60 protein-coding genes and 1 tRNA gene (2 of these 61 cut by a window edge) are annotated in these 56,673 nt (G+C 50.0%); 31 read left to right on the forward strand and 30 right to left on the reverse strand.

The window, feature by feature from the left end; translation table 11 throughout:
- From sucD to LHF31_RS10650, 4 genes are all read right to left on the reverse strand, one after another.
- On the reverse strand, nucleotides 1-624 hold the 5' portion of the coding sequence (gene sucD / locus LHF31_RS10635; protein WP_298004611.1) for a succinate--CoA ligase subunit alpha. The gene continues 240 nt to the left of window position 1, outside the view; only the first 624 of its 864 coding nucleotides appear in the window; the start codon lies at nucleotides 622-624; its stop codon lies off the left edge, out of view.
- The gene (gene sucC, locus LHF31_RS10640; protein WP_298004609.1) at nucleotides 621-1,763 is read right to left on the reverse strand and encodes an ADP-forming succinate--CoA ligase subunit beta; all 1,143 of its coding nucleotides are present in this window, start codon (nucleotides 1,761-1,763) and stop codon (nucleotides 621-623) included. The genes sucD and sucC overlap by 4 nt, the downstream gene beginning before the upstream one ends.
- A gap of 129 nt (nucleotides 1,764-1,892) precedes the next feature.
- Nucleotides 1,893-2,939, reverse strand: coding sequence for an SPFH domain-containing protein (locus tag LHF31_RS10645; protein ID WP_298004607.1), 1,047 nt, complete (start codon nucleotides 2,937-2,939; stop codon nucleotides 1,893-1,895).
- A gap of 17 nt (nucleotides 2,940-2,956) precedes the next feature.
- Nucleotides 2,957-3,490: a hypothetical protein gene (locus LHF31_RS10650; protein WP_298004604.1), complete on the reverse strand. Its 534-nt coding sequence runs from the start codon at nucleotides 3,488-3,490 to the stop codon at nucleotides 2,957-2,959.
- Nucleotides 3,491-3,711: 221 nt separating this feature from the next.
- Here LHF31_RS10650 and LHF31_RS10655 point away from each other — a divergent pair, with 221 nt between their 5' ends.
- The 10 genes from LHF31_RS10655 (at nucleotide 3,712) to LHF31_RS10700 (ending at nucleotide 13,656) form a co-directional block, all read left to right on the forward strand.
- Entirely contained in the window at nucleotides 3,712-3,858 is a 147-nt protein-coding gene (locus LHF31_RS10655; protein ID WP_298004602.1) for a Flp family type IVb pilin, read from the forward strand.
- A gap of 209 nt (nucleotides 3,859-4,067) precedes the next feature.
- The gene (gene cpaB, locus LHF31_RS10660) at nucleotides 4,068-5,195 is read left to right on the forward strand and encodes a Flp pilus assembly protein CpaB (RefSeq protein ID WP_303774212.1); all 1,128 of its coding nucleotides are present in this window, start codon (nucleotides 4,068-4,070) and stop codon (nucleotides 5,193-5,195) included.
- Nucleotides 5,196-5,297: 102 nt separating this feature from the next.
- Nucleotides 5,298-6,539 (forward strand): response regulator, encoded by a 1,242-nt coding sequence (locus tag LHF31_RS10665; protein WP_298003865.1) that lies wholly within the window; start codon nucleotides 5,298-5,300, stop codon nucleotides 6,537-6,539.
- A 30-nt stretch (nucleotides 6,540-6,569) separates the two neighbouring features.
- On the forward strand, nucleotides 6,570-7,985 hold the full coding sequence (locus tag LHF31_RS10670; protein ID WP_303774213.1) for a CpaF family protein: 1,416 nt from the start codon (nucleotides 6,570-6,572) through the stop codon (nucleotides 7,983-7,985).
- Nucleotides 7,986-8,024: 39 nt separating this feature from the next.
- Nucleotides 8,025-8,996, forward strand: a complete 972-nt coding sequence (locus tag LHF31_RS10675; protein ID WP_298003077.1) for a type II secretion system F family protein — start codon at nucleotides 8,025-8,027, stop codon at nucleotides 8,994-8,996.
- 19 nt (nucleotides 8,997-9,015) lie between these two features.
- Nucleotides 9,016-9,975, forward strand: coding sequence for a type II secretion system F family protein (locus LHF31_RS10680; RefSeq protein ID WP_298003080.1), 960 nt, complete (start codon nucleotides 9,016-9,018; stop codon nucleotides 9,973-9,975).
- Between the two features lie 22 nt (nucleotides 9,976-9,997).
- On the forward strand, nucleotides 9,998-10,753 hold the full coding sequence (locus tag LHF31_RS10685; protein ID WP_298003082.1) for a ComF family protein: 756 nt from the start codon (nucleotides 9,998-10,000) through the stop codon (nucleotides 10,751-10,753).
- 23 nt (nucleotides 10,754-10,776) lie between these two features.
- The gene (gene raiA / locus LHF31_RS10690; protein WP_298003085.1) at nucleotides 10,777-11,346 is read left to right on the forward strand and encodes a ribosome-associated translation inhibitor RaiA; all 570 of its coding nucleotides are present in this window, start codon (nucleotides 10,777-10,779) and stop codon (nucleotides 11,344-11,346) included.
- 88 nt (nucleotides 11,347-11,434) lie between these two features.
- Nucleotides 11,435-12,991 (forward strand): spermidine synthase, encoded by a 1,557-nt coding sequence (locus tag LHF31_RS10695; protein WP_298003087.1) that lies wholly within the window; start codon nucleotides 11,435-11,437, stop codon nucleotides 12,989-12,991.
- A complete protein-coding gene (locus LHF31_RS10700; RefSeq protein ID WP_298003090.1) occupies nucleotides 12,988-13,656 on the forward strand; it encodes a TIGR01906 family membrane protein in 669 nt (222 codons plus the stop codon). Before LHF31_RS10695 ends, LHF31_RS10700 begins: the two co-directional genes overlap by 4 nt.
- A 50-nt stretch (nucleotides 13,657-13,706) precedes the next feature.
- Here the strand turns inward: LHF31_RS10700 and LHF31_RS10705 are convergent, their stop codons facing one another.
- Nucleotides 13,707-14,819 (reverse strand): ABC transporter ATP-binding protein, encoded by a 1,113-nt coding sequence (locus LHF31_RS10705; RefSeq protein WP_298003093.1) that lies wholly within the window; start codon nucleotides 14,817-14,819, stop codon nucleotides 13,707-13,709.
- Between the two features lie 123 nt (nucleotides 14,820-14,942).
- Between LHF31_RS10705 and mutS the strand changes: the two genes are divergently transcribed.
- The 4 genes from mutS to LHF31_RS10725 all read left to right on the forward strand — a co-directional run bounded on the left by mutS (nucleotide 14,943) and on the right by LHF31_RS10725 (nucleotide 19,417).
- A complete protein-coding gene (mutS, locus tag LHF31_RS10710; RefSeq protein WP_298003096.1) occupies nucleotides 14,943-17,519 on the forward strand; it encodes a DNA mismatch repair protein MutS in 2,577 nt (858 codons plus the stop codon).
- A 199-nt stretch (nucleotides 17,520-17,718) separates the two neighbouring features.
- The gene (locus LHF31_RS10715; protein ID WP_303774214.1) at nucleotides 17,719-18,330 is read left to right on the forward strand and encodes an RNA polymerase sigma factor; all 612 of its coding nucleotides are present in this window, start codon (nucleotides 17,719-17,721) and stop codon (nucleotides 18,328-18,330) included.
- 1 nt (nucleotide 18,331) lies between these two features.
- A complete protein-coding gene (locus tag LHF31_RS10720; protein WP_298003100.1) occupies nucleotides 18,332-19,180 on the forward strand; it encodes a DegV family protein in 849 nt (282 codons plus the stop codon).
- Between the two features lie 6 nt (nucleotides 19,181-19,186).
- Complete coding sequence (locus LHF31_RS10725; protein ID WP_298003102.1) at nucleotides 19,187-19,417, forward strand: hypothetical protein; 231 nt, start codon at nucleotides 19,187-19,189, stop codon at nucleotides 19,415-19,417.
- Between the two features lie 7 nt (nucleotides 19,418-19,424).
- Here LHF31_RS10725 and LHF31_RS10730 read toward each other — a convergent pair whose 3' ends face one another.
- Entirely contained in the window at nucleotides 19,425-19,679 is a 255-nt protein-coding gene (locus LHF31_RS10730; RefSeq protein WP_298003105.1) for a glutaredoxin domain-containing protein, read from the reverse strand.
- 1 nt (nucleotide 19,680) lies between these two features.
- Nucleotides 19,681-20,040 (reverse strand): hypothetical protein, encoded by a 360-nt coding sequence (locus tag LHF31_RS10735; RefSeq protein WP_298003108.1) that lies wholly within the window; start codon nucleotides 20,038-20,040, stop codon nucleotides 19,681-19,683.
- Between the two features lie 15 nt (nucleotides 20,041-20,055).
- On the opposite strand from LHF31_RS10735, the gene LHF31_RS10740 reads away from it, so the two are divergent.
- Both LHF31_RS10740 and LHF31_RS10745 read left to right on the forward strand, forming a co-directional pair.
- Nucleotides 20,056-20,730, forward strand: coding sequence for a M48 family metallopeptidase (locus LHF31_RS10740; RefSeq protein ID WP_303774215.1), 675 nt, complete (start codon nucleotides 20,056-20,058; stop codon nucleotides 20,728-20,730).
- A 34-nt stretch (nucleotides 20,731-20,764) separates the two neighbouring features.
- Nucleotides 20,765-21,817, forward strand: coding sequence for a hypothetical protein (locus tag LHF31_RS10745; RefSeq protein WP_298003110.1), 1,053 nt, complete (start codon nucleotides 20,765-20,767; stop codon nucleotides 21,815-21,817).
- Nucleotides 21,818-21,873: 56 nt separating this feature from the next.
- On the opposite strand, the gene LHF31_RS10750 is transcribed toward LHF31_RS10745, so the two are convergent.
- Complete coding sequence (locus LHF31_RS10750; protein WP_298003112.1) at nucleotides 21,874-22,206, reverse strand: DUF4870 domain-containing protein; 333 nt, start codon at nucleotides 22,204-22,206, stop codon at nucleotides 21,874-21,876.
- Between the two features lie 133 nt (nucleotides 22,207-22,339).
- On the opposite strand from LHF31_RS10750, the gene fmt reads away from it, so the two are divergent.
- From fmt to ftsH, 7 genes are all read left to right on the forward strand, one after another.
- Nucleotides 22,340-23,257, forward strand: a complete 918-nt coding sequence (gene fmt, locus LHF31_RS10755; RefSeq protein WP_333656950.1) for a methionyl-tRNA formyltransferase — start codon at nucleotides 22,340-22,342, stop codon at nucleotides 23,255-23,257.
- A gap of 2 nt (nucleotides 23,258-23,259) precedes the next feature.
- Nucleotides 23,260-24,315 (forward strand): ketopantoate reductase family protein, encoded by a 1,056-nt coding sequence (locus tag LHF31_RS10760; protein WP_298003115.1) that lies wholly within the window; start codon nucleotides 23,260-23,262, stop codon nucleotides 24,313-24,315.
- A 45-nt stretch (nucleotides 24,316-24,360) separates the two neighbouring features.
- Nucleotides 24,361-24,447, forward strand: a tRNA-Leu gene (locus tag LHF31_RS10765).
- A gap of 290 nt (nucleotides 24,448-24,737) precedes the next feature.
- Nucleotides 24,738-25,295 carry an elongation factor P gene (gene efp / locus LHF31_RS10770; protein WP_013560482.1) on the forward strand — a complete coding sequence of 186 codons (558 nt, stop codon included), beginning with the start codon at nucleotides 24,738-24,740 and terminating at the stop codon, nucleotides 25,293-25,295.
- A 72-nt stretch (nucleotides 25,296-25,367) separates the two neighbouring features.
- Nucleotides 25,368-25,697: a hypothetical protein gene (locus tag LHF31_RS10775; protein WP_298003120.1), complete on the forward strand. Its 330-nt coding sequence runs from the start codon at nucleotides 25,368-25,370 to the stop codon at nucleotides 25,695-25,697.
- A 3-nt stretch (nucleotides 25,698-25,700) separates the two neighbouring features.
- Nucleotides 25,701-26,897 carry a DinB family protein gene (locus LHF31_RS10780; RefSeq protein WP_298003123.1) on the forward strand — a complete coding sequence of 399 codons (1,197 nt, stop codon included), beginning with the start codon at nucleotides 25,701-25,703 and terminating at the stop codon, nucleotides 26,895-26,897.
- Nucleotides 26,898-27,019: 122 nt separating this feature from the next.
- The gene (gene ftsH / locus LHF31_RS10785; protein ID WP_298003126.1) at nucleotides 27,020-28,894 is read left to right on the forward strand and encodes an ATP-dependent zinc metalloprotease FtsH; all 1,875 of its coding nucleotides are present in this window, start codon (nucleotides 27,020-27,022) and stop codon (nucleotides 28,892-28,894) included.
- Nucleotides 28,895-28,945: 51 nt separating this feature from the next.
- Here ftsH and LHF31_RS10790 read toward each other — a convergent pair whose 3' ends face one another.
- The 4 genes from LHF31_RS10790 to LHF31_RS10805 are packed head-to-tail and all read right to left on the reverse strand — an operon-like array spanning nucleotide 28,946 to nucleotide 33,008.
- Nucleotides 28,946-30,601 (reverse strand): long-chain fatty acid--CoA ligase, encoded by a 1,656-nt coding sequence (locus LHF31_RS10790; RefSeq protein ID WP_298003128.1) that lies wholly within the window; start codon nucleotides 30,599-30,601, stop codon nucleotides 28,946-28,948.
- Nucleotides 30,582-31,535, reverse strand: a complete 954-nt coding sequence (gene miaA / locus LHF31_RS10795; RefSeq protein ID WP_303774216.1) for a tRNA (adenosine(37)-N6)-dimethylallyltransferase MiaA — start codon at nucleotides 31,533-31,535, stop codon at nucleotides 30,582-30,584. The genes LHF31_RS10790 and miaA overlap by 20 nt, the downstream gene beginning before the upstream one ends.
- Nucleotides 31,519-31,884, reverse strand: a complete 366-nt coding sequence (locus tag LHF31_RS10800; RefSeq protein WP_298003133.1) for a YraN family protein — start codon at nucleotides 31,882-31,884, stop codon at nucleotides 31,519-31,521. The genes miaA and LHF31_RS10800 overlap by 17 nt, the downstream gene beginning before the upstream one ends.
- On the reverse strand, nucleotides 31,881-33,008 hold the full coding sequence (locus tag LHF31_RS10805; protein ID WP_298003134.1) for a glycosyltransferase: 1,128 nt from the start codon (nucleotides 33,006-33,008) through the stop codon (nucleotides 31,881-31,883). Before LHF31_RS10805 ends, LHF31_RS10800 begins: the two co-directional genes overlap by 4 nt.
- 132 nt (nucleotides 33,009-33,140) lie before the next feature.
- On the opposite strand from LHF31_RS10805, the gene LHF31_RS10810 reads away from it, so the two are divergent.
- Nucleotides 33,141-33,902, forward strand: coding sequence for a ParA family protein (locus LHF31_RS10810; protein ID WP_298003137.1), 762 nt, complete (start codon nucleotides 33,141-33,143; stop codon nucleotides 33,900-33,902).
- 1 nt (nucleotide 33,903) lies between these two features.
- Here the strand turns inward: LHF31_RS10810 and LHF31_RS10815 are convergent, their stop codons facing one another.
- From LHF31_RS10815 to LHF31_RS10880, 14 genes are all read right to left on the reverse strand, one after another.
- Nucleotides 33,904-34,203: a hypothetical protein gene (locus LHF31_RS10815; protein ID WP_298003139.1), complete on the reverse strand. Its 300-nt coding sequence runs from the start codon at nucleotides 34,201-34,203 to the stop codon at nucleotides 33,904-33,906.
- 13 nt (nucleotides 34,204-34,216) lie between these two features.
- Nucleotides 34,217-34,840 carry a hypothetical protein gene (locus tag LHF31_RS10820; protein ID WP_298003142.1) on the reverse strand — a complete coding sequence of 208 codons (624 nt, stop codon included), beginning with the start codon at nucleotides 34,838-34,840 and terminating at the stop codon, nucleotides 34,217-34,219.
- A 12-nt stretch (nucleotides 34,841-34,852) separates the two neighbouring features.
- Nucleotides 34,853-35,674, reverse strand: a complete 822-nt coding sequence (gene eutJ / locus LHF31_RS10825; protein WP_298003145.1) for an ethanolamine utilization protein EutJ — start codon at nucleotides 35,672-35,674, stop codon at nucleotides 34,853-34,855.
- Between the two features lie 6 nt (nucleotides 35,675-35,680).
- Nucleotides 35,681-36,478, reverse strand: a complete 798-nt coding sequence (locus tag LHF31_RS10830) for a hypothetical protein (protein WP_298003148.1) — start codon at nucleotides 36,476-36,478, stop codon at nucleotides 35,681-35,683.
- Nucleotides 36,479-36,500: 22 nt separating this feature from the next.
- Nucleotides 36,501-37,130, reverse strand: coding sequence for a cupin domain-containing protein (locus tag LHF31_RS10835; RefSeq protein ID WP_298003151.1), 630 nt, complete (start codon nucleotides 37,128-37,130; stop codon nucleotides 36,501-36,503).
- A gap of 137 nt (nucleotides 37,131-37,267) precedes the next feature.
- A complete protein-coding gene (gene eutM / locus LHF31_RS10840) occupies nucleotides 37,268-37,549 on the reverse strand; it encodes an ethanolamine utilization microcompartment protein EutM (protein WP_041455268.1) in 282 nt (93 codons plus the stop codon).
- 288 nt (nucleotides 37,550-37,837) lie between these two features.
- Entirely contained in the window at nucleotides 37,838-39,334 is a 1,497-nt protein-coding gene (locus LHF31_RS10845; RefSeq protein ID WP_303774217.1) for an aldehyde dehydrogenase family protein, read from the reverse strand.
- Nucleotides 39,335-39,388: 54 nt separating this feature from the next.
- A complete protein-coding gene (gene eutL / locus LHF31_RS10850; RefSeq protein WP_298004737.1) occupies nucleotides 39,389-40,045 on the reverse strand; it encodes an ethanolamine utilization microcompartment protein EutL in 657 nt (218 codons plus the stop codon).
- A gap of 24 nt (nucleotides 40,046-40,069) precedes the next feature.
- On the reverse strand, nucleotides 40,070-40,975 hold the full coding sequence (eutC, locus tag LHF31_RS10855) for an ethanolamine ammonia-lyase subunit EutC (RefSeq protein ID WP_298004739.1): 906 nt from the start codon (nucleotides 40,973-40,975) through the stop codon (nucleotides 40,070-40,072).
- A gap of 12 nt (nucleotides 40,976-40,987) precedes the next feature.
- Nucleotides 40,988-42,358, reverse strand: a complete 1,371-nt coding sequence (locus LHF31_RS10860) for an ethanolamine ammonia-lyase subunit EutB (protein ID WP_298004742.1) — start codon at nucleotides 42,356-42,358, stop codon at nucleotides 40,988-40,990.
- A gap of 57 nt (nucleotides 42,359-42,415) precedes the next feature.
- Complete coding sequence (locus LHF31_RS10865; RefSeq protein ID WP_298004745.1) at nucleotides 42,416-43,864, reverse strand: ethanolamine ammonia-lyase reactivating factor EutA; 1,449 nt, start codon at nucleotides 43,862-43,864, stop codon at nucleotides 42,416-42,418.
- A 19-nt stretch (nucleotides 43,865-43,883) separates the two neighbouring features.
- Nucleotides 43,884-44,165, reverse strand: coding sequence for an ethanolamine utilization microcompartment protein EutM (eutM, locus tag LHF31_RS10870; RefSeq protein ID WP_333656944.1), 282 nt, complete (start codon nucleotides 44,163-44,165; stop codon nucleotides 43,884-43,886).
- Between the two features lie 52 nt (nucleotides 44,166-44,217).
- A complete protein-coding gene (gene eutH / locus LHF31_RS10875) occupies nucleotides 44,218-45,333 on the reverse strand; it encodes an ethanolamine utilization protein EutH (RefSeq protein ID WP_298004751.1) in 1,116 nt (371 codons plus the stop codon).
- A 126-nt stretch (nucleotides 45,334-45,459) separates the two neighbouring features.
- Nucleotides 45,460-45,750, reverse strand: coding sequence for a EutN/CcmL family microcompartment protein (locus tag LHF31_RS10880; protein ID WP_298004754.1), 291 nt, complete (start codon nucleotides 45,748-45,750; stop codon nucleotides 45,460-45,462).
- Nucleotides 45,751-46,108: 358 nt separating this feature from the next.
- Between LHF31_RS10880 and LHF31_RS10885 the strand changes: the two genes are divergently transcribed.
- The 6 genes from LHF31_RS10885 to ppgK all read left to right on the forward strand — a co-directional run bounded on the left by LHF31_RS10885 (nucleotide 46,109) and on the right by ppgK (nucleotide 51,646).
- Nucleotides 46,109-47,317 carry an iron-containing alcohol dehydrogenase family protein gene (locus LHF31_RS10885; protein ID WP_298004757.1) on the forward strand — a complete coding sequence of 403 codons (1,209 nt, stop codon included), beginning with the start codon at nucleotides 46,109-46,111 and terminating at the stop codon, nucleotides 47,315-47,317.
- 306 nt (nucleotides 47,318-47,623) lie between these two features.
- A complete protein-coding gene (locus tag LHF31_RS10890; RefSeq protein ID WP_298004760.1) occupies nucleotides 47,624-48,058 on the forward strand; it encodes a Fur family transcriptional regulator in 435 nt (144 codons plus the stop codon).
- Nucleotides 48,059-48,115: 57 nt separating this feature from the next.
- Nucleotides 48,116-49,057, forward strand: a complete 942-nt coding sequence (locus tag LHF31_RS10895) for a metal ABC transporter substrate-binding protein (RefSeq protein ID WP_298004763.1) — start codon at nucleotides 48,116-48,118, stop codon at nucleotides 49,055-49,057.
- Nucleotides 49,058-49,141: 84 nt separating this feature from the next.
- Nucleotides 49,142-49,984: a metal ABC transporter ATP-binding protein gene (locus LHF31_RS10900; RefSeq protein ID WP_298004766.1), complete on the forward strand. Its 843-nt coding sequence runs from the start codon at nucleotides 49,142-49,144 to the stop codon at nucleotides 49,982-49,984.
- Entirely contained in the window at nucleotides 49,977-50,825 is an 849-nt protein-coding gene (locus tag LHF31_RS10905) for a metal ABC transporter permease (protein WP_298004772.1), read from the forward strand. Before LHF31_RS10900 ends, LHF31_RS10905 begins: the two co-directional genes overlap by 8 nt.
- A gap of 71 nt (nucleotides 50,826-50,896) precedes the next feature.
- On the forward strand, nucleotides 50,897-51,646 hold the full coding sequence (gene ppgK, locus LHF31_RS10910; protein WP_298004774.1) for a polyphosphate--glucose phosphotransferase: 750 nt from the start codon (nucleotides 50,897-50,899) through the stop codon (nucleotides 51,644-51,646).
- Nucleotides 51,647-51,726: 80 nt separating this feature from the next.
- Here ppgK and LHF31_RS10915 read toward each other — a convergent pair whose 3' ends face one another.
- Nucleotides 51,727-52,137: a ferredoxin family protein gene (locus LHF31_RS10915; protein WP_298004777.1), complete on the reverse strand. Its 411-nt coding sequence runs from the start codon at nucleotides 52,135-52,137 to the stop codon at nucleotides 51,727-51,729.
- A 39-nt stretch (nucleotides 52,138-52,176) separates the two neighbouring features.
- Nucleotides 52,177-52,782 (reverse strand): superoxide dismutase, encoded by a 606-nt coding sequence (locus tag LHF31_RS10920; RefSeq protein WP_298004780.1) that lies wholly within the window; start codon nucleotides 52,780-52,782, stop codon nucleotides 52,177-52,179.
- A 114-nt stretch (nucleotides 52,783-52,896) separates the two neighbouring features.
- Here LHF31_RS10920 and LHF31_RS10925 point away from each other — a divergent pair, with 114 nt between their 5' ends.
- Entirely contained in the window at nucleotides 52,897-53,838 is a 942-nt protein-coding gene (locus tag LHF31_RS10925; protein WP_298004785.1) for a DMT family transporter, read from the forward strand.
- 24 nt (nucleotides 53,839-53,862) lie between these two features.
- Here LHF31_RS10925 and malQ read toward each other — a convergent pair whose 3' ends face one another.
- On the reverse strand, nucleotides 53,863-55,398 hold the full coding sequence (malQ, locus tag LHF31_RS10930; RefSeq protein WP_298004788.1) for a 4-alpha-glucanotransferase: 1,536 nt from the start codon (nucleotides 55,396-55,398) through the stop codon (nucleotides 53,863-53,865).
- A 28-nt stretch (nucleotides 55,399-55,426) separates the two neighbouring features.
- Nucleotides 55,427-56,673 carry the 3' portion of a glycogen synthase gene (locus tag LHF31_RS10935; protein WP_298004791.1) on the reverse strand. 211 nt of this gene lie beyond the right edge of the window, so the window shows 1,247 of its 1,458 coding nt (coding positions 212-1,458); its start codon lies off the right edge, out of view — the gene reads right to left on this strand; it ends in the stop codon at nucleotides 55,427-55,429.

Below are 56,673 nucleotides of genomic sequence, written 5' to 3' on the forward strand. Positions count from 1 at the left end.
CATCACCACCTGATCGGTATGGGGATCGGCTTCAAACAATTCAAGGACATCCACAAAATTCGTCCCGTTGATTGGATCACCGCCAATGCCCACACAGGTGCTGGCTCCCTTGCCAGCCAGTTTGAGCGCATACAATACTTCATAAGTCAACGTACCCGAACGGGAGACAATGCCAACGTTTCCCGGTATTGCAATATTGTTGGGAATGATTCCCACTTTGGCTTCACCGGGTGTCAGCAAGCCGGGGCAGTTGGGGCCGATGAGACGGACGCGCTTTTGATCCAGATAACTGCGTACACGCATCATATCCTGAACCGGAATCCCTTCGGTAATGCAAACAATCAACGAAACCCCCGCATCCGCGGCTTCCAAAATTGCATCGGGAGCAAAACGGGCAGGCACAAAAATCACACTGGTATTGGCGCCAGTCATTTCTACAGCCGAGCGCACCGTGTCAAATACCGGAATTTTTCCATCCAGCACCCACTCCCCCCCTTTACCAGGAGTGACTCCCGCCACCACGTTGGTACCATAAGCCAGCATCTGGGTGGTGTGAAATAAACCTTCGTTGCCAGTAATACCCTGCACAATCAAACGGGTTTGTTTGTTAACCAAAATGCTCATTTTGCTTCCCCTTTCACCACAGATACAGCCTTCTGAGCGGCTTCCAGAAGTGTTTCAGCAGTAATCATGTTTGCCTCAGCCAGAAGTCGACGACCTTCTTCCGCGTTCGTACCCACCAGGCGAACCACCATGGGGATATTGGGTTTCACCTCGGCAAGCGCAGTTAAAATGCCCCGCGCCACCTCATCGCACCGGGTAATCCCGCCAAAAATATTAAAGAGAACGGCTTTGACCTTTGGATCGCTGAGGATAATTCGCAAGGCAGCGGCAACCTTTTCAGCGCCAGCCCCTCCACCGATATCCAGAAAGTTGGCAGGTTCACCGCCACACAGTTTGATGATGTCCATGGTTGCCATTGCAAGCCCTGCGCCATTGACCATACACCCGATCTCGCCATCCAGACTGATGTACGAGAGACCAAACTTACGAGCTTCCACTTCCGCCCAGTCCTCGGCGTCAAGATCGCGCATCTCGGCTAAATCCGGGTGCCGGAACAGGGCATTATCGTCCACAATCATTTTCCCATCCAGCGCAAGGAGTTTCTTATCCGAAGTGATGACCAGAGGGTTGATTTCTGCCAGAGTGGCATCGTTATCGGTATAGGCTTTCCACAATCCATAAGCCACCTCAGCAAAGGAGCGCCATAAAGGACGGGGGAGATCAATACTGACTGCCAGATCTCTGGCTTGATATTCTCGCAACCCCAACAGGGGGTCAATATGAATTTTGATGATTTTCTCGGGAGAAATTCGAGCCACTTCTTCGATATCCACACCACCGGCGGCAGAAGCCATCATCACCGGCCGGCGGGCAGTCCGATCATTGGTAATACCCAGGTAAATTTCCTTCTCAAAATTGACAGCTTCATCGACAAGGATTTTACGAACGGGCAGTCCTTTTATTTCCATCCCCAAAATAGCCGTTGCCAGTTCTTCGGCTTCTTTTGGGGTCTTCGCCAGGCGAATCCCCCCGGCTTTTCCGCGTCCGCCAACCAGCACCTGGGCTTTGATGACAACTTTTCCACCCAGTTCTTCAGCAAAATGCTTTGCTTCGCTTGCCATAGTGGTCATGCGCCCCTTCGGGATCGGCACACCATAGCGGGAAAATATGGCTTTGGATTGATATTCATGCAGTTTCATAAAGAGAAGCCCCTGAAGAATTTTGACTAACCTTATTATTTATAACATAATTCACCGAATACAAATAAAAAGACCCTGTACCTACCGAGTTTTTGTACGTACAGGGTCTTTTCTCATCGTGCCTCGCTTTTATCCCTTCAGAAATGTCTCTAACGCTTCCCGGCTGATGCGATAAGCATTTCCAATTTTACGGGCTTTCAAGTCACCGGCATTAATGGCGGCAAGTACATCTTCTTCAGATACTTTCAAAATCGCAGCCGCCTCCGCGGGGGTCATCACGTCCGGTATTACCGGTGTTGTCTGCCCTCCTGCTGACGACGCGCCAGCACCACCTGCTGAACCCTGCAGGGTATTGGAGAGCAGGTTGCCAATCCCCATTCCAGCACCAATACCAGCGGTCAAGCCGGCACCACCGCTGGGATTCTGAGCAGCATCGCGTAAAGCATCTGCCGCCTGAAGTTGGGTATATGTCTGCATATCCAGCATGCCCATGGCGCGCAGTTCTTCGGCGGATTTTTCGGAGGGTTTAAGGCTGGCAATATAAAAACTCTTCAGGGTTAAGCCAACCGCCGCAAAATCATCCTGCGCTTTTGCCCGCACGGCAGCACCAATTTCTTCGGTTAACCCGATCAGTTCCGCAACGGTGCGCTGGGCAGCAGTCTCTCCAAGAATGTCCTGTAATTTGGAGAGCAGCATGGTGCGCAGGCGGTTCTCAATTTCAGTGGTGGAATACATGTGCTGGGCACCCACCACCTGCGTGACAAACTGCTGTGGGTCGCGCACCTGGAAACTGTAAGTTCCAAAACTCTGGAGCAGAGCCACTCCCAACCCCATGCCCGGATTGCGTACCAGGATTGGTTGAGGGGTACCCCATTTTTTGTCTACGAACTCCCGCATGGAAACGAAGTACACTTCTGCAGTGAACGGTGTGCGGTTGTTAAACGCTTTTCCGAGAAGTTCAGTCAGTAGAGGGACGTTTGCGGTGCTGATGGTATGTCTTCCGGGACCCAGAACATCCAGGGCATGCCCATCGCGGAAAAAGACCGCCCGTTGAGATTCGCGGACGATGACCTGAGAACCAAAACGAAGGTCAGCCACCCCCTGTTCGGGAAAGCGGTGGACGATTTCATCCTGCATCTCATTTGGGTATTCAACAACATCAAAAATTCTAGCCATGGCTTACTCCCACTCTCTTACTCAGACTGTTCTGCCTGATTATGAAGAATCACCTGCACCCGTTTGTCAAAAGCCTCGATGCATTTCTGCGATTCATTCACCAGCGCCCGGATTGCGGTGCCAAGCCCCTCTGTTCCTATTGCGGCTTCGACATTGTCAATAGCGCGTTCAACCGCCTCACCGGTTTCAAATAAAGCCAGGTCATATTGATAAATCAAAGCCAGTTCTTCGGAATTAACTTTGACCGCATCGAAGAATCCCGCATACCCATAAGAAGCGGTGCGAACGCGGTCAATGAAAGTGCGCAACTTGACTGCAGCGCCTTCCAGGTCATCCACCCAGGTTAAACCCCCCTGCGTGAGTAGATCTCGCTGTAAAGCAGAGATTCTTTGAACCAGAGTCTCAAATCGGCTGGCTATGGTCTCACGCAAGAGTTTGTCTGCTGATCTGCGGTTCACGCGGTCCACATACCCCTTAAACCCGGGGATCTTTCCCAACAATTTTCTAAAGGGGTCTTGTTCTTCCAGCACCCGTCCCAAAATGTCACTCATTTTTCCTCCTTGGTTTTATCAACCCAGAATTGATTATAGCGATAATTCATCAAGAAAACAACAAAAGTTCTCTAGGGGATGGTCAAGAAAACATCAATAAAGTTAAGACAAGTTGCAACATTTCTGTAACATGAAATGGTTGCAAATCAAAGAATCGCCCTTATAATTGAGTATAGTATCCTGAAAGATACAAAAATATTTCATAAGGGAGGTCTGCAATTATGTTATTCGCCGCCAGAGAAAAAGGACAGGGTCTTGTTGAGTATGCACTCATTCTGGTTCTTGTCGCTGTAGTCGTCATTGTGATTCTGGCTCTTCTGGGGCCCGCAATCGGAAACATTTTCAGCAACATCATGACCAAAATTTAAGCAGGCAAACTCGTTTTCACCCGCCATGAAGGGACTCGCAGGAGTCCCTTCATGCTTGAAAGCGAGAGTGGCAACATTATTGCAACTATTCCTAATAAAACCGTAAGGTAAATTTTATTGTTATAAAATATGCGTATAATTAGGTTAACTGCTACATAAGACACTGAAGAAAATCTTGAAATTCAATTCCTTTTGTTCAGGAGGATGACATGGCAACAGGTGGGAGACGCCGCGGACGAGCATTTATTCTTATTGCTCTGATCCTGATTTTGCTTCTCGTATTAGCATGGGCAGTGGTCCGCTTCTTTGCGCCACAGCAACTGCCTGCGGCACCGGGCGAAAGTTCGGTACCGCCAACTCCGGTTGAAGAAATGACTTCCATTGTGATTTCAGTACAACCTGTCTCACGTGGTCTGGAATTCAACGAAACGAATGTGACAACCATCCCGTATCCCAAGAAGGATCTGGTTGAGGGTGCATTCATCACCGACATTCAGGAAGTGCTGGGGAAACGTGCCAAGTTTGACATCGAAGCCCGCACCCCCATCACGATGACCATGCTGGTTGATCCCACCATGAAGAATTCGCCAGCGGCATTTCAGATTCCACCTGGTCAGGTTGCCATTACCATTCCGGTGAGCAAATTGTCTTCGGTGGCTTATGGACTGGAACCGGGAGATCATGTCAACGTGATTGTATCCTTATTGCTGGTGGACATTGATCCGGGCTTCCAGTCCAAACTTCCGAACAACACGGGAGTCGTAGTTGCTCCAGGTCCTTCAGGTGAAGGTGGACCTACTACCATTTCTGCTTCGGTCAGTAAAACCGACTCGCTCTCCGGGCGCACAGAACTGGATCCAACTCTTGGACAACCAATTTATGTCATTCCTTCGGAGCCTCAACGCCCTCGCCTGGTAAGCCAAACCTTGATTCAGGATGCCATTGTGCTCCGACTGGGAGACTTCACCACAAGCGATCAGCAAGCCCAGGCTACTGCTCAACAGCAACCCACGCCTGTACCAGCAGGCGGGCAGGCTCAACAGCCCACCGAACCCGCCAAACCGGATACAGTGACCCTGATTGTCTCTCCGCAGGATGCTGTTACGCTGAATTATTTGATGCTGGCAGGAGGACGGTTGAACCTTGTCATGCGCAGTGCCGGGGATAGCCAGCGAATTGCTACAGAACCGGTTACGTTGCAGTTCATTCTGGATCAGTACAACATCCCGAATCCGGCAAAACTGCCTTACGGGTTAGAACCGCGTCTGGATCAGTTCCCAACCACTATTCCGGCATTTCCGAGCACAGGTTCAACCTTCAGTGCAACGCCGCAATAATGAGAAGTAGGGAATTGCAAACTTTACTGGCATGGATTATTGTTAAATCAGATGCCTGAACTCTTCAGGTATCTGAGAGTTTAAGAAGTTAGAGGAGTTTTTATGCCATCTCAGGAAAAAGTCCGGGTGTTGATAGTTGATGACATCTCTGAAACACGGGAAAACATCCGTCGAATGCTTCAGTTTGATGCCAACATTGAAGTAATCGGAGCGGCAAGAACCGGCCGAGAAGCCATCGAACAGGCACAACAACTGAAGCCGGATGTGATCGTGATGGATATCAACATGCCGGACATGGACGGGATTACCGCTACACAGGAAATCAAGCGGAAACTCCCCTTTATTCAGGTGGTGATTTTATCCGTGCAAGGCGATCAATCTTACATGCGCCGTGCGATGCTGGCAGGGGCGCGCGACTTCCTCACCAAACCCCCCATGATTGACGAGTTGACGGATGCCATTCGTCGAGCAGGTGTGTTAGCCCACGAGGAACGCAAAAAGGTTACTCCCGGCTTCCCGGTAGCGCCGGTGGAACCCGGAATCAGCGCGCCCATGCCTTCCTTATTGCCGCGCGGGAAAGTGATTGTCGTTTACAGCCCCAAAGGAGGCACGGGATGCACCACCATTGCGACCAACCTTGCCATCGCATTGAAGTCGGATGAAGAAACTCGAGTTGCATTGATAGATGCAAACCTCGAGTTTGGCGATGTTGCCGTATTCCTGAACGAACAAGGGAAAAACACAATCCTTGACCTGGCACCTCGCGCTGAAGAACTTGACCCCGAAATTGTCCAGAGCGTTATGGTCAATCATCGTTCTTCAGGGCTGGACATTCTGGCTGCTCCCCCTCGTCCAGAACATGCCTCAAAAATCACGGGAGAACAATTCTCCAAGATGATTGATTACTTGAAGAACCTCTACGCATACATCGTCATCGATACAGCCAGTTCTCTCACAGAAGTGGTTCAGGCTGCGCTGGATATTGCACATGTTATCGTGCTGGTCACCACGCAAGACATCCCCTCCATCAAAAACTGTAATCTTTTCCTCGGGTTGGCAGATGCCGTGGGGATGAAACGTGACCGCATCCTGTTCATCATGAATCGCTATGACAAACGAATCAATATTACCCCGGAACGGGTGGGAGAAAGCCTGAGACAACCGGTAGCCACAGCCATTCCTTACGATGAACGATTTATTCCAGCCTCCGTTAATCGGGGGATTCCGTTTATGCTGGATAACAAAGCACAAGCCATTGCAAAATCCATCCAGTCCTTAAGCGATCTGGTAAAGGAAAAGATTGCCAAACTCGAAGCAACTGAAGCAGAACTTTCTGCTAAATAATGGTGGTGACTTTCAAAGGAGGGAAAGCCCATGTCCATTTTAAAGAGAATTCAGGGCAATAATCCACCCCAACAGGGAGGGCAACCTCCCAGTAACGGGAGCGGGATTAATCCGCCCACAGCCCCAAATATGCAAGCCACACGGAGAATCCCAGCCCCGGGAATCCCATCGGCTCAGGATACCTATCAGGACCTGAAATCTCGTGTCCAGAGCAAATTGCTTGCGGGGTTAGATCCAACAGCAGACCCTTCCCGTGTGCCCGAAATGCGCCGAACCATCCAGGAATTATTCGAACAAATCCTCACCGAAGAGAACATTGTGCTCTCCCGACCCGAACGGGCGCGGATGTTTGAGCAAATCGCGGCAGAAATTCTGGGACTGGGTCCTCTGCAATCCCTGCTTGAAGACGACACCATTACCGAAATTATGGTCAACGGTCCCAAAAACGTGTACGTTGAGCGTGGCGGACGCATTTACCGTGCCCCGGTCACTTTTGAGAACAACGAACATGTCATGCGTATCATTGAACGCATCGTTGCTCCTCTGGGACGTAGAATTGACGAGTCTCAACCTTACGTGGACGCCCGCTTGATGGACGGCTCGCGCGTAAATGCGGTCATTCCTCCCATCTCACTGGTGGGTCCGGTACTGACCATTCGTAAGTTTGCGCGTAAGCCCATCACCGTGGAACAATTAATTCAATTCGGCTCCATCACCCCGGAAGCCATCGAATTTCTCAAGGCGTGCGTGATTGCGCGTTTGAACATCGTGGTATCCGGCGGCACGGGCTCCGGAAAGACCACCCTGCTCAACATCCTTTCGGGATTCATTCCATCGGATGAACGCATCATCACCATTGAAAACGCGGCAGAATTGCAGTTACGTCAGGAGCACGTGGTCACGCTAGAGTCGCGCCCACCAAACATCGAAGGCAAGGGTGAGATCACCATCCGTCAACTGGTCATCAATGCCCTGCGCATGCGCCCTGACCGCATTATCGTTGGCGAGTGCCGCGGCGACGAAGCCCTGGATATGTTACAAGCCATGAACACCGGTCATGATGGTTCCATGACCACCGCACACTCGAACAGCCCACGCGACACCCTGGCTCGTCTGGAAACCATGACAATGATGGCTGGTATGGAACTACCGGTTCGCGCCATCCGTGAGCAGGTTTCTTCAGCCATTGACCTGATTGTTCATCAAGAACGTATGCGGGATGGTTCGCGCAAAGTTGTCAATATCACAGAAGTCTCCGGTATGGAAGGAGACGTCATCACCACAACCGATTTGTTCGTCTTTGAACAGGCCGGTTACGAAAATGGGAAGATTATTGGACGTCTGCGTCCCACCGGTTTGCGCCCGAAATTCATGGACAAGATCGAAGCCGCAGGCATTCACCTGCCTGCCACCATCTTTGGGATTGGCGAACGCCGCAGATTCTAACCTCAGGGGGACGCACAACCTCGGAAAGGATGAACCCGTATGGAACAGTTCACAATGATTTTGATCATCGGGGGCGCTGTGGCAGTGATCATGTTAATTGTGGGCATTGTTGTCTCGATCACCAGTGAGCGTTCTCTGGTTGAAGAACGCCTGGGACGGTATATCGAGACCCCTGCTCCGGTTAAAGAACGCCAGACACAGGCGCCTGTGACAGAATGGTTAAACAAACAGGTTGCCGGGTCGTCCTTTGGCGAAAATATTGCCCGTGAACTCGCCCGTGCGGATATTAAACTCAAAGCGGGCGAGTACATCGCCCTGATGATCATCTCCGCTTTCCTGGTCGGCTTCGTTTTCTATTTCCTTGGGGATAAAAACATGCTGGTCGGGTTAGCCGGTTCGGCAATCGGGTTATTCCTGCCCCGCTTCTATGTTAAAAGCCAACAATCGAAAAGGCTGGTGAAATTCAATGAACAACTGCCGGATATGCTCAACCTGATGGTTAACGGGTTGCGGGCAGGGTATTCCACCATGCAGGCACTGGAAGCCGTCAGCAAAGAACTCCCTCCACCCATTTGCGATGAATTTCGCCGGGTTGTTCAGGAGATGCAGTTGGGCGTTCCCATGCAACAGGCACTGGATAACCTGTTGCGGCGCATTCCCAGTGACGACCTTGATCTGGTAGTCACTGCCATTAACGTGCAACGCGAAGTTGGTGGTAACCTGGCAGAGATTCTGGATACAATCTCCTTTACCATCCGGGAGCGTGTACGTATTAAAGGGGAAATCCGCGTTTTGACCACCCAGGTCATGTACTCTGGGCGTTTCCTGGCGATGATGCCAATCTTCGTAATGGGCATTCTGTATCTGCTGAACCGTCCTTACATGATGGAATTTTTCAAACCAGAAAACAACGCCAGTCTCCCATGTGGCTACATTGCACTGGTTTGTGCCGCGATTTTGATTATCAGCGGGTACGTGGTTATGAATAAAATCGGGGATATTGAAGTCTAACGGGAAGAGGAGAGGACCTATGAACCTGATCACCATTATTATCGGTGTTGTTGCGCTGGTGGTTATCGGCGCAGGGGTACTGGTCTACATCGGTCTGCGAAACCCAACCAGCGCAGATGACCGCCTGCTCCAACAACGTCTGGAAGAGTTTAACCAGCGTGGAGAGCAGGTTGACCTGGAAAAAATCGAACTCTCTCTGCCCTTCACCGAACGGGTTATCTACCCGACAGCAAGAAAATTGGGAGAACTGGCAATCCGCTTCACCCCGCAAAATGCCATGCAAGACATCAATCGTAAACTGGAACTGGCAGGCAATCCGGGAAAACTGGATGCAACCGTGTTCCTGGCACTTCAATTCATTGCGGGTGGTTTCTTTGGAGCCGTTCTCTTCCTTGCCATGTACTTTGGACAATCTAACTGGCCCTTTGGACAAAAATTCCTGGTTGTCCTCGGTGGTACCCTGTTGGGTTTCTTCTTCCCGCAAATCTGGCTGACTTCGCGCATTGGGCGCAGGCAAAAAGAGATTCGCAAATCTATGCCAGATGCACTGGACCTGCTCACCATTTGTGTGGAAGCCGGTCTGGGGTTTGATGCCGCCATGGCAAAGGTGGCAGAGAAGTGGGAATCCGAACTTTCCCTGGCATTTGCACGGGTCATCCAGGAAATCCAGTTAGGAAAAACCCGTCGGGACGCCTTGAGAGACATGGCAGACCGTATTGGCATTCCTGAAATGACCAGTTTCGTGGCGGCAGTCATCCAGAGTGAACAACTGGGTGTGAGCATGGCAAAAGTCTTACGCATTCAATCCGATCAAATGCGGGTGAAACGCCGCCAGGCTGCCGAAGAGGAAGCCCACAAAGCGCCGGTGAAGATGCTCATTCCGATGGCTCTGCTCATCTTTCCTTCTTTGATGATTGTGCTGATGACCCCCGCCGCACTGCGGTTGATGAACTCTGCCCTTGCCGGGATGTTTAGATAGAGGGCTGGAAAAGGAGAAGCCCATGATTGTGTCGGGTAGCAAGATGCACCCGGCTGGTTTTCTCTACCACCTTGGCTGGACCGCGGTTGACTGGTTGTTTCCGCCATACTGTATCGACTGCGGGACACTGGGAGAACGCTGGTGTCAGGCCTGTCAGGAGAAAGTGCCCTTCCTGGCTCCTCCTCTCTGTGAACAATGCGGAAGACCTATTGAGCGTGCCGGGCTTTGCCCGGAATGCCAACATGAGCCTTTGCCACTGGACGGCGTGCGCTCCTGTTATGTCTACGAAGGAACCATTCGCGAAGCCATTCACCGCCTGAAATTTGAAAAAGACCTTGGATTAGCGGAAATTTTAGCCAAAGCACTGGTAAAAACGCTCTCTCATGAACACTGGAACATTGAAGTGATTACCAGTGTTCCGGTCAGTTCCACCCGCATGAAAGAACGAGGTTACAATCAGGCAGAAATGCTGGCAGTTCCTCTGGCACTCATTACGGGCATTCCCTATAAGCGTTCTCTACTCAAACGGATCAAAGAGAGCCCCTCTCAAATTGGGCTGGGAAGGCAAGAACGCCAGGAAAATATTCGCGATGCTTTCGTGGCAACAGCCCGGGCAAGCCAATTCTCATCTATACTTGTTATAGATGATGTCATCACCACTGGCTCAACATTGCAATCCTGCGCTCTGGCACTTCGGGAGCAAGGAGTGAAGCAAGTATTTGGGCTCACCCTTGCCAGAGCGATTTCGCGCGATCCGCTGGCTCGCGCAATATCCTAAATCTTTTCTCTAAGGAGGACCATATGACACTCAAGGTCGAAATCTACCCCAAAAATCTTGAACTGACCCCTCACATTGCCGACTACATCACCAAGAAAGCCTCCAAACTGGATCGCTATCTCAGCGATATTGAGGAAACCCGCGTTGACCTCGAGTTTCAGAAATCCATGCGCAACCCTGCCGACCGCCAGGTAGCCCAGATCACCATTCGGGGACGAGGTTATATCCTGCGCACGCAAGAACGCTCCGATGATATCCTGACCGCTTTTGATACCGCCCTGGACAATCTGCAGCGTAAAATGGAACGATATAAAGGGAAACGGGTTCGCGGACGCGGCGACGGTACACCGGCATCTGGTGTTAAGGAAGAGGCTATGGAAATGGAAACGGTAGAAGAAGAGACCCCGCCGTTAATCACCCGACGGAAGACCTTCACCCTGGTGCCGATGGATGAAATGGAAGCCCTGGAGCAAATGAAGGCTCTTGGACATGAGAATTTCTTCGTCTTTTACAACATCAACACGAATTCTGTTAACGTCCTCTACCAACGGCGGGATGGTACATACGGGTTGATTGAAACGCGACTCGGTTAATGTGGTAAAGATTCTCTCTGGAAGGAACATAGGGGCGCTGATAGCGCCCCTTTATCATTGTAATGACTGAGTAAGATATAATTTCTATATGCGCTCTTCACAACTTTACCTCGCTGTTTTCTTTTCCGGTTTAACCACCCTCTCAGCAGAACTGGCGGCAGCGCGTTTGCTGGAAAACCATTTTGGCAACAGCAACCTCATTTACGCCACAATCATCGGTTTAATCCTTATCTACTTGACCTTAGGATACTTTCTGGGCGGGCGCTGGGCTGATCGTTCTCCCCATCCAGACACCTTTCTTCAAATTTTACTGTGGGGTGGGTTCTCCATTGGACTGATTCCACTGGTATCGCGCCCGCTACTGCAAATTGCCAGCCGCGCCTTCGATGCATATCAGATGGGAATGTTAATTGGTGCTTTTGTTGTAGTGATGGTTCTGTTTGTCATTCCCATCACATTACTGGGCACTGCTTCCCCATTTGCCATCCGTCTCGCTATCGAAGAGACTACCAGAGCAGGTCAGGTTTCTGGAAAAATCTATGCCATCTCCACATTGGGATCCTTTATTGGCACGTTTTTGCCGGGATTGTTCCTGATCCCTGCTTTCGGGACATACCGCACATTTATCATCATCAGCGGGTTGCTGATTGTTGTAGCCCTCCTGCTTTATCTCCGACTTTACGGTTTAAGACGCGCTCTTGTTTATGTCTGGATGCCGATTATCCTGGTCCTCCTGGGTATTCTGGGTGTGAGAGGGTTTGACAAGCCCACATCCGGGCTGATTTATGAGACTGAATCTTCATACAACTACATTCAGGTGGTGGAACAGAATGGATACCGTTACCTGCGATTGAATGAAGGACAGGGCATTCATTCCATGTATCATCCCACCGAACTCTTGTACGCAGGACCCTGGGAACAGGTGCTGGTTGCCCCTTATCTGAATACCCCCATTGTTGAACCTGAATCCATCAACAGCATGGCAATTATTGGTTTAGCCGCCGGAACAACCGCACGCCAGGCTGTGAAAGCCTATCCCGGGATCCAAATTGATGGCTTTGAACTGGATCCCAAAATTGTGGAAGCAGGGAAGCGATATTTTGACATGGAACAACCCGGATTAACCGTCTATATTCAGGACGGGCGCTGGGGATTGAGCCACAGCCCTTCTCGATATCAGATTATCAGCCTGGATGCTTACCGCCCTCCCTATATTCCCTGGCACCTGACCACTCAGGAGTTTTTTCAGATTGTTCGTGACCATCTCACCGAGGACGGTGTAGTCGTGATGAATGTAGGTCATGTGCCTGACGACACCCGATTGATTGAAGGGTTATGTACCACACTTGCCTCAGTTTTTCCCAGCGTGTATGTGATGGATCTGCCCCAGACCTTCAATTCGCTCATTTACGCCACGGTGCAACCCACCACGCTTGCCAACCTGGAAACCAACTGGATCGCTCTCCTACAAAGGGAAAACCCTTCCCCATTAATCTTATATCCTCTACAGGTCATGCTTGAGAATATCCGTCCGGCACCTATCAGCGGTATGGTGTTCACTGATGATCACGCCCCGGTAGAATGGATAACCAACGAAATGATCATCCGTTTCTTTTTTGAGGGGGGTATGGAGGTTCTTCAATGAAATTCTGGAAAAATGCAGGCAAAACGATCATTGCAATCAGCATTCCGTTTTTTCTCCTGATGACCGCAATTCGATTGCTTTTAACGCCACTCTATCCTGAAATTGAGTACCGCATGCCGTATTTTCCCCCGGATCCATACGGATTCACGCTGGAAGATCGTTTGAAATGGTCCAAAATTTCCATAGAGTACCTGCTCAATGATGCTGATCTGTCCTTCCTTGCCAGCCAGAAACTGGATGCTCAAACCCCGTTGTACAACGATCGGGAACTGCAACATATGCTGGATGTAAAAATCCTCGTCCAGCAGATGATTACAGTATGGACCATCTTATCCGGGATTTATGTGATTTTACTGGCGTGGGCATGGCGCCGGAGATGGCTTAAAGATCTGTTTGAGGCTTTTTCATGGGGTGGAAGAGGCACGATTGCGCTGATTGTCCTGATTCTGGTCAGCGTTGCGCTCAATTTTAATGCCCTCTTCACGGCTTTTCATCAAGTTTTCTTTGAGGGCAATTCCTGGCTGTTTCTCTACTCAGACTCCCTTATCCGCCTCTTTCCCCTGCCCTTCTGGCGGGATGCGTTCATTTGGGTTGGTGTGTTTGCCTTACTGGTTTCAGTGCTTCTCATCTGGATTGAGAGACGTATTCCCGAAAACACGCCGTAAAAAAAAAGGGCTGTCGCTCATGGACAGCCCTTTTTTTATACCTTATCTGATCACCGAATAGCGGGTGGATTTTCGGAGTCCGCTGCCGGGTTGAACAGATGGAAATTATCCATGTTGAAGACCAGTTGAACGGTATCTCCGATCTTAAAGCGCGTGCGAGGATCTACACGGGCAACATAATTGTTTTTACCGCTGACCATGTAGAGGAAAATTTCATTGCCCATCAATTCAATCACATCCACCTTGCTTTCCACCGGTGCGGCATGAATACCTGGAGGGGCAAAAGTGGGGTTGTGGATATCTTCAGGGCGAATACCAAAAATTACCTGACGATCCACATAGGGCGCATATAGATCCCGCTTTTCTGCCGGAATTTTGACGGCAAAATCGCCTGTGTCGATGATTAACTCGCCCTGCTCCTTGCGTAAGCGCGCAGAGAAGAAGTTCATCGCCGGTGAGCCAATAAAACCGGCTACGAAGAGGTTGGCAGGTTTATCGTACAGGTTTTGCGGGGTATCCAGTTGCTGGAGAATGCCCTTATTCATGACCGCAATGCGGGTTGCCATGGTCATGGCTTCTACCTGATCATGGGTCACGTAGATGAAGGTCGTCTGTAAGCGCTGATGCAGTTTACTGATTTCCGCGCGGGTTTGCACACGCAGTTTCGCATCCAAGTTCGAAAGGGGTTCGTCGAAGAGGAACACCTTTGGCTCTCGAACGATGGCCCGACCAACCGCCACACGCTGTCGCTGACCGCCCGACAGTTCCCGGGGTTTGCGTTTCAAAAGCGTCTCAATCCCAAGAATTTGAGCGGCTTCTTCCACTCGACGTTTGATCTCGTCTTTCGGGAATTTGCGCAATTTCAAACCAAATGCCATGTTATCAAACACCGTCATGTGCGGGTAAAGCGCATAGGACTGGAAGACCATGGCAATATCGCGGTCTTTTGGGGGAATGTCATTGACCACCTGATCGCCAATCAAAATGCGCCCTGAGGTGACCTCTTCAAGCCCTGCCAGACAACGCAACGCGGTGGTCTTACCGCACCCGGACGGACCAACCAGCACCAGAAACTCCCGATCTTCAACTTTAATGTTGAGATCATTCAATGCGACCACATCTCCAAATTTCTTGGTTACATGATCAAAGGTTACACTAGCCACAAGATGTTCCTCCTTTCGGGATTCATATAGTGAGGTTATTATAGAACAGTTTTTGAAAAAGGGGTAAAAAAATCAAGGAGAATTTTCTGGAAAAACCTCAAAAGTTGAATACAATTAGGAACAATGAGCGAAGACGTTACCCCCATCCGACAGCAATACCTGGAAATCAAACGCAAGTATCCTCAAACCATCCTCTTCTTCCGCCTGGGAGATTTTTATGAAACCTTTGATCAGGATGCAGAGATTGCCTCCAAAGAATTAGACATTGTGCTGACCTCCCGTCCAGTGGCGCGCGGTGTGCGCGTACCCATGGCGGGAATTCCATACCACGCTGTGGAAAATTACCTGGCGCGCCTGATCGAAAAAGGATATCATGTTGCGATTTGCGAACAGGTAGGCGATCAGCCGGTCAAAGGATTGTTCCCTCGTGAAGTTGTTCGCGTGGTCACTCCCGGCACGCTCATTGAGCCAACCCTGTTGAAGGGCGATCGCAATAATTATCTGGTCTCGATTGTCGTGGAAGAAAACCATGCCGGCATTGCCTATGTGGATATCAGCACTGGTGAATATGCGGTGACAGAAATTTCCGGATCTGATATTCTTTCTACCCTGCGAGCGGAGTTAATCCGCCTGAATCCGGCGGAAATTCTGGTGCCCGAAAATCTTGATCCTGGCAATGGATTTCCGGGACACCTTACCAGATGGGCGACCTGGCATTTTGAACCTGGAAGGTGTCAGGATGCCCTGCTGACCCACTTTCAGGTAGCCTCGCTGGATGGATTTGGATTGAGAGGAATGCCCAGAGCCATCCGTGCGGCAGGGGCGCTGTTACAATACCTGCGGGAAACCCAGCCCTCTGCGCTCAACCTGCTGACCCGACTTTCCACTTATTCTCTGAGCGAATTCATGGTGCTGGATGTAGCCACCCGGCGCAACCTGGAACTGACGGAAACCCTTCGAAACGGGCAGGTTGAAGGCAGTTTGCTTTCGGTGCTGGATTACACAGTAACCCCCATGGGAAAACGCCTGTTGAGGCAATGGGTGAGCAAGCCATTGCTGGACCTGAAAGCCATCCGGCAACGCCAGGATAAAGTAGAAGCCTTTGTTCAAAATGGACTCTTGCGGGCTGAACTGCGTGCCACAATGCGCAGTCTGGCTGATGTAGAGCGGTTGGTAAACCGCATTATTGCCGGACATGCTACCCCAAGAGACCTTGTTGCTCTGCGAGCAACCCTGCGAATCTTGCCGCACCTGCTGAAGATTCTTTCCACAGATCATCCAGCACTCCAGTCACTGGCAACAGGTATTGCGACCTTCCCGGATATTCTCGATCTTCTGGTGCGAGCCATCACCGATGATCCACCCGCAACTTTACAGAATACAGGTGTGATTCGACCTGGCTACTCGGCAGAACTGGATCATGTCATAGAAGCCTCCCGCCATGCCCGCGAGTGGATCGCCAACCTGGAGAAAGTCGAAAGAGAGCGCACGGGCATCAAGACACTCAAAGTCGGGTACAACAAAGTGTTTGGCTACTACATTGAGGTAAGCCGGGGAAATGCCCATGCGGTTCCACCGGAATACATTCGCAAACAAACTCTCGTCAACGGAGAACGTTTCATCACCCCGGAAATGAAAGAATATGAATCGCTGGTTCTGAATGCCGAGGAACGCATTCGCGAACTGGAAACACGGCTCTTCCGGGAAATTTGCGAGCAGATTCACCAGCAGGGGAACGCCCTCCTCCAGACGGCACGGGTTTTAGCCGAAACCGATGCCCTTCTCTCCCTGAGCGAAGCCGCAGCGCTCAATCAGTATGTCCGTCCTGAGGTGGTGGAAGAAGATGTTCTGGAAATCCACGACGGACGTCACCCGGTGGTGGAGCGTTACCTGAGCGGCGGAGAACGCTTTGTACCCAACGATGCCATTTTTGAACCCGGAGAAATCATCCGCATCATCACCGGGCCAAACATGAGCGGAAAAAGCACGTTCCTGCGTCAGACTGCGTTGATTGTTCTGATGGCGCAAATTGGCAGTTTTGTACCGGCATCCACTGCCCGCATTGGTGTGGTAGACCGCATCTTCACCCGAATTGGCGCACAGGATGAAATTCACGCCGGGCAATCCACCTTTATGGTGGAGATGATTGAAATGGCAAATATTCTCCATCATGCTACCAGACGAAGTCTGCTGATATTAGATGAAATTGGACGCGGCACCAGCACTTACGATGGCGTTTCCATTGCCTGGGCAGTGGTAGAGTACATCCATAACAATCCCGATTTACGAGCGCGCACAATTTTCGCCACTCACTACCACGAGTTAACGCAACTGGCGGAAATTTTACCGGGTGTGCGTAATTACAACGTGGCTGTAAGCGAAGCCGACGGAAAAGTTGTTTTCTTGCATAAAATCACCCCCGGCGGCGCAGATCGTTCTTACGGCATTCATGTGGCGCAACTTGCCGGGCTTCCCAGACCTCTCATCCAGCGTGCCAACGAGATTCTGCGGGAACTGGAACAATCTACCGGTAAGGCGGTGCGCCTTGACCCGGTGACTCCTCAGCAAATGGCGCTGTTTCCGGAAACCAACCCCTTACTGGAGGAACTCAGAGCGCTGGATGTCAACAGCCTCACCCCCATTGAAGCCATCAACAAACTATATGAGTGGAAAAAACGTTTTACTGATTCCCATGAATGAGAGAAAAATTTATAATGCATTATAGAGAAGCGTATCGGTTTACCTCTTTCAGGGTTAACCTTTTGGATTATCCATTTCGAAGCCATTGACTACCACATGAACGCCTGCAATGAGATTCCAATTGGTTTCCCCAACGCCTGGACCTTGGGGACTGTATTTCCTCCCACCAAACCGATCATCCTTCTCCCGTTGAGGTAAAATGCCGGAACCAATGCCTCCTGTTGGGGTTAATAATGGTGATGAAAAGTATCTCTCCTCTTTGGAGTCCATGAATGAGGATGAAGTGATTGCGCTTGCCGCAAGAGGGGATACAGAGGCTTTCAGTGTACTTTACCAGCGTTATGTGAATCGGATTTACAACTACATTTACTATCGCACAGGAAATCCTTTTGAAGCCGAAGATCTCACTTCCCGAGTTTTTCATCGGGCGCTCAACCACATTCAGCGCTATGATAATCGAGGGATCCCCTTTTCAGCATGGCTGTATCGTATCGCGCACAACCTGGTCGCCAACTGGCACCGCGACAGCAATCGTCATCGAGAAGTGCCCATCGAAGATCAACCCCGATTGGTGCATCATGGCGAACCGCCCGAACATGCGGTCATGAATCATCAAGAACTGGAACGATTAATGAAAGTGATTAGAAAATTACCGGCGGAACGTCAGCAGTTGTTAATCCTGAAATTTGTGGAGGGATTATCCAACGCAGAGATTGCCGTAATTATGATGCGGAGTGAAGGAGCCATTAAGAGCCTGTACCATCGCACCCTGCTGGCGTTGCGCAATGAGATAGAAAAAACGGAGGAGTAAAATGTTAAGAATTGTGACAGACGGCGCAACCGATATGCCCGCCTCATGGGTAGAAGAGTATGGGATTAATGTGATCCCACTGCGAATCAGCGTAGGGGAAAAATTGATTACCCCGGGGAAAGGATTTTCGTTTGAAGATTTCTACCGGCTAATCCGCGAGACCCGCATTTTTCCGAAAACATCTTTGCCATCGCCGGGAGAAGTGGTCGAATTTTACCGTCAGATTGCCCAACAGGGAGATACAATTCTCTCACTGCACTTGTCCAGCAAACTCTCGGGAACGTATAACACAATCCGCGCTGCTGCCGATGAATTGAAAAATGAGTTCCGGATTTTTGTGTTTGACTCCAATGCCGGCTCAGCAGCAGTGGGATTCATGTGCCGCGAGGCAAGACTGATGGAACGGGCGGGGTATTCCATCCAGGACATTCTGAAGAGAATGGAACATATCCGCAACAACCTGGTGGTGATTTTTACTCTGGATAACCTGGAGTTTGCCAAACTGAGCGGACGAATCAACGCCCTGCAAAGCGCTCTGGCGTCTCTGCTCAATGTAAAACCGGTCATTATCTTGAAAGAGGGCTTGCTGGAGATGGCTGAGCGAATCCGCACCCGACATCGGGCACTGGAGCACATCTTAAACGAGGTCAGAACTCGCATGGGTAACACGCCGGTTAATGTTGCCATTGTCCACGCCGCGGATCTTCCTACTGCACAACAGTTAAAGGAAAGTATTATGCAAATGTTAAATGTCAAAGAAGCCATCATTACGGATTTATCCATTCCAGTGGCTTCGCATCTCGGACCTGGTACGGTTGGAATTGTGGCATACCCTGCGACTGAGGAGTGATTCGCTATGACATCCACCGCGGAAAGCATTCTCGAAATTGAACGAAAATTACAGGATACCCTGCGGCCCATCCAGCCAGACCCGGCATTCATCGGGGAATTGAATGAACGTCTCATCACCCCCGATAGGGTCATTCTGGAGGTTCAACCAACCCGCTGGCGAGGAGCCGCGCTGTTGAGCATTGGATTGGCAGCAGGGCTGATCCTGATGTGGTTCTTCCAGCGAGGTAGAGGGTAAACCCGGATTAACCTTCGGGCTCGATACCCAGTTTGCGCTTTAACTCTGTCGATCGCGGTTCCACGAGAATACTGCCATCCGGGAAAACAATTGTTGGGACACTCCGGAACCCGTTATTGACGGATTCTACAAATGTTCTTCCTTCCATGTCCTCATCAATGTCCACCCAGCGATATGGGATGTGATACTCATCAAAAATCCGCCGTGCCCGGCGGCTATCCCCACACCATGAAGTTCCATACACAATAATTTCATCGGTCATGTCAGTCATCCTCTCCCTTTCCAAGGAATGCTTCCAGAATTTCACACAACTTTTGGGCTTCCTGAATCACATCAGCCTCAACAGGAAGGCTGAAATTTTCATCCACACGCATGGTCAGGATGCGCAAGGAAGGTTGAATCTCCACTGGAAAATCCTGTTGAGCCAGGAAATTCAAAGCATCCCAGGCATTCAAATGATACGAAACGATCCCTTTACGAATGAGGAATTCCTTTGCCGCTGCACCAGCCGCCCGCCGGGCACATACCCGCGCTCTGCCTTCATTCCCCTGCTGACGAGATATCAGAGCCATTTCCAGTTCCCGGGCGATGTACTGACGTGTTTTTGAGGAAAACCCGCTCATAAATTTCATTATAATATGGGAATGGAATCCGTCCAGATTGTACGATCAAGGCGTAAAACAATTGCCATTCAAATTACCCCTGATGGACAGGTCATTTTGCGCCTGCCGTTGACATATCCCAAAGCCAAGATTCCCGAAATTCTTGCCCAATATCACAACTGGATTGAGGAAAAAGTCCAGAAATTTCAAACCCAGAAAAAGCAGGTTCCGCAACACAAATTCAGCGAAGGGGAAACCTTTCTTTATCTGGGAAAAGAGTACCCTTTGCACCTCACCCATCAGACTTCTCAGCCTCTTTTTTGGAATGAAGATGGGTTCTGGTTGCGCAAAACGGATCCAGAACAAGCCAGAAAATGGTTTCTTTCCTGGTATCAGGAGAAAGCGCTCGCCTATTTCACGGAACGCGCCAGAGCATTCGAGAAGAAATTTACCCATCAAACCTATCAGATCAAATTGAGTAACGCCAGGTCCCGCTGGGGATCTTGCAGTAGCCGAGGGGTCATCCGGTTGTCCTGGCGGTTGATCATGGCACCGCCGGATATTATTGACAGCGTCATCGTCCACGAATTAGCCCATTTTGTCCATCCAAATCACTCGAAAGAATTCTGGAACCTTGTCTCTACGGAATACCCGGATTACAAAAAAGCGCGGAGGTGGTTAAGAAACTTTGGACATTTGCTGGTGATATAAATCCATTCCTGAATTTTTAGGGTAAGATAAAAGCGTGGAATTGAAACCGGGAAAAATTGTCCTTATTGGCTCTGGCGAAACCAGCGCAACGGGGGGAAAAACCTTTGAGTATCTGCTTAAAACCTTAAGGGAATCCCCCAATATCGCCATTCTCGAAACCCCTGCCGGCTTTGAACTTAACTCCGCTCAGGTAGCCGGTAGAATAGCCGATTATCTTGCCCAACGTTTACAAAATTATCACCCTCACATTCAAGTGATTCCTGCCCGTAAGCGGGGAACAGTATTCAGTCCGGACAATCCAGACATCATTCAGCCCCTAGTGAGTGCTGATATGATTTTCTTTGGTCCCGGAAGTCCAACCTATGCGGTGCGGCAACTGGAAAACAGCCTGGCGTGGGAGTGGATCCGTGCAAGGCATCTTCTGGGAGTGGCTCTGGTGGTTGCCAGCGCAGCCACCATCGCACTGGGTTCCCTTGCATTGCCCGTATATGAAATTTTTAAAGTGGGAGAAGAACCTCACTGGAAACCCGGACTGGGATTTTTTGAACCCTTTGGACTCAACCTTGTCATCATTCCCCACTGGAACAACAATCAAGGGGGAAATGACGTGGACACAAGCCGGTGCTTCATTGGAAAACCCCGCTTTGACATCCTTCTTGAGCACCTTCCCCCTCAAACCCCGATTCTTGGCATTGACGAACACACCAGTCTGATCATGGATCTGAACTCTCGAGAAGGACTGGTTATGGGACGCGGTGAGGTGCACTTTGTCCAGAATCATGAAGAACGAACATTTCAGTCTGGAGAAACATTTTCTTTAGAAATCCTCGGACCGGTCCGGTTACCGGATTATCCCCCCAGGCACATTTCTCCAGAAATCTGGACTCAAGCCCTTTCTTTTCACCAGACCGAGGGACAAACCTCAGTCCATGATATTCCACCGGAAATTATGCAACTGGTTGCAGAACGAGAAAAAGCCCGCCGTGAAAAGGACTGGGAGAAATCTGACCGGTTGAGAAAAATGATTCTGGAAAAGGGGTTTGTGGTGAGGGATACCCAGCAGGGAACGGAAGTTCTCCCGGCATAAAAAAGCAGTGGGTTACTCCCACTGCCTGGAAAAAGTCTTTCAACCTCAGGGCAGAATCACCAACCCTGCTGGCGGACAAAGTTTGAGATCACAGGAATATCAAAAGTTTCTCCGCGATTGGCTTTAATACCCAGATAGATATTGAGAATCAACGTGAGCACACTGGTCACACAGCCAATCACAACAAAACTGAGCAGGAAATTAATCACCCACTCCACAACCCCCAGAATCAATGCCTGCATATTGTGACGCTTAATGAAAGGACGATTTTTCTTGTCTTCCAGCAACAAAATGACAATCGGGATAATCGGGGTGAAAATGTATGCCAGCAAAGTCCAGAGTTTATCGTCGCTGGTGACATCCGTCATGGGTTCAAATTGATCGCTCATAGGGTCCTCCAAAAAATTGAGTATGTGGACTAAACTATTTCTCATTGTACAACCATTTTCTCACCCGTCAAACAAAATTCAGGATAATTTTTTACGTTCCCCCTTTTTACGGTTATGATACAATTTGCAAACGATGATACCCAAAACAGTCTTTATGGGTTCCCCAGAGTTTGCTTTGCCAACCCTGAAAGCACTGGCAGAGCGCTATCCCGTGGTTGGCGTTGTTACACAACCCGATCGTCCAGCCGGACGGGGGAATATCCTTACGCCGCCTCCCGTCAAGGTTTTAGCGCAACAACTTGGACTTGAGGTCTTCCAGCCTGATAAATTACGCACTCCTGAAGCAATGGAAAAACTTCGATCATGGAATCCAGATCTGATCGTCGTGGCGGCGTTTGGGCAAATTCTGCGTCAGGAGGTACTGGACCTTCCTTCATACGGATGCATAAATGTGCACGCCTCATTGCTCCCTCGATGGCGGGGAGCATCCCCGATTCAAGCGGCAATTCTACATGGTGATTCAGTCACCGGTGTAACCATTATGAAGATGGATGCCGGCATAGATACCGGTCCTATCCTTGCACAACGTACTGCACCTATCCTGCCAGATGACACTGCCGGAAGCCTCTCCGAACGTCTTGCACAGGAAGGCGCCGATTTACTCATGGAGGTTTTACCGGATTATCTGGAGGGTCGTCTTCAACCCCGTCCTCAGCCGGAAGAAGGGGCAACCTATGCCAAAATGCTGAAGAAGGAAGAGGGTAACCTGAATTTTGAAGAAAGCGTCCATCAACTGGTTAACCGGGTGAGAGCCTATTATCCCTGGCCCAGCGCTTATACGTTCTGGAACGGACAAATGCTGAAAATTCACCGTGCACGGGCAGTGAAGGATCCTCACTCCATTTCAGGACAGCGGCGGATCATTGAGGGATACCCTGCCATTGGCGCATCCGATGGTTGGCTGGTATTACTGGAAGTCCAGCCTGCCGGAAAACGCGCTATGGATGGCAAAGATTTTCTGCGCGGCGCACGCACCTGGAGCGAAACGTAAACATGGCAAAGCCCCATACGCCCAAACTCAAGTTTCTGTGTTTTGGCGCCGGCGCCATTGGTGGATACATTGGAGGAAGTCTAATCCTCGCCGGCCATTCGGTCACTTTTCTTGAACGTCCTGAACAGGCGGAAGCGTTGAAATCCCGGGGATTGGTACTTCAAACCCCGCAAGGCACGTTTTCCATTTTCCCTCTGCAAGTCGTCAGTTCGCTTGAAGAAACAATTACGGCTGGACCCTATGATCTGGGGATACTTGCGGTCAAATCGTATGACACGCAATCTCTACTGGAGACTTTATCGCCGTATGCAGTGGCTTTGCCACCCGTTTTATCGCTTCAAAATGGGGTGGAAAACGAAATGTTCCTTGCCTGCGTTTTTGGCACTGATCGGGTGATTTCAGGGACGGTGACCACAGCGGTGGGAAAACCGGAACCCGGGGTTATCGTGGTGGAACGTCTGCGCGGGGTCGGTATTGCTGATGAGCATCCTCTCGCTCCTACCCTGGCGGGCGTCATGGATGCGGCTGGATTGCGTGCGCGGTTATACACCAATGGCCGTGCCATGAAATGGTCTAAAATGCTGACCAATCTTATGGGCAATGCCACTTCTGCCATTCTGGATATGACTCCGGCAGAAATTTACGCTGACCCCCATCTGACTCGATTGGAAGTTGCCATGCTTCGGGAAGCAGTATCGGTCATGCGTGCCATGAAGATTCCTGTGGTAAACCTGCCGGGAACTCCTGTCAAAGGATTGATTTTTCTTTCCTCCCTGCCTATCTGGCTCAGTCAGCCTTTATGGCAACAAGCCCTGGGAAAAGGACGCGGCGGGAAAATGCCTTCTTTCCAAATTGACCTGAAGAGCGGTAGGGGAAAATCGGAGGTGGAATTCCTTAACGGTGCTGTGGTGCGTTTTGGTCAACAGGCAGGCGTGCCTACTCCCATCAACCAGACCCTGACCCATTTGCTCATGGAAATCACCAGAGGGAATATTCGCTGGGAAGATTTCCGGCATAATCCTGCCGCATTATTGAAAGCATGTGGGTTTCATTCCTGAAAAAACTTGACGCACCTTTCAGTTGCGGTACAATTATTCTTAACCGGGGCGATGGCGGAACCGGCAGACGCAGTGGACTTAAAATCCACCGGTGGCAACACCTTGTGGGTTCGACTCCCACTCGCCCCACCAGAAAACAGCGCTCGAACGAGCGCTGTTTTTTATCAGGCACACGTGCTTAACATCAATTTCCAATGAGACTCAATATCCTCTTCCCAAAATAAACAACACCAGGAATCATTGATAAGAATCCATACAAACCTTGTTGAGAAAGCCCCTTTTCTAAAGAGGGAATCCGTCAATAAAGCCAGATTCCACCGAAAAAGGTTGACAAAAATGGAAAAAAGGCTCTCCAGTTCTTGCGATTCCCCCCGGCGTTTGCTATAATTCCGCTGGTTAACTCTAAGAAGGGCAAGGTTATTATGATTGACGTCAACGATCTGAGAAAAGGTGTTATTTTTGAACTGGATGGTCAGCTCATGCGGGTGCTGGAATACAGCCACCACAAACCCGGGCGCGGCAATGCGGTTATCCGAATTAAAGCCCGCAATTTGAAGACCGGCGCTACCATTGAAAAGACTTTCACATCTGGCGACCGCGTGCAGGATATTCGCCTGGACTATCACACCGTGCAGTACCTGTACAGTGATGAAAACTTCTTCTATTTTATGGATGTGGAAACCTTCGATCAGGTGCCGGTGAGCAAAGAACTGGTTGAGGAATATGCTGGCTTCCTGAAAGAGAATATGGAAGTCAAGTTGACTCTGTATCAGGGACAACCCCTGGACATTGAATTGCCCACCACCGTAGATCTTAAAGTGGTGTATGCCGAACCGGCAGTGCGCGGCGATACTGCCACCGGGGTCACAAAAAAGGTGCGTGTGGAAACCGGTGCGGAAATTGAAACCCCGATTTTCGTCAATGAAGGCGATACCATCCGAGTGGATACCCGCACAGGCACCTACGTGACCCGGGTATAATCTTCTCTATCCCTGAAGCGGTTGAAACCCTGCCTCTACCGGGCAGGGTTTTTCCTAAAAGGAATTGGTGAAATGAAAACTCCGGCTGGAAAGGAATGCCCTTATTTTTATGGAAATTACTTTCGGGGGCGCAAGCAGGAAGAGTGCCGCTTGATTGGAAATAAACCCTCCCCCCACCACTGGAGTCCCGATTTGTGCAAAACCTGCCCGGTGCCAGAGATTGTGCTGGCAAATGCCTGTCCTCACATGCAACTGCAGGCAAACGTTCAATCGCATCTTTTTGGACTGATTCGAAGAATCCAGATTGAGGCATACTGCGAGAAAACCCAAACGGTGGTCAAAGAACCTCATATTGGCTGTGGGCAATGTCACCCGTTTCCCCCATTCATTCAAAAGGAGTAAACAATGGGACTCATTCTTCTGATGGATCTGGACGATACCCTTTTAGAAAACTCCATTGAAAGGTTCCTGCCCGCCTATCTGAAAGCCCTTTCCCGACATCTCGCCAACCATCTCAAACCCGAAGTGCTCATTCAAGAACTGTTGCGCGCTACCGATGCGATGATCGCCAATCAAAATCCTCTCCGCACGCTGGAAGATGTTTTCGATGAAGCCTTTTATCCTGCAGTTGGAGTCAGCAAAGAAGCATTAAAACCGGCTATCCATTCGTTCTATCAGGATATTTTCCCCTCACTCAAACCCCTCACCAGATCCAAGCCCGAAGCCATCGCTTTGATTGAGCAGGCATTAAAGAAGGGCTGGAAGGTGGTGGTTGCTACCAATCCCATTTTTCCGCTTACCGCCATCGAACAGCGCCTGGAATGGGCAGGACTCCCTCCAAAAGAAATACCTTTTGACCTGATAACCTCGTACGAAACCTTCCACTTTGCCAAACCCAACCCGGCATATTATGCGGAAATCCTTGCCCGGATTGGCTGGAAAGATGAAACGGTCGTCATGGTGGGGAACAGCATGACTGAAGACATTCAGCCTGCCAGTCAAATGGGGATTTCCACATTCTGGCTGAGCGAGAAAGCACCCGACGATGGCAATACCACACCATCCGCATGGGGTGGTTTCTCAGAGATGTATTCTTTCCTGAATCAGATTGGAGTTCATACCACACAGCAACAACCCCTTTCTTCCTCCGGGTTGATAGCGTCTCTGCGAGCCACCCTTGCCTTTCTGGATACTCAGCGCAGAACAGTGCCCCTCGCACGCTGGAATCAAAAGCCATCTTCAGCAGAATGGTGTTTTACCGAAATCATCTGTCATTTACGGGACAGTGATCGGGAAGTCAATTTGCCCCGTTTTTGGAAAATTTTGAAAGAAGAAAATCCCTTCCTGCCAGCCGTCAACGCTGATGAATGGTCATCTACAAGGCAGTATTGCGACCAGGAAGAACCGGTGGAAGCGCTAGAGGGATTCATTCAGACGCGCATGGAAATTCTAAACCTGCTAGAAACGCTTCCCCCCGAGTCCTGGGAGCGTCCCGCCCGTCATGCCATCTTTGGACCGACCACCCTTCGTGAACTGGTAACCTTTATGGTAGCCCACGATCGTGATCACATTCAACAAGCCCTCAAGACGCTCGAGAAATAAGCATTTTTGTATAAGAAATAGATAAGATTTTTAGACAACTCTGCAATTCAAATTGATTAGGTGCATGGTCATTGGTATAATCAATTCAAGCATCTAGAAAAGATGCTCTATTGGAGGTATCTGTGAATTCAAGAAATCAGTCCTATCTCATCTATGTACTGCTGTTCATGGCAATTATCATCATTCTGCTGTACCAATTCAATCAGCAGGGCAGCACACAGGATGTACTCACCATTAACCAGGTAGCCGCTGACATTCAGGCAGGTAAAGTTGCCCGCCTGGTGGAAAACGAATACCGCCTCAAAGTGATTTATCAGGACGGCACTCAGCGCGATTCGAACATCGAACCCAACGCTACCCTGGTACAACAATTGCGCGATCTGGGAGTAACTCCCGAGCAACTCTCCCCCACCAAAGTTAAGATTGAAATCCGCCCGCCCAGCGCATGGGTAAATGTGTTGACTGTTCTGGGATATGTTCTGCCATTCCTGTTCCTTGGCGGGGTGTTCTTCTTTATCTTCCGACAAGCACAGGGGAGCAATAATGCCGCAATGTCCTTCGGGAAATCCAGAGCCCGCATGTTCACGGGGGATCATCCAACCGTGACCTTTGACGATGTGGCAGGTGTGGATGAAGCCAAAGAAGAGTTAAAAGAGGTGGTGGAGTTTCTGCGCGAACCCCAGAAGTTCATTCAACTGGGCGCACGCATCCCGAAAGGGGTTTTGCTGGTAGGACCTCCGGGAACGGGTAAAACACTCATCGCCAAAGCCGTATCGGGTGAAGCAGGCGTGCCTTTCTTCTCCATTTCAGGTTCTGAATTCGTGGAAATGTTCGTGGGTGTGGGCGCTTCGCGCGTAAGAGACCTTTTTGATCAGGCGCGCCGCCATTCCCCCTGCATCGTGTTTGTGGATGAAATTGACGCCGTTGGGCGGCACCGCGGCGCTGGTTTAGGGGGAAGCCATGACGAACGCGAGCAAACGCTCAACCAGTTGCTGGTCGAGATGGACGGATTTGATACGGATACCAATATCATCATCATGGCGGCTACAAACCGTCCCGACATCCTTGACCCGGCCCTGCTCCGGCCCGGACGTTTTGACCGGCGGGTAGTGCTGGATCGCCCGGATATGCGCGGACGGGAAGCCATCCTGAAAGTGCATGTCAAAGGGAAACCGCTTGCACCGGATGTGGATTTGAGTGTGATCGCGCGGTCCACACCGGGGTTTGTGGGCGCTGATCTGGAAAACCTGGTCAACGAAGCCGCTATTCTCGCTGCAAGACGCAATAAGAAGGCGATTGGGCGCGAAGAGTTCGAGGAAGCCATTGAACGGGTGATTGCCGGTCCAGAGCGCAAGAGCCGCCTCATCAGCGAAGAGGAAAAGCGCATCGTGGCGTATCACGAAGCGGGACATGCCGTGGTGATGAATGCTCTTCCCGAAGCCGATCCGGTACAGAAAGTGTCCATCATTGCCCGCGGAATGGCAGGCGGCTACACCCTCTCGTTGCCAGAAGAAGACCGCATGCTCCTGCCGCGCAAGAAGATTCTCGCCGATATGATTGGTTTGCTGGGCGGTCGTGCCGCAGAAGAACTGGTTTTTGACGACATCACTTCTGGAGCCTCGAACGACATTGAGCGCGTGACCCAATTAGCCCGGACCATGGTCACCCGTCTGGGTATGAGCGATGCGCTGGGTCCAATGGTCTACGGGCAAAAAGAAGAGTTGATCTTCCTGGGCAGGGAGATTGCTGAACAACGCGATTACTCCGAAGCCATCGCCGAGCAAATTGATCGCGAGGTCCGCCGGCTGGTGAACGAAGCCTACACCAAAGCCAAAGCCATTCTCATGGAACATCGCGACAAGCTGGATGCGGTTGCCCAACGCCTGCTTGAGGTCGAAACCCTCTCACGGGAAGAATTTGAGAAAATCTTCCCTCCGCCGGTGCGAAAACGCAATCCCATCCCGACCATCGCCGGCTCAAACAATAACAACAACTGATAAAAACAAAACCGGGCTGTCCAAGAATAAACAGCCCGGTTTCTTTTCTTGTCACACCTGACGGTACGGTTCTGTCAGCACCCGCCGCAACAATTTCCCCACCGGGGAGCGCGGCAGTCGTTCTAAAAATTCCACTTCGATGGGTACTTTGTAATATACCAGCGATTGTTTGCACCATTCAAAAATTTCTTCAGCCGAGGCAGAATGACCGGGTTTCAATACCACCCATGCTTTGACCGCCTCGCCACGGATAGGATGGGGAATTCCGGCAACACCTGCCTCCAGAACCGCCGGATGGGCAGCAATGACTTCCTCCACCTCGCGAGGCCAGACCTGATAACCGCTGACTTTAATCAGGTCTTTTTTACGATCCAGAATGTAAAAATAGCCATCCTCATCCATCCGGGCAATATCCCCCGTGTACAGCCAGCCGTTCCGAAGGGTTTCCCGAGTTTCTTCCGGACGATTATGATACCCCTGCATCACCTGAGGACCGCGAATAAGCAACTCTCCGACTTCACCAGTGGGCAAATCGGTCTCCCCATCCTCCAGCGAGACAATCCGGCAATCCACATCAGGTAAAGGCAAACCAATAGACCCCGGGCGTTTTTCACCCAGCATGGGGTTGCAATGGGTCGCAGTGGGAGCCTCCGAAAGCCCATACCCCTCCATCAGTTTTGCGCCAGTCAGGGCTTCAAAACGAAGACGAATTTCCTCCAGTAAAGGGGCAGACCCGGAGATGCAAGCCCGAATGGAACGCAGATTAACCTCCCCAGATTGAACCAGAGGATGCTGGTTAATCAAAGCATAAAGGGTTGGCACTCCAGGGAAAAAACTGACCTGGTAGGTCTGGACAGCCTCAAGCAGTTTGGGAAGTTCCCGAGGATTCGGGATCAAGACCATGCGCGCCGCCATGGAAGCCCCTACACTCATACCGACAACCATGCCGTACACGTGATACAGGGGAATTGCCAGTAAGACAGTCTCTCTACCATCTTCCATGCCCGAAAGCCACGCCCGAAACTGCAGAGTGTTGGCAACCAGATTCCGATGCAAGCCCACAGCGGCTTTGGGAATTCCTGCCGTTCCCCCACTGTACTGGAAGATGGCGACATCGTCGGGGGAAACCTGAGCCTTTCTCTCCAACACAACAGGAGCCCAGCGCATCACCTCCTGCAGGGTAAAGGTAGTGCGTACCGGGTCTTTCAGACAGAACGCAGGATCAGGTTGCCATTCCGCAATGGAAAAAGCATCTTCCAGAGAAGTAAAAATCCACTGGCGCACCGGCACATCTTGCGGTAATTGTTCAATTAACGGACGGGAGGATTCTCCCGCAATCACCAGCGCACAACCCGAATCCCGAATCTGATACTCAACCTCGCGGGGTGTATAAGCGGGGTTCATTGCAGAAACCACTCCCCCCGCTTTCAAGGTGGCATAATACGCCAGCACATATTGAGGTACATTGGGCAGGAGAATGCCTACCCTCTCCCCTTTCTGTAAACCCAGCGCAATTAACCCGCGCGCCAACACGTCGGTTAATGCCGACATTCTGGCATAGGAGATGGTTTTACCTTCAAAAATTGTGCAGGGTTGTTCTGGATAACGACTGGCGGCTTCGTCCAAAAAATCGAACACCCGTAAAGAAGGATAGGTGAGGGAATGCGGCACCCCTTCATCATAGTGATTAACCCAGGGACGATTCATGTTGATAAACCTCCATCCACCACAAAATAACAAAGTTCACAATCTCTTCAACCGATACCTGATCCAGATCAAACCAGCGAATCTGGGGGTCTTCTTCGCGGAACCACGCACCCTGCTGGCGGACGTAACGGCGTGTCAGGCGCCTGATTTCAAGAACAGCCTCCTCCAGGGTTTTGGAACCCTGAAGGACTTCAATCAACTGACGATACCCGATTGCCGAAAAAGCAGGCAAATCGGGCGGGTACTTTTCCAGCAAAGCCCGAACCTCTTCCAGAAAACCTCGCTGGAGCATGTCTTCAATTCGGGAGTCAATACGCTCATAAAGCGTTTTGCGATTACGGGTCAAACCCAGAATCTGCACCAGATAGGGCGAGGAAGACTTTCTTCGCTGTTCAGAAAAGCGTCTTCCAGTAGAAAAAATGACTTCCAAAGCCCGAATGGTGCGGCGAACATTCCGAGGGTCAATTCCCTGAGCGGCAACGGGGTCCAGAAGGGCAAGCATGGAATGCATGGCTTCTTTCCCCTCTTCATCAGCCATCCGTTCCAGAACTGAACGCAGAAGAGGATGAGGAGGCTGGGCTGGGGGCTGCCACCCTTCAATGACGGCTTTCACGTACTGCCCTGTACCACCCACCAGAATAGGAAGTTTTCCCCGCGCGTGAATGTCTGCAATTGCCTGCTGAGCGGCTTGCTGAAACAACGCCAGACTCCACACCTCATCGGGATCAGCCACATCCACCAGGTGATGCGGTACTCCCTGACGTTCGACAGGAGCAGGTTTTGCGGTGCCAATATCCATTCCACGATAGAACAGACGGGAATCTGCTGAGACTATTTCAGCGTCCAATCGGCGAGCAATTTCAATAGAAACCTGCGTTTTCCCCACTGCGGTTGGACCCACAATCACCAGCAAGGGCTTATTCCGTAAGGGCATTTTCGAAGTGCTCAATGAGCGGCTCCTTTCCCTTTTCTCGCTCGATTGCCAGAATATCTACCTGCCAGGCAGGTGGTTCAGACACGGCTTTCTGCAGATATGCCTGAATGGCACTGAGCAGGTGAGATTTTTTCTGTGGCGTCAGGGCACTTTCAGGATAACCAAAATCCTGGCTGGTACGGGTTTTCACTTCTACAAAGATCATAGTCTCACCACGCTGAGCCACAATGTCAATCTCACCAAATTCCGTGCGTACGTTCCGCGCCAGGATAATGTATCCCTTCTGGGTTAAGTATTTAACAGCCAGGTCTTCTCCCCATTTACCTAAACGCTGGCGATACGTGTTCATTCCATAAGCCTTTCATATTCCTCAAGCAGGCGCTGAACGGTATATTCAACCCGGAAGGTTTCTCCATGCGTCAGTGTTTGCAGGTGAAATTTCTGGCGCAGACTGGCATCACCACACAACAAAGCAAGTTTTTGAGCAAATTCTTCTTCATCCAGCGTAGTTAAGAAGCCCGTTTCTCCGTCCTTGACAATTTCATCCACGCCGGGCGCATGGACAGCAACAACCGGTACTCCCGCCGCCTGCGCCTCCATCACGGTAAGAGGGTGAACTTCACTCAAAGAGGCAGTCACAAATACATCCGCCAGAGCCAGATAATCGGGAACTTGATCATAAGAGATCTTCCCTGCAAAGATCACGTGTTCCCGGGCATTCTTTTGAGCCACCATTTGTTCCAGAACACCCCGTTCACGGCCATCCCCCGCAAAAACCAGGCAGGTGTCGGGGAAATCTTCGAGATGGTTTAAAAATGCCTGCAGGACGAAACGGGCGTTTTTCTCTGCGCTCAACCGCCCCAGGAATAAAACCATCTTCTTCCCCTGCAACGGTTTATAGAGAGAACAACGTTCTTTTTGTCCTCCGCGCAGGCGTTCGACCTCCACACCGTTTGGAATGATCACTCCCTGAACCTTCAGATTCAGGTGGGAGAGCATTTCCAGTACACTTCGAGAGGGAAAAATAATCCGATCCACTTTTTGATAAAAAGAATGGAGCGCCCGTCTGAGCACATTTTTCTGGAATTTATCGGAGAGAAAAGGAAAATAATAGTCAAAGTACAGATCATAGCGTGTATGGTTGGTAAATACCAGAGGGACATTTAACCCGGAAAGCATACGGGCGACATAGGGACCCGTCAGGAATGGATGATTTAAGTGCACCACATCCATATTTTTCAATAAAGATTGCGCCTGGCGCGAAAAACCAGCCCCGATAAAAAAGCCATTGGGAAGGGCTATCCCGGGGGAATATACTACATTGGATTCCCGGGGGTCAAAAGACGGATCGCCAAAGGAAAAGACATAAACCTCATGCCCCCATCCCTCGAGGACACGTTTCCACAGGGTAATGCAATGCGTTACCCCACTGACATATGGTTTGTATGAATCGGAAACAAAGGCAATGCGCATGATCCACTCAATTCTGTGTGGGGAATTATAACGAAAACCCACAAATTTATTACAGGTATGGAAAACGTTTATCATTTTCCATACTATAATATTTAAAAATTCTTTCTCATCTCATTTGATACTCTGAAAAATATGAAAACAATTGCAATTGCAAATCAAAAAGGGGGAGTGGGTAAAACCACACTCGCTATTAATCTGGCAGCAGGACTTGCAACCCTTGGCAGAAAAGTCTTGTTGATTGACCTTGATCCACAAGCCAGTTTAACTCTTTCAACGATAGGTGAGAGTAGTGGACAATGTATTGCTGAAGTCATTGGCGGTGCTTTACCAGGAAATTTATTGCTGTCAGATATTATCCGCCCACTTAGCGAAAATTTAGATCTTGCTCCTGGAGGACTTTCCCTGTCCATTTCCGAAATCGGCTTGATTACCCGGATGGGACGGGAAAATATCCTCAAGAAAGCCCTTAGCAGCGTAAATCAATACGATGTGGCAATAATAGATTGTGGGCCTTCTTTAGGGTTATTGGTGGAAAATGCCCTGAATGCAGCGGATGGCGTTCTTATTCCCACCCTGCCCACTCCTGTTGACAAACGGGGAGTATCCATTTTCATAGAAAGTCTTAATGCGGTGCGTAGTGAGTTAAACCCCAATCTGATGATTCTGGGATTAGTTATCTGTCAGTATGATCGACGTTTGAAACTACATCAACAAATACTGGAAGAGTTTCAAAACATCCAGTTGCCTATTCTGGCAGTAATTGGACGAAGCATTGAGATAGCCAGAACCGTTGGTGAAGGGAAACCCCTTTCAAGTGGCAGACTTCTGCCCCAAATGCAGGAATTATCCGCTAAGATTGATTTCTGGCTTAGAAACGGTAAATTCGAGTCTTAAGTTATTTTCCATTCAATATCTTGTGAATGATTTGATCCAACCCTTCTGGCGTGCCACCAAGACGTGCAATGACTGCTAAACGAACTTGTTGGAGCACATCCTCATTGGGCTTTTCGTCCTTACACTCCGGATGAGGAGGTGTTTTTTCACCTGCTGGTAAGCGGATTAAACGAATTCCCCGCTCTCTGGCTCTTTCCTGTCCTAAATCGGTGACGACTAAATCATCACCCACATGGATCTCGGTTACGCCCTGATCAGCATGATAATCAATATCTCTGGCAGTCAGGAATTTTTTTGCCATACTGCCTCACTTTCTAAGCAACCCCTTCAATTTCTTTCAACGCTGTGACAGCCGCATCGCGTGCGGCCAGGATATCGGCTTCCGTGCCAGCCATCCATAAACGGCCAAAACGGCCTACGGAACTTATATGCATCAAATTAACTGGGGCGGCTTTTTCGGCTTCGTTAGCAGCCAGATTAATATAAGCCGCAGGAGCACATTCCAGGACCAGCATCGTCTGGCCAGGTACCAACATCATACCTCGTGCAAAGCGATTTAATAATTGTGCCTGATAAGGATTGACATTGGTAATCACCTGAAGGGAAGCAATTTCAGGTTTTTTACGATCGGTGATTTTAAGCCCCAGTTGTTCCAGAACCACCTGGCCTGCCTGAATAACATCTTCCTGGGAGAGCGAATGGATTTCAAACATACCAAATTCGCGCTCAACAATTTGAGCACCCGGTTTAACATCCGTTGCTTTCACTGCAATATCCACCACTCGAAAAACCCAGTTGCCTGGTGCCATCTCCACGTACAGGCTTGCCATTCCTTCAATTGGTAGATCTCCTTGCGTGATAGTGCCTACAAATGCAGCATATTGAGGTTGCATTCGGTCAAGATAGCAATAAGCTCGCAGTTCGAATTGATCCGCCATATGTGCTCCTCGTCAAGAAAGTTGATCGTTCATCGCAATCCCCAGCGGGGTAACAAACAAGGGGTTCCCAGGAACTACCGTTTTTACCCCTGTAATATTTTCGATCACCCTGTCAATTCCTTTAAAAGCGCTGGTCCCCCCCACCAAATAAATACAATCTACAGGGTATGGTTGAATGTGTTGCTGAATAATTGTACCTACCTTCTCCATTACAGGACGAACGATATTAAATAAACGAGTTTGTTCTTCCGGGTTTATTTTTCGGGCTTCGGCTTCGGCAAAGGGGATCTTAAGCGCCCCGGAAATCACCAGGGTAAAGTGAGTACCACCGGTTGGTTCATCTGCAGTGTAGATTACATTACCCTCTTGAATAATGGCAATACCAGTGGTGCCACCGCCAATATCCACCACAGCCCCATTTTTGACTTCCAAAACAGCATTTGCCGCGGTAGGTTCATCCACCAGCGCAGAACAGGTTAACCCTGCTGCTTCAAGAACATAGCGTGTGGCACGCACCTCCGCAATGGGAACACCGGGAGGGTAAGCAGTTGCCGCCGATTGTAATTCAAATCCCAGTCTGCCCTCCAATTCCGCCTTCAACTTACGCACCAGTTCAACCGCCCCACCGAAGTCCACAACCAAGCCATCTCGAACGATTTCAGCATACTGATAGGTTCCGACCAGTGGCTGGTTATCCTCGGTTAATACAAACAGGCTCACGTAAGCCGTTCCCAGATCAACCCCACAGCGAACTCTCCCGCGATATCCATTGATAGAATGGCGCAGGATGGCTTGATCAGCTTCTTTCAGGATAGCATGCAGGTTCGGGTTCATCAGTCTTTACTTTTCCAGTTTTCCAGCAGCGAACAGCAATTCCAGATAATAGACCGCATTGCTCAAGCGATTGACCGCTTTTATCAGTTCAGGTTCTTGCGGTTCAGTGGCTTCATAAACTGTAAAGGCTTCCAATGCAACGATTTCGGTTTCGCGAACCTGGGAACGTAACCAGTTGAGCCAGAGAAGCAACTCGGGGTCCTGTGATCCGGGAACAATATGGGAGATGCCAATACTCTCCTCTGGTGTGTGGGTTGCTTTGCGCAATTCGTCATCGCTTTTGCCATCCATCTCCAATGGAGCAACCTTACGCTGGTTGTATTCGGCGCTAGAAATTTCCCGACAGTAAGCCGCCAGAGTACCTAACAGTTCAGCCAACCGGTTTCGCTTCTCTCTTCTTGCCAGCGCACTCACCAGCAAAAACAGAGCATGAAGGCTGTCCATTTTCCCCCGAAAGCGAATGCGGGGATGGGTTTTTGGAGCAAAATGCTGACTGTCCAGCTGGGTCATGTGATCTGGCTTCGGCTTTACGGGCATTCCACAGGTGGTGCAGCGCGGCAGGTCACCCGTCAAGACAACCGGAAATTCCCCCGGTTTATCCCACGCAGGTTTGGCAGGAGAATCGATTGGTTTAGAATCCGGCAAATTAACCGATTCGCCTTCAAAGGTAACTTCCATGTTCCACTCTTTTATGAAATCCTGCGCAGAAGGTGAAAGCCGTGCATCTGCCGGAAGCCGCACAGTCATCCCTTTTTGGGGCTGCCGGATTTGATTACGAAGTTGGGCTTCAGTTACAATTGGCATAGAAGTAGCCTTTCTTTCCTGCTCAACCCGCCCATTCAGCAGGATAGGTCACATATAAGAACTTCGCCCACTGAGGGGTACTAAATGAAATCTGTGTCCCTTTAGGAATGTAAATGACATCCCCGGGTTTCCCTACGATGGTTCCCTGCGAAGTAACAATGTGCAATTCTCCTTCAATGACAAATTCGATCTCATCGTAGGTAAGAGTCCACGGGAAGCTCCCCTTGTGAAGCGACATAAACCCAGCCGCCATCGGTGAACCATGCTGAGCAGTAATGACATCTTCCAAACGGACATCCATTTCAGGACGATGGATTTCAAAGGGGAATGGAGGCATGGTCAATGAACGCCCATCCACATGTACCACCGAACGGGAAGATGGAGTACTCGGTTGGTTGTTCTGTTCAAGCAATTTTGACACAATTTGGCGGACTTGCTCTTCCAGTCCAACAGAACCCGAAGGGGAAGAGGTAAATGCAGGAACCTGTTGAGGGGAAGACACCTCTTCGGCTTCGATAATGCTCAACCCGACTTCTCGCGCTTGATCTCTCGCCAGCGGGGTGACTAAATCGCCCTTTTTAAGTCGTAACTCCAGGATATTTTGATTTGCCAGATTCTTGATATCCTGCGCTGTATAGCATTTCTTGGGCATGTTCCATCGTCTCCTTTATAACTAGCCACATACTCTTTACCTTTTAGGGCAAAAGGTATAAGTCGAGCAGGCTTTGAGGGTGGGAAAATCCGTTAGGAAAAACGATTTTCCCACCCCTGCAAAAAGACTTGTTCCAATTATTCAGAGACTTTCGGCAAGATCATTTCCACATCACTATGCGGGCGCGGGATGACGTGAACACTGACCAATTCCCCGACCCGTTGCGCCGCTGCAGCGCCGGCATCAGTAGCAGCCTTGACAGCGCCCACATCTCCCCGAACCATAACGGTAACATATCCACCGCCAATGTATTCCTTGCCGATCAATTTCACATTGGCTGCTTTAACCATGGCATCTGCCGCTTCAATGGCACCAACAAGTCCTTTGGTCTCGATCATACCGAGAGCAATCATTTGAATAGTCATAGCAATCTCCTTATGTTGTGTTTTTGGTTCCTCATACGAGTGCGATATCTGAGGAGCTTCATCTTTATTGGATTGTGTCGTTTGGTCACTCAGGCTTTCAGGTGAGACTGCGGCATCCGATGATGGAGAAGCCGTTTCGCTAACCGCCAATGCCTGATGACTGGGCAGACGACAGTACTTTGAACCCGGTATAGCCGGATTCTGGCATCTTTTCCCGCTTTTAGTAATTGCCTGACATTGTGTATCAGCCATCTTGTTTCAGTCTCCTGATAAGCCAGTCCTTCACCGACGAACATCCCACTGGGCGAGGATGCGCCGGACGATCTCCTCAATCTCCGCATTGCTCAAGACTGCCGGAGTACCACTGGCTGTTCCACCTTTTACATCCGGTGCAAGCGTATAAGCCGCTGGCGGGGGTGGGGTAATTTCATAGGCAAGCCGTTTAATGTTCATCAGGTGCGTGGTGGTGATATTGTCGCTAATCACGGCTCCCCCAAGGCCACCGGGAGCCAGCGTCATGGCAGGCACTACTCCGGTTGTCGCACCAATAGCCCCCATCGTTCCCCACGAGTTAACAATGATGCGGAAAGCGGGTTTCTCAATCCCAAATGCCATGATGACTTCCTCATCGCGGGCATGAATGACCAGTGAATGCCCATCCCCACCGTACTTCAGCAGCTGAATACACCTTTCGCAACCTGCACGCCACCCATCCTCCACCATAAAGCCTAACACCGTGGTCAGTTTTTCCCCACTCAAGGGATACTCCCTCCCTACACCGGCAAGATCCACAACCAGCACTCTCGCCCATGAAGGTACCTGAATACCCGCCATTTGAGCCAGTTGTTGTGGGGTCTTACCCACTGCCCTTGGATTCATGACACCCGGGCTTTGGAAGAGAAGTTTTTCAACAGGTGGAACTTCTTCTGGAGACAACCAGTATGCTCCATTTTTCTTCATTTCCTCGCGCAGTTGATCGGCAATCGGGCGGTCAGCGACCACACATTGCTCCGTTGAGCAAATCACCGAACAATCAAAAGCCTTACTGTTGACAATATCGCTTGCCGCTTTAACCACATCAGCGCTACGATCCACGTATACGGGTACGTTCCCGGGTCCCACCCCAATGGCTGGTTTGCCTACGCTATGGGCTGCGCGCACCATACCAGATCCGCCTGTTGCAAGGATTAGTGAAACCGCATAGTGCCGCATTAACTCCTGAGTTCCTTCAAGAGTCACATTCTGCATGCAGGCAACCAACCCTGCAGGCATTCCAACAGCCTCTCCGGCTTCTACCATAACCCGCACGGCTTCAAATGTGCTTCGACGAGCGGCAGGGTGAGGAGCAACCACAATCCCATTTCGAGCCTTCACGGCAATAAGCACTTTGTAAATAGCGGTTGAGGTAGGATTTGTGGAAGGAGTCAGAGCCGCAATCACTCCAACAGGCCAGGCAATTTCCACCACTTTGCGGCTCTCATCCCGGTTAATGACGCCCGTTGTCTTGACGTTCTTGATGGACTCCCACACCGTCTTGCTGGCAAATTCATTCTTTACCTGTTTATGAGCAACAACCCCATAACCAGTCTCTTCATGGGCTAGTTGCGCTAACCTGGCGGCTTCGCGATAGGCAGCCTCAGCCATTGCCGAGCAGATTCGGTCCACTTCTTCTTGCGTAGCAAAGGCAAATGCCCGCTGAGCCTCTCGGCATTGAACAGCAAGTCTGCGCGCTTCCTGAATAGAGCGGAGATCCAGATCGTAATCTTCTGGTAACGCCATAGCACCTCCTTATAGAGGATACGAGCTTAAGCCCTACCCCAAAGGGGTAAAATATTAATACTTCTTCGGATAGCGCGCCACTTCCAGAACTGCATCCTGAAATGCCTGACAGGCTGCTCGACAAGCGCTTTGTGTACCGGAAAGCAGTGCTCCTGAGAAGTTCGTTTCGGATGGTGGTTTCCACCAGACCCTCAATTCCACTTCAGCAGCCTTCAGTGCCGCATCAATGGCATAGGTTGCTTCAATTGGAGGTGCAATCAGGTATGCCAGAGGGGTACCTTCCGGTACACCGGCGGCTTTACTCAGGTAACTGCCGGATCGGGAAATGGTGTGAGGGAAGAACACCAGCGTGTTTTCCTCATTTGCCGAAAGAAAGTAGGCGTACTCAGTGGCATATTCAATGCAAGCGTTCAACCCAGCGCGGGCTTCTGCCGGATTGGGAGCAGCCAAAATGCCAATGATTTCGCCGGATAACGGTCCCGAAGCATGCGCAGAACCAGCGTAAAAGCTGTGAGCATACACGACTTCCACTTCTGCTTTCTTCGTGGCTTCATCCAACGATACATACAGACAATCATCAATATCGCAGGTAATGAGCGCCAGGCTTTTCTGATCGGGACGCAGTCCCAATTCGGCAGCAAAACTGGGATGGACATTGGGAATCAGCCGCGCCGAAAGAATATTCGGACGTACAGGATCTAATATTGCCATAGGATTATCTCCTTTCTTGAAAGATCAGCCTTGTCCGCTGGTTTTAAGTTTCAATTCCACACCACTTGCCTGATATTGCAAGGTCTTCTTAATCATTTCTACGACATAGGCGCCACCTTCCAATGGGTTAGTGCCCCCATGTACCGTAATCATGCAAACCACATCCCGTTCTGCATCGGTCTTTCCGGCAGTTGGGCGCCACCCCATATAGGCACTGAGAGCGTCGGCAATCCCTAACCCGGGGCGTTCACCGATGAGGATGACGACAACATCCGCTCCAATGATGTCATTGACATCATTGATCACGCCCACCCGAGCAAACTTGATGAAGAAAGGCGTGCCCAGGCTGATATTAGCGCTTTTCAACCCTTGAACAATGATTGGATAAATGATGGGGAGGTTATTATTGATCGCAGCAGCGCTAAGACCATCTCCTACCACAATCTGGACTTGGGGTTTTTTGACACATCGTTCGGCAATCGTGCGCTTGGCTTCTTCACTCAACCGTCTACCAAGATCGGGGCGGGTAAGATACTGATTGCGGTCCTGAACCTGTGTCTGAACAGTGAAGAGATCAAATTTATCCAACACTGCTTGATCCACTTCGCCATAGATGGCATCCTGGGTCACGCCGTGATCAGACTGGAAAAGTAAAAGCGTTGACGTTCTAGGTCTTGGACCAGCGCGCCCTACTCCAATTCGGGCAGTTGTGGTTGCCATCAGGTTACGCAGGCCTTCCGGATCATAAGGGTTCTTAACCCCCGGAGCACGACGGTATTCTGGTAAGGTTGGATCGGGCAGGTCAATCACCAGATCCCCGTTGGTTTGCGTTGTCACCTGCGGAGTCGCCGCCTGTCCTGAATTCTTTTTGCTTAATTCATTCAATACTGCCTGAACGATTGCTTCTATATCCATTTTCCCTTGTTCCATAAGAATTCCTCCTTATTTCCGTTGCAGGAAGAATGAAGCATCCCCGGCTTTATCAGTTAATTTGCCATTTTCCATCAAACCGAGTGACTCCATCCATTTTTCAAATTCAGGCGATGGGCGGAGCCCGAGCAGTTGCCGCAACGCAGCAGTATCATGGTAACTGGTGCATTGGTAACTGAGCATCACATCATCACCCATAGGCACCCCCATGAAATAATTACAGCCAGCGGCGGTGAGCAAAACAGCCAGATTTTCAATGTCATTCTGGGTGGCTTTGGCATGGTTGGTGTAGCAAGCATCACACCCCATTGGAATCCCTGTCAGTTTCCCCATGAAGTGGTCTTCCAGCCCGGCGCGGGTAATCTGTACTGCGTCGTACAGATATTCCGGTCCGATAAAGCCAACCACGGTATTCACCTGGAAGGGTTTATAACGCTTTGCCATTCCGTAGATACGGGCTTCCATGGTCAACTGATCCGTGTTGTAGTGAGCATCTGCGGAAAGCGCTGTACCCTGCCCGGTTTCAAAATACATATAGTTCGGTCCGGCTGTCCAGCAATATTTCTTGGCCATGTCATAGGCTTCGTCCATCATAGCAACCGAAACGCCAAAGGCTTCGTTGGCTTTTTGGGAACCGGCAAGGCTTTGGAATACCAAACCAACCGGCGCTCCTCGCCGCATGGCTTCCATTTGAGTGGTAACATGTGCCAGTACGCAGTTTTGGGTTGGAATTTCCCATTTCTGGATGATGTCATAGGTCATATCCAGCAAACGCATGACACTTGCCAGGGAATCATCCACTGGATTGATACCGATGACACTATCACCAGAGCCAAAAGATAGCCCTTCATAAATCGTAGCGCGAATACCTTCCGGCGAATCGGTGGGATGATTGGGCTGGTTGCGGGATGCCAGAGTTCCCTCAAGACCAATGGTGTTATTACAGTGGGCAGTGATGCGGATCTTGCGGGCTGCTACCATCAAGTCCATGTTGGACATCAATTTTGTAACAGCCGCAACCATTTCTGCTGTCAGCCCATTACTGATGCGCTTGATCATGTCGCCCGTTGTGTTATCATCTAGCAGCCATTCACGGAATTGCCCTACCGTCCAATGTTTGATTTCGTTGTAGATGGTTTCATTGACGGAATCCTGAATAACACGAGTTACCTCATCTTCTTCGTAAGGTACAGCGGGGTTGTTACGCAGGGTCTCTAAGGTAACTTCTGCCAGAACATAACGGGCTGCCATTCGCTCAGCAACGCTGTTGGCGGCAATGCCGGCTAATCGGTCTCCCGATTTTTCCTCATTTGCCTTTGCCATCACCTCTTTGATGGAGCCGAACTGATAGGTGCTTCCAAACAACTTTGTTCTTAAGAGCATATAAATCCTCCTTCTCTGAAGCACTTTGAACGAAAGGAAAGGTGCATTGCTTCACCACTAATGATAAAAAATCAATGTTTTTACGGATAACGGGACCACCCGCCCCTCCAGGATGGGTTCTCCTATATCAATGAAATCTCCCTCTGCCAGATTAACCTGATCTACGCTGATCAAAGGCAACCGATCATTCAAAGCATGAATCGTTTGTCCCAGCGCCTGTGCATAATCGGCTTCTGTAACCAATACCAGCGGTCTCCCCGGCTTAAGAGCCTCACTGGTAAATTGCACCAATGCTTTCGCAAGAACTTGCAGGGTGGGATAATCCAGATTAACAGGCAAGTCCAGTGCAACAGCAAAGTTACCTGAATCCTGGTGAAGATCCCAACGCTGTACAGCGTTTTGAATTTGTTCCACAATCTTTTCCGGATGTTGCAGGTCACTACTGGTGAGGTGAGGGCGGATAACAGGTAAGTTTCGCATGGGAAGCAATTTTGGATCGGTGAAGATAGTGCTTCCACTCAAGGTGATGGTTTGGGTGGCTGCCCCAAGGACGGTTGCCCGTAAGGTTTGAACTGGCCTTTCAACCCGCATCTTTCGAATACGTGGATTAAGCCGTAAAGACTGGGCAAGCAAAGGACCAACGTCATTGTGGATGGTCACATCTGCCAGCGATTGAATTTCAACCGGCTGGTAAAAATAGGTGCCCACTCCACCGGAAATAAACAGAACCTTAGATTCTTCTGTGTGGGTGAGAGGAGGAGACAGTTGCAACTGTTTACCCAAATCGCTTTCAATGCCGTGAATCAAGTCAACCACCAAATCTGCCATGCAGTCGCAGAAAGGTTGTAGAGTCTCCAAATCCACCCGTTTTCCCACAAAAATGGGCAACCCCAGCGCTTTGATGATAAGTTGTCCAGGGGGGGCAATGTGTTGAACGATTCCGGATGTTTTCTCGATGACAATTTGCCGCCCCCCGACAGCCAGTGCCGATGAGGAGAGGTGTTCTCCAGAGCGAAAGATGGCTGCATTAGAGGTGCCGCCACCAATATCCACATTGGTGACAGTTGTGTAATTTTCTAAGGAATAAGCAGCCGCACCCGATCCCCTGCCAGCAATTAACGATTCAACATTTGGACCGGCGACGGTTACCACAAATTCACCTGCCAGCGAAGCAATGGCTTTGAGAATCTCCTCAGCGTTTTGTGTGCGGGCAATTTCGCCGGTGATGATCACCGCGCCAGTTTCGACCTGGTGGGGTTGAATGCCGGCTTTCTGGTATTCGGACCGGATGATTTCGCTCAATTTTTGTACATCCACCAAATCGGGGGTTAAAAGGGGAGTAAAGTAGACTGGACTTTCATACAAGACCGATTTACTGCTAACTTGAAAGCGGGGAATCTGTCCTAACCGCGATGTATTGCTCACTGCCAGACGTGAGAATACAAGCTGGGTGGTTGTGGTGCCAACATCAATGCCAACACTGACCATTTCCCGCAAGTCGGTCATAGGGAAAGTCCGCCTTCACTCAACCTTCGACTTTGGGCAAAATCATTTCCACATCGCTGTGTGGGCGCGGAATAACATGCACGCTGACCAGTTCGCCAACCCTCTGGGCTGCAGCTGCGCCGGCATCGGTAGCAGCTTTTACCGCACCGACATCGCCTCGCACCATTACGGTTACATACCCGCCACCAATGTACTCTTTGCCAATCAGTTTGACATTGGCGGCTTTAACCATGGCATCAGCGGCTTCAATGGCGCCAACCAGCCCTTTGGTTTCAATCATTCCCAGAGCAATCATTTGCACTCCGCTCATAAATTACCTCCTTGTTGTAATGGTCATATATGGTTTAAGGGGATTAATCCTGTGACACAGGCTGCGGCTGTGGTGCTGGAACAGTTTGAGGCTTGGGGGCGATCAGCAGGGCAACTCCCACAGCAGTAATACCAGCAGTGAGTTTACCGACGATCATCGGGAAGATCAACTGGGGCTCTACACCGGCGGTAAAGCCAAGATGATCGCCAAAAGTGAAAGCGGCGCTAACCGCGAAAGCCGCGTTGATCACCTTACCGCGATTATCCATATCTTTGAACATGGCAAACATGGGGATATTGTTCGCCAGGGTGGCAATCATACCGGCGGCAGCCACATCGTTCATACCCAGTTTGCGGCCTACAGCTAACAGCGGCTTGCTGAAAACCTTGGTGATGACTTTAACCATGGGGAAAGCGCCCAGAAGGACAATGGCGATGGAGCCGATGATTTGAATGCCGTCCCATACCGGTGCCATTCCGGGGATGACAACAATACCCGTCAGCGTTTCCCAGACGATGGCAGCCAGACCAATGGTGATCATGATTACCACGCCCTTGCCGAAGTACTGAAAGCCCGTGGTCATCTTTTCCGGGAATCGCCACAGCCCAAATGCGATTAATGCCGCAACGATTACAACCGGCAGCAGATTGCCGATGACAATATCGGCACCCCAACCAGCGGTAAAGCCGCCCGCGATGCAACCGATGGGAATGGTGACAATGCCAGCCAGAATACCCAACGCCAGCCACTTGCGATCCTCGACCGGGATCAATCCCAGCGCTACCGGAATGGTGAAGACAATGGTTGGTCCCATCATGGCGCCAAGAATGATACCGGCGTAGAGCCCGGCTTCAGGATTGATGGCTAACTGTTTGGCTAAGGGGTAACCGCCCATGTCGTTGGCAAGCAGGGTGGTGGCAAACATGGCTGGATCGGCGCCAAGGAATTGGTATATGGGTACGATCACCGGTCGTAGAATGTTTGCCAAAACTGGCGCCAGCGAGATAACGCCCACCATCGCCAACCCCAGCGGGCCAAGAGCATTAAAGCCGTTTTCAAACTCCTCTCCCAGCCCAAAGCGGTTCCCTAGAATGCGATCAATAGCGCCCAGAACCATGAAAATCATCATGATCCAGATGATGATGACATTAATGTCCACAGCTCAGATCCTCCTTTGGTTTAAGTATTGGTTTTTGTGTTCAGGTTTGAGTGAAGAAGCAACAAATGGGTTCTTTACCTTATAACCACCCCCTTCCTGATAGAAGGATTCAACCGATCTGGAAAATTAACTCTTACGGAAAACGAGTTCGCCGTCCACCTCAATTGAATCGAGAATGCCAATAATTACTGCATCTACTGGCGTATTAGTCGTTTTGAGTGTTTCTCGTGCGGAACTCCCTTCAACTAGGATCACCAGTTCCCCCTCCCCGGCACCAACTGTATCGGCAACCAGAAATGGTTCTCCATATACCTGGTTATCGGGAGTGGCTTTTTGGGCAACCAGCAACTTTAAGCCAGTTAATTTGGGGTCTTTTGCCGTAGAAACGGCAGATCCAATGATTCGAGCGATTTGCATGGAACCCTCTTTTTTATAGATGAAAAGTTTTTAATGCAACAAAGCAGGAAAATGAATAATCGAGACAAGAAACAATAAAATAATAATTATGTTTATTTTGTTCTTTATTATTTTATGCTATCTATACAATCATTATAGGAATTCAGAAAAAAAAGTCAATAAGCGACCTTGAAGAAACAGACATAACTTTACGTTGGTATCCCATAGACCAACATGCCTACCAGAGTTTGAAGGAGATGTTTTAACAAAAATTGGATGTAAAAAATCACAAAGAATTGTGGTATTCTTTTTAATAATTATCTTAGAAATTTCCTGCTCTTGACCCAACTCAAATCTAGTTACCGAAAGGTATCCCTCTATGAACGAAAAGTTGCTTGAAGAAGTCATTACCATGACCGCGGACAGTTTGAGTGTGTCCAACAGTTATCACTTTCGCGTACCACCCACCACACTCGTTGGAGATGGAATCTCGGTCAAAATTGGGGAGTATCTGGAAGGGCTGGAATGCCACAAGGTGTTGATTGTGACCGACCGTCAAATCGTCCAGCTGGGATTGATGAATGGGGCGCTACGCTCTCTGCGCCGCCACAAGATTGACTTCACTGTTTTTGATGAAGTGTTACCTGATCCTACCAATACAATTGTCAGGCGAGGGGTGGAAGCGTTAAATTCCTGCTGTTGTGATGGAGTGCTAGCATTCGGTGGAGGTTCAGTGATTGATGCAGGAAAGGCGATTGCGGTGTTTGCCAATAATCCCCTTCCTGCCAGAGAAGTGATCAAGAATAACACAAAGTTATCCCCGCGAGGGAAACTGATAGCAGTGCCCACCACTGCCGGTACCGGCTCAGAGGTAACAGATATTGCTGTTATCACCGATGAGGATAATCATATCAAAGTACCACATCAACACCAGCTGTTTATCCCCGATATGGCAATCATTGACCCGCTTCTGACACTGGGTATTCCTCCGGCTATTACGGCGGCTACCGGTATGGATGTGCTAACCCACGCGGTAGAGTCTTATATGGCAAAGGGTGTATGCACACTGGGACAGGCTCTTTCGTATAGCGCCATACAACTGGTTGCTACTTACCTCCCGCTGGCGGTGGGCAATGGAAAAGACCAGTATGCACGCCGCAAGATGGCAGAGGCTTCGTACATGGCAGGTATGTCATTTTCAAACGCCGGACTTGGATTGTGTCATGCGATTGCGCATCAGGTGGGAGCACGATATAAAATTCCGCACGGAGTAGCCAATGCTTTGCTCCTGCCAGAAGTGATGCGCTTTAACATGCTGGTACGGCTGGACTCTTTGCGCGAGATTGCACGGGCTTTTAACCTGCGGGTAGAGCATTTGGACGGCAAGGAAGCTGCGCTGAAAGCGATTGAAGCGGTACGCGAATTGACAGCCGCTATCGGCCTACCTACCCGATTGGAACAGGTAGGTGCCAGGACCTCTGACTTTGCCGCGCTAGCGGCTCAGGCAATGGACGACCCAACCCTCCAAACCAATCCGCGCCAGGTCTGCCAGGCGGATGTGATCGAAGTACTGCAACGCAGTTTTTGAATCTAACCCTGAGTTGATTAAATCGAAACCCGGCCTGGATAAAATCACCCTCCACTGGGAACTAGTCGATTCTGTCCTTCTCATTTCCCTTTACATTCAAACCAACCTGAAACAATCTCTATATACAGGAAATGATTGGTCTTAGAAGAATAATTTTATTAATTTTATATCCTCCACAACTGTTCCATTACAGGGTTTTACAACTTTTTTTCTAAATAGATCTACCTATTATTAATTTTCTTGACACTTTCGATTTTTCTGTTTAAAATGAAAATCACTTTCAATAAGGATAGGAAGCACAGTAAAATGATTTCGGCTTTGTCCAATCAATGGCTCCAGGCGTTACAGGCAGACGGTTGTCGAATCACCCGGTCACGAAAGGTGATTGTGGATCTGTTGCTCAACAGTGACCGCGCTCTGGGACCAATTGAGATTTATGACCTGGCTCGAAAAGAATACCCCGCTCTGGGTCTGGTTACGGTTTACCGCACACTTGAAAAACTGGAAGCCATGGGGTTGATTCAAAGGGTTCATCTCCCAGATGGGTGTCACCGTTATTTAAGATCCACCCAGGGACACGAACATCTTCTGCTCTGCACGCAATGTGGAAAAGTGGTTACTTTCAGCGGAGACGATTTCAGCAAGTTAAGCGACCGGGTCAGCCAGAACACCGGATTTCTGATTCAAGAACACTGGCTCCAACTTTTTGGAGTATGTCCGGATTGCAGGAAACATCTGTAAATTTTTTTTGTTATTCTTTATTGAAAATGATATTCATTATATATCAGGAGGTTTGTGATGAAATTCAGGCAAGTACTTAATTGGATCATGGTTCTGATCCTGATGACAACCGGATTGATGGGGTGTCAGGCAAAGCCAGCCCAACCGGAAGGAAATGCTCGAATTCCGGTAGCCGCTACTACAGGCATCGTTGCCGATGTAGTTCGACAGATTGGAGGAGAATCGATTGAACTGGTTCAGATCATTCCCAACGGAACAGATCCTCACAGTTTTTCTCCTTCCCCGCAGGATTTATCTCAAATCAGTCAGGTAAAAGTGGTGTTTGTCAATGGGGCAGGACTGGAAGAATCCCTCCTGAAAGTCATTGCCAACGCCGTTCCTGATGCGAAACTGGTGGAAGTTTCCAAGAGCAACAATCTTATAGAGGGGCATGAGGATGAAGACTCTCATGGCACTGGAGAAGAAGAACACGCTTTTGATCCCCACACCTGGACAGATCCAAATAATGTGATTCAGTGGGTAGATGTCATTGTAGAAGAACTCTCGCAGATCAATCCTTCCCATCAGGAAACCTACCAGGTAAATGGAGAAGCCTATAAAAAACAATTAATAGACCTGGACCGGTGGATTCAAAATCAGGTATCACAGATTCCTGCGGAAAACCGCAAACTGGTTACCGATCATCTGGCATGGGGATATTTTGCACAACGCTACGGGTTCGAACAAATCGGTGCAATCGTCGCCGGGTTCTCCACCCTCGCCGAACCTTCAGCGCAAGAGATTGCTGCGCTGGAAGATCAGATTCGCGCTCAAAACATCCGGGCAATTTTCGTGGGCAATCAGACCAATCCCGCCCTGGCTAAGCGGATTGCCGATGATACCGGCGCTAAGGTGGTCGTCCTCTATGTCGGCACCCTCAGCAACGCCGAGGGACCAGCGCCAACATACCTGGAATATATCCGGTATAATGTAAATGCCATTGTAAATGCCCTGAAATAAGCAGGTGCACAACCAGTACTGAAGGGGAGGGAAAGCAGGGCTTTCCCTCCCTGTTACGAGTCAAAAGCGAAAAAGGTGAACTTGATGGCAAAATCTACTCAGGGACTCTTTTTCTTCCCTCCTCACCTTCCCCATCAGACAGAAAAGCCGATTGTCAGTGTGAAAGGGGTTAGCCTTTTTTATTCGAACGGGACCGCACTGGAAGATATTCATTTCGATGTCGTGGCAGGCGAAAGGCTGGCAGTGATTGGACCCAACGGTGCTGGTAAAAGCACCCTTTTCAAGATTATTGCCGGCGTATTACCTCCCAGCGAGGGACGGGTCGAAGTGTATGGAAACGAACCAGGGAAACACATCTGTATTGCCTATGTACCGCAAAGAAACCAGGTGGACTGGTCGTTCCCGGTAAATGTAGCCGACGTGGTTATGATGGGACGAATCGGCAAAATTGGCTTCCTCCGCCGTCCCACCAGAAAGGACTGGGAAATTGTTTTTCAGGCGCTGGAAACGGTTCAGTTGCAAGACTATGCGAAGCGCCAAATCCGCCAGTTGTCCGGAGGGCAACAGCAACGCGTTTTTATTGCCCGTGCCCTGGCACAGGAGGCAGAACTCATCCTGATGGATGAACCGTTTACCGGTTTGGATTTCCCCGCTCGCCAGGCAATTCTGAACATTCTCGATATTCTCAAAGAAAAACATGTTACCGTTCTGGTGGCTCTGCATGACCTGAAAACTGCATCAGAATATTTTGACCGGATTCTTTTACTGAATCATCGTCTGATTGCCATAGGAAAACCCTCGGAAGTACTTCTCCCCGAGCACCTTCTTTATGCTTACGGTGGACAGTTGAGTCTGATTCCCACCGAAAAAGGCACCTGGGCAATGGAAGACACCTGTTGCGAGGAAGGAGACCATTTCCATGCTTGAGTGGTTTCTGCAACCTCTTCAATATCCATTTATGGTGCGTGGAATCAGTGCAGCAGTGTTGGTTGGTATCGTCTGCGCAGTGGTTGGTTCGTTTGTCGTCCTGCGAGGGATGGCATTCTTTGGCGACGCCTTAGCCCATGCCATTCTCCCGGGGCTGGCAGTGGGATACCTGATGGGCGGAGGCGACCGTCAGGTGCTTTTCTGGTGGGCACTGGGAACCGCTGTGGTCAGCGGACTTTCCATTGGAGCCGTCTCCCGTTCTACCCGGATTCGCGAAGACACCGCTATCGGAATCATTTTTGCGGGGATGTTTGCTCTGGGAATTGCCCTGATTTCCACGGTGCGGAGTTACACCGTGGACCTGGCTCATTTCCTGTTTGGGGATATTCTGGGTGTCACCCCAACAGACATCCAACTCATTCTCATCTTCAGCGGGGTTGTGATTGGCTTGATTTTCCTGTTTTACAAGGAATTCGTCCTGCTTTCGTTTGATCCCGTGCTGGCAATCACACTGCGTCTACCGGTACGGTTTTTAGAAAATCTCCTGCTGGTGCTCATTGCTATCTCTATCGTGGTTTCACTACAAACAGTTGGCGTGGCGCTGATGGTTGCCATGCTGATCACCCCTGCGGCAACAGCCTATCTGCTCAGTAAACGCCTGCCGGTGATGATGGCTCTGGCTTCGGGCATCGCTTCTTTTTCTGGTATAACCGGATTATATCTCTCCTATTATCTGAACATCGCTTCGGGCGCCGCAATTGTCCTGACCACCACATTGATCTTTTTCCTGGTATGGAGCGGACAATCTCTCTGGCAGCGGATAAGCAAGCAAATTGAATAATGGAAAGCCTGTGTTTCTCCTAACGTGTGTATAATGAATGTTAAGATTCGACATTCATGGGAGGCCGGGCAATGGAAGTATTAGGAATTGATATTGGCGGTTCCGGGATCAAAGGAGCGCCGGTAGATGTGGAAACCGGACAATTGACTGCAGAACGATATCGTTTACCCACCCCTGAAAACGCATTACCCCAAGAAATAGCACTGGTTGTGGCGCAAATCATTGAACACTTTCAGTGGAAAAATGCCGTTGGGGCAGGGTTTCCGGCCGCCATCAAATATGGGGTTGTGCAAACTGCCGCAAATATCCACCCCTCGTGGATCGGAATGAATGCGGGAAATCTCTTCAGCGAAAAAAGCGGCTGCCCGGTCTCTGTTTTGAATGATGCAGACGCCGCCGGGCTGGCAGAAATGACCTTCGGGGCTGGAAAGGACTATTCCAGGGGTGTTGTACTGATGATCACCATCGGTACCGGGATTGGTACAGCCCTGTTTACCGATGGGGTTCTGGTTCCAAACACGGAACTGGGGCATATCGAAATTCGTGGAAAGGATGCAGAACGGCGTTCATCGGATGCTGCCCGTCAGCGGAAAGATTGGACCTGGGCAGAATGGGCAAAGCGCTTGAACGAACACCTCCAACGCCTCGAAGCCCTGTTCTGGCCCGATTTGTTCATCCTCGGCGGAGGGGTCATCAAAAACCATGAAAAGTTCTTCCCTTACCTGAATTTGCGCACGCCATTTGTTCCCGCAAAGTTAGGAAATTTAGCCGGGATTGTAGGTGCGGCCTGGTACGCTCACACAAAAGGCGCATCGTCTTAACTCCTGTCAAATTTCATATGAAAACACAATCAGGGCGGGTATTTGCCCTGATTGTGTTTATTCTATTCGCAGCAAAGAGTTTACTTTCCGGCAGAATAACCAGGACCTTTTGTAAAGAATTCCCGATTGATTTCGATAGCAGGGGTTAAATCAACAACTTCGCCAGCGTGCAGAACCCGGGTAGCTTCCAGATGCACTGGATCGCCATCATGATTGACACCATCATACACCTGATCAAAACCGGGGGTACCCACGGGCATCGAAATGCGCTGTCCCTCTTTGGCTTTGAACTGAGCAGGAACTTCATCCTCAGGGAAAATGGCTTCCCACGGGCATTCCGGGACACAAGCCCCACAATCAATACAGGTATCCGGGTCAATGTAGTACCAGGGCCACTCCTCAACGGGTTGTCCCGGGACAATACATTCGACCGGGCAAACGGTTGCACAGCCTCCATCCCGGAGGCACAGACTGGTGATTACATGGGTCATGACTTCCTCCTTTGGTATCAGGAAATTTTCAGGAATCTATTATCCATTATACCGTTTTTCCGCTTCTTCCCAATTCACCAGATGCCACCAGTTTGCCAGATATTCTGCCCGGCGATTCTGGTATTTCAGGTAGTATGCGTGTTCCCACACATCCACACCGATGATTGGGAACAAACCTTCTGCCAGGGGGGTATCCTGATTGGGAGTAGAGTGAATGACCAGAAGACCATCGGATTTCCTGCTCAGCCATGCCCATCCAGAACCAAAGCGTCCCAGACCGGCTTTTTCAAACTGTTCCTTGAAAGCAGCAAATGAGCCGAAGGTTTTCTCAATCGCTCGGGCTAAATTCCCCACCGGCTCGCCACCACGGTCAGGTCCCATGATTGCCCAGTAGATGTTATGGTTGAAAACGCCGCCACCATTGTTTCGCACGGTCGTGCGAATCTCTTCGGGAATCTGATCAAGATGACTGAGAATTTTTTCCAGAGGCCACTCAAAAAATTGTGAGAATTTTTCCAGCGCTGCATTGAGATTGTTCAAATAGGTCATGTGATGTTTGCTGTAGTGCAGTTCTACGGTTCGAGCATCTATGTACGGCTCAAGTGCATCGTATGCATAGGGGAGAGGGGGAAGTTGAAACGCCATTTTGTCCTCCATAATATATAATGGGTCAGGTTGAAATACGAAATTCAGGGATTTCCCCTGAGAGAATACCACACATATTCTAACCAATAAGATGAGGTTTGTCAAAATTTATTTATGCCTGCTCGCTATAAACCTTTTACATCCCCGCGTCTTCCTCCCTATCTTGTTCTGGTCATTGGGGTTTTCTGTGTATCCACCGCCTCCATACTGATTCGATTGGTTCAGCAGGAAGTTGGTCCTTTAACCATCGCTGCTTACCGGATGATTTTATCGGTGTTGCTTCTCTTTCCACTGGCATGGCAAAAACGAGAGGAATGGCTTTCCATCCCCCGCTCTTCTCTGAAAGCCATGGGATTGGGCGGGCTTTTCCTGGCATTTCACTTTGCTTTCTGGATCACTTCTCTGCGATTAACATCCGTCACCAGTTCGGTTGTACTGGTGACAACCACACCGCTATGGGTGGCTTTGATGTCTCCGTTCTTTCTCAAAGAACATCCCGGTATCAGAACCTGGATTGGACTGTTTATCGGGGTGACCGGTGGAGTGATCGTTAGCCTGGCTCAGGGATGCACCTGGCAAGGTTGGGAAATTTCCTGTCCGGATTTTGCCTCCTTTTTTCAAGGGAAAGCCTTTCTGGGGAATTTCCTTGCCTTGCTTGGCGCCTGGATGGCAGCAGGTTACATGGTAGTGGGAAGGCGAGTGCGCAGTGGATTGTCCCTTATCAGTTATATATTTACTGTATACGGCATCTCAGCGATCCTTCTTTTAGCCTTTGCACTGAGTACAGGACAAACGTTATTCGGTTTCTCCCCGATGATGTATGTGTACCTGCTCGGGCTGGCGGTCATTCCTCAATTGTTGGGGCACAGTTCTTATAACTACGCCCTGGGCTATCTTCCAGCGGCATTTGTCTCTCTCACCATTCTGATGGAGCCAATTGGAGCATCTATTCTGGCAATTTTGATTCTGAAAGAGTTTCCCAATGCGCTGGAGATTATCGGTGGGATCATCATTCTGACAGGAGTTGGCTTGACTTCTTTCCCGGCAAAAAAATGAGCGCCTCCCGGCGCTCATTTTTTGCTATGTCCACTTTTTGACCACTTTAGGGGGTTTCATGTGTTCGGGCAACCGCCCATAGAGATAGTTCATCTCTTTGATTCGGTTCTTGAGGGATTCATCCAGCATGTGGGCTTCATAACGCCAGCCCCAGTTTCCTGATGGACGCCCCGGGTAATTCATACGGGCTTCCGTTCCCAATCTCAAGAAATCCTGCAGAGGAGCCAGTGCAAAGACCGCAACGCTGCTCCACACAGCCCGAATCATATCCCAGGCAATATCCTCTCCAGAACGTGCCAGGTAGCGGCGAATAAAATCCCGTTCTTTTTCAGGCGCGCTGTTATACCAGCCAATGGCTGTGTCATTATCATGGGTTCCGGTATAGGCAACACAGTTTTGAACGTAATTGTGCGGCAGGAAAGGATCATCAGCATCGGACGCAAAGGCGAACTGGAAAATTTTCATACCCGGCAAACCCAGGCGTTCGCGCAATTCAATCACGTCCGGGGTAATTTCTCCCAGATCTTCAGCGATGATTGGCAGCCCCCCCAGCGCATTGCGGATGGCTTCAAACAGGGCGATACCAGGTCCGGGTACCCATCTGCCTTTTTCTGCAGTAGGCATCCCATAGGGAACTTCCCAATATCCGGCAAAACCACGGAAATGGTCCAGACGGACGATATCCACCGTGGCAAAGGTGGCTTTCAGACGCTCTATCCACCAGGCAAAACCCGTCTCCCGGTGGTAATCCCAGCGGTAAAGCGGGTTTCCCCACAGTTGCCCGGTTTCAGAGAAGTAATCTGGGGGAACCCCTGCGACCACCGTAGGCTTTCCAGAATCATCCAGATAAAAGAGGTCGGGATGAGCCCAAACGTCAGCGCTATCATACGCCACAAATATGGGGACATCCCCGATAATTTGAATGCCTTTTTCATGGGCGTATTGACGAAGCGCCTGCCACTGTCGGAAGAATAAGAACTGGCGGAAGGCATGACGCTCTACATCTACTTCATGAGACTGAAGGAAGGCGCGCAGGGCTTCTGGATCACGTTTTCGCAAAGACTCGGGCCAGTAATCCCATGAGGCGCCACCGTGGGCTTCTTTAATGGCCATAAAGAGGCTGAAATCCAGCAACCAGGCGCTCTGCTCCTCTTTGAAAGCCTCAAAAGCGCTCTTTCGTTTCTGAGATGTGGAACGTTTGAAACGTGCATACGCCCGATCGAGAAGTGTCAATTTCCACTGGATGGCAGGCCCATAATCCACGTGACTGGCAGGAAACTCTGGACGGTCAGCAAAGTCTTCGCTGGTCAATAATCCCTCATCCAGCAAAAGCGCCGGGCTGATCAGATACGGATTGCCTGCAAAAGCCGAAAAGCATTGATAGGGAGAATCGCCAAAACCGGTGGGACCTAAAGGCAATATCTGCCAGAGTGAACAACCCGACTCAGCCAGAAAATTCACCCACCGGTAGGCTTCGGGTCCTAAATCACCCATTCCGTCCGGTCCCGGCAAACTGGTTGGATGTAAAAGAATTCCAGAGGAACGCTTAAAGAGGCTCATGATCTACTCCTCAAAAAAATCGGGGTAATTATAACCACAAAAGCCGGTATAGGCGATAGTATTCCAGCGCTGACCGGCTCCAGGAAAAATCCTGCTCCATGGCGTTGCGCTGACGCCTCTCCCACCCTGTCGGGTCTTCAAATGCCACAACAGCACGCCGAATCGCCTCTGCCAGTGCTTCGGGGGTTGCTTCTTTGAATAAAAATCCGGTACTCATCGAAAGGTCGGGGATATCAAAAATGGTATCCTTCAATCCACCGGTGGCTCTTGCCACGGGAATACAACCATAGCGCATGGCAATCATCTGAGCCAGCCCGCAAGGTTCGTACCTTGACGGCATGAGAAGCATATCGGCACCTGCATAGATCTGATGCGAGAGTTTCATATCAAAGCGAATAACTACACGCAATCTGTCCGGGAATTCCCTCTCCAGATCTCGCGCTCTTTCTTCAATCACAGGGTCACCGCTTCCCAGCAGAACCGCCTGCCAGGGAATTTCAGCAATCATGCGCAGGGCATCCAGAGCCAGATCAATGCCTTTCTGACGATCGAATCGCCCGATCAGCCCAAACAAAGGCGCCTTTTCTCCAGGTGCCAGGCTAAGCAAATCAAGAAGGGCTTGTTTGTTTGTCAAACGAGCCTCGGGGTTTTCAGAAGTATATCTCCGCAGGATAAAGGGATCATCTGCCGGATTCCAGATCTGGGTATCCAGTCCATTCAAGATGCCAAATAAGGTAGAAGCACGAGAACGCAGAAAATCTTCCAGACCACAGCCAAACTCCGATGTAAGAATTTCACTGCTATATGTGGGCGAGACCGTATTGAGAAAATCAGCCGCGGAAAGTGCCATAGGAAGGGGTAAAGATTTTCCCCACCACGGCAAACGGTGATCACTGCTGGGTGGAATGTGGTATTCAGGCAACACTTTTTCTGCGCCAGCGCCCATATATGGAAGATTGTGAATGGTGAAGAGGCTCTTTATCTCGCGATAGAAATCATCCTGATGCCGGCGTCTGCTGAGTTCATACACCGCAATTCCGGTATGCCAGTCGTGAGCATGGAAGACGTGAGGTTTCCAGTCCAGTGCTTTGATCATTTCGAGCACTGCCAGCGAGAAAAAGATGTACTTTTCAGCGTCCTGATACGAATCCAGACTGTAAACGGTGCTGGCTCTGGAAATCGGTTCACCATCAATGAGATATACCGGGAATCCGGTCATTTCGGAAGTGTAAACCTGCGCTTCTACAACGCCATCCTGCCTGGGAATCTGAACAG

It is taken from the genome of Anaerolinea thermophila (assembly GCF_020723905.1).
Lineage (GTDB): Bacteria > Chloroflexota > Anaerolineae > Anaerolineales > Anaerolineaceae > Anaerolinea > Anaerolinea thermophila_A.

Coding starts and splice junctions, on each gene's coding strand:
- sucC (WP_298004609.1), bottom strand. CDS start 1,763: ATGAAACTGCATGAATATCAATCCAAAGCCATATTTTCCCGCTATGGT.
- LHF31_RS10645 (WP_298004607.1), bottom strand. CDS start 2,939: ATGGCTAGAATTTTTGATGTTGTTGAATACCCAAATGAGATGCAGGAT.
- LHF31_RS10650 (WP_298004604.1), bottom strand. CDS start 3,490: ATGAGTGACATTTTGGGACGGGTGCTGGAAGAACAAGACCCCTTTAGA.
- LHF31_RS10655 (WP_298004602.1), top strand. CDS start 3,712: ATGTTATTCGCCGCCAGAGAAAAAGGACAGGGTCTTGTTGAGTATGCA.
- cpaB (WP_303774212.1), top strand. CDS start 4,068: ATGGCAACAGGTGGGAGACGCCGCGGACGAGCATTTATTCTTATTGCT.
- LHF31_RS10665 (WP_298003865.1), top strand. CDS start 5,298: ATGCCATCTCAGGAAAAAGTCCGGGTGTTGATAGTTGATGACATCTCT.
- LHF31_RS10670 (WP_303774213.1), top strand. CDS start 6,570: ATGTCCATTTTAAAGAGAATTCAGGGCAATAATCCACCCCAACAGGGA.
- LHF31_RS10675 (WP_298003077.1), top strand. CDS start 8,025: ATGGAACAGTTCACAATGATTTTGATCATCGGGGGCGCTGTGGCAGTG.
- LHF31_RS10680 (WP_298003080.1), top strand. CDS start 9,016: ATGAACCTGATCACCATTATTATCGGTGTTGTTGCGCTGGTGGTTATC.
- LHF31_RS10685 (WP_298003082.1), top strand. CDS start 9,998: ATGATTGTGTCGGGTAGCAAGATGCACCCGGCTGGTTTTCTCTACCAC.
- raiA (WP_298003085.1), top strand. CDS start 10,777: ATGACACTCAAGGTCGAAATCTACCCCAAAAATCTTGAACTGACCCCT.
- LHF31_RS10695 (WP_298003087.1), top strand. CDS start 11,435: ATGCGCTCTTCACAACTTTACCTCGCTGTTTTCTTTTCCGGTTTAACC.
- LHF31_RS10700 (WP_298003090.1), top strand. CDS start 12,988: ATGAAATTCTGGAAAAATGCAGGCAAAACGATCATTGCAATCAGCATT.
- mutS (WP_298003096.1), top strand. CDS start 14,943: ATGAGCGAAGACGTTACCCCCATCCGACAGCAATACCTGGAAATCAAA.
- LHF31_RS10715 (WP_303774214.1), top strand. CDS start 17,719: ATGCCGGAACCAATGCCTCCTGTTGGGGTTAATAATGGTGATGAAAAG.
- LHF31_RS10720 (WP_298003100.1), top strand. CDS start 18,332: ATGTTAAGAATTGTGACAGACGGCGCAACCGATATGCCCGCCTCATGG.
- LHF31_RS10725 (WP_298003102.1), top strand. CDS start 19,187: ATGACATCCACCGCGGAAAGCATTCTCGAAATTGAACGAAAATTACAG.
- LHF31_RS10730 (WP_298003105.1), bottom strand. CDS start 19,679: ATGACCGATGAAATTATTGTGTATGGAACTTCATGGTGTGGGGATAGC.
- LHF31_RS10735 (WP_298003108.1), bottom strand. CDS start 20,040: ATGAGCGGGTTTTCCTCAAAAACACGTCAGTACATCGCCCGGGAACTG.
- LHF31_RS10740 (WP_303774215.1), top strand. CDS start 20,056: ATGGGAATGGAATCCGTCCAGATTGTACGATCAAGGCGTAAAACAATT.
- LHF31_RS10750 (WP_298003112.1), bottom strand. CDS start 22,206: ATGAGCGATCAATTTGAACCCATGACGGATGTCACCAGCGACGATAAA.
- fmt (WP_333656950.1), top strand. CDS start 22,340: ATGATACCCAAAACAGTCTTTATGGGTTCCCCAGAGTTTGCTTTGCCA.
- LHF31_RS10760 (WP_298003115.1), top strand. CDS start 23,260: ATGGCAAAGCCCCATACGCCCAAACTCAAGTTTCTGTGTTTTGGCGCC.
- efp (WP_013560482.1), top strand. CDS start 24,738: ATGATTGACGTCAACGATCTGAGAAAAGGTGTTATTTTTGAACTGGAT.
- LHF31_RS10775 (WP_298003120.1), top strand. CDS start 25,368: ATGAAAACTCCGGCTGGAAAGGAATGCCCTTATTTTTATGGAAATTAC.
- LHF31_RS10780 (WP_298003123.1), top strand. CDS start 25,701: ATGGGACTCATTCTTCTGATGGATCTGGACGATACCCTTTTAGAAAAC.
- LHF31_RS10790 (WP_298003128.1), bottom strand. CDS start 30,601: ATGAATCGTCCCTGGGTTAATCACTATGATGAAGGGGTGCCGCATTCC.
- miaA (WP_303774216.1), bottom strand. CDS start 31,535: ATGCCCTTACGGAATAAGCCCTTGCTGGTGATTGTGGGTCCAACCGCA.
- LHF31_RS10800 (WP_298003133.1), bottom strand. CDS start 31,884: ATGAACACGTATCGCCAGCGTTTAGGTAAATGGGGAGAAGACCTGGCT.
- LHF31_RS10805 (WP_298003134.1), bottom strand. CDS start 33,008: ATGCGCATTGCCTTTGTTTCCGATTCATACAAACCATATGTCAGTGGG.
- LHF31_RS10810 (WP_298003137.1), top strand. CDS start 33,141: ATGAAAACAATTGCAATTGCAAATCAAAAAGGGGGAGTGGGTAAAACC.
- LHF31_RS10815 (WP_298003139.1), bottom strand. CDS start 34,203: ATGGCAAAAAAATTCCTGACTGCCAGAGATATTGATTATCATGCTGAT.
- LHF31_RS10820 (WP_298003142.1), bottom strand. CDS start 34,840: ATGGCGGATCAATTCGAACTGCGAGCTTATTGCTATCTTGACCGAATG.
- eutJ (WP_298003145.1), bottom strand. CDS start 35,674: ATGAACCCGAACCTGCATGCTATCCTGAAAGAAGCTGATCAAGCCATC.
- LHF31_RS10830 (WP_298003148.1), bottom strand. CDS start 36,478: ATGCCAATTGTAACTGAAGCCCAACTTCGTAATCAAATCCGGCAGCCC.
- LHF31_RS10835 (WP_298003151.1), bottom strand. CDS start 37,130: ATGCCCAAGAAATGCTATACAGCGCAGGATATCAAGAATCTGGCAAAT.
- LHF31_RS10845 (WP_303774217.1), bottom strand. CDS start 39,334: ATGGCGTTACCAGAAGATTACGATCTGGATCTCCGCTCTATTCAGGAA.
- eutL (WP_298004737.1), bottom strand. CDS start 40,045: ATGGCAATATTAGATCCTGTACGTCCGAATATTCTTTCGGCGCGGCTG.
- eutC (WP_298004739.1), bottom strand. CDS start 40,975: ATGGAACAAGGGAAAATGGATATAGAAGCAATCGTTCAGGCAGTATTG.
- LHF31_RS10860 (WP_298004742.1), bottom strand. CDS start 42,358: ATGCTCTTAAGAACAAAGTTGTTTGGAAGCACCTATCAGTTCGGCTCC.
- LHF31_RS10865 (WP_298004745.1), bottom strand. CDS start 43,864: ATGACCGACTTGCGGGAAATGGTCAGTGTTGGCATTGATGTTGGCACC.
- LHF31_RS10880 (WP_298004754.1), bottom strand. CDS start 45,750: ATGCAAATCGCTCGAATCATTGGATCTGCCGTTTCTACGGCAAAAGAC.
- LHF31_RS10885 (WP_298004757.1), top strand. CDS start 46,109: ATGAACGAAAAGTTGCTTGAAGAAGTCATTACCATGACCGCGGACAGT.
- LHF31_RS10890 (WP_298004760.1), top strand. CDS start 47,624: ATGATTTCGGCTTTGTCCAATCAATGGCTCCAGGCGTTACAGGCAGAC.
- LHF31_RS10895 (WP_298004763.1), top strand. CDS start 48,116: ATGAAATTCAGGCAAGTACTTAATTGGATCATGGTTCTGATCCTGATG.
- LHF31_RS10900 (WP_298004766.1), top strand. CDS start 49,142: ATGGCAAAATCTACTCAGGGACTCTTTTTCTTCCCTCCTCACCTTCCC.
- LHF31_RS10905 (WP_298004772.1), top strand. CDS start 49,977: ATGCTTGAGTGGTTTCTGCAACCTCTTCAATATCCATTTATGGTGCGT.
- ppgK (WP_298004774.1), top strand. CDS start 50,897: ATGGAAGTATTAGGAATTGATATTGGCGGTTCCGGGATCAAAGGAGCG.
- LHF31_RS10915 (WP_298004777.1), bottom strand. CDS start 52,137: ATGACCCATGTAATCACCAGTCTGTGCCTCCGGGATGGAGGCTGTGCA.
- LHF31_RS10920 (WP_298004780.1), bottom strand. CDS start 52,782: ATGGCGTTTCAACTTCCCCCTCTCCCCTATGCATACGATGCACTTGAG.
- LHF31_RS10925 (WP_298004785.1), top strand. CDS start 52,897: ATGCCTGCTCGCTATAAACCTTTTACATCCCCGCGTCTTCCTCCCTAT.
- malQ (WP_298004788.1), bottom strand. CDS start 55,398: ATGAGCCTCTTTAAGCGTTCCTCTGGAATTCTTTTACATCCAACCAGT.